Annotated in this window: 68 protein-coding genes, 2 tRNA genes, 1 pseudogene and 1 other annotated feature (2 of these 72 cut by a window edge); of the genes and pseudogenes, 11 read left to right on the top strand and 60 right to left on the bottom strand. The window is 35.7% G+C overall.

From position 1 onward, the window contains the following. The 12 genes in view from ssb to ABC228_RS00945 are tightly spaced (at most 42 nt apart) and all read right to left on the bottom strand, a layout consistent with a single transcriptional unit that may run on beyond the window. A protein-coding gene (gene ssb, locus ABC228_RS01000) for a single-stranded DNA-binding protein (RefSeq protein WP_345823225.1) crosses the window boundary here: on the bottom strand, window positions 1–137 show its start. The gene continues 286 nt to the left of window position 1, outside the view; 137 of the gene's 423 nt are visible here — the first part of the coding sequence; its start codon is at window positions 135–137; the stop codon falls past the left edge of the window. Then, window positions 130–636, bottom strand: a complete 507-nt coding sequence (locus ABC228_RS00995) for an HNH endonuclease signature motif containing protein (protein WP_345823224.1) — start codon at window positions 634–636, stop codon at window positions 130–132. The genes ssb and ABC228_RS00995 overlap by 8 nt, the downstream gene beginning before the upstream one ends. Beyond that, on the bottom strand, window positions 637–822 hold the full coding sequence (locus ABC228_RS00990) for a hypothetical protein (RefSeq protein WP_345823223.1): 186 nt from the start codon (window positions 820–822) through the stop codon (window positions 637–639). Further along, window positions 819–1640 (bottom strand): DNA adenine methylase, encoded by an 822-nt coding sequence (locus ABC228_RS00985; protein ID WP_345823222.1) that lies wholly within the window; start codon window positions 1638–1640, stop codon window positions 819–821. The genes ABC228_RS00990 and ABC228_RS00985 overlap by 4 nt, the downstream gene beginning before the upstream one ends. Continuing rightward, window positions 1637–1969, bottom strand: a complete 333-nt coding sequence (locus ABC228_RS00980) for an HNH endonuclease (RefSeq protein WP_345823221.1) — start codon at window positions 1967–1969, stop codon at window positions 1637–1639. Before ABC228_RS00980 ends, ABC228_RS00985 begins: the two co-directional genes overlap by 4 nt. Next, window positions 1966–2193, bottom strand: a complete 228-nt coding sequence (locus ABC228_RS00975; RefSeq protein ID WP_345823220.1) for a DUF7446 family protein — start codon at window positions 2191–2193, stop codon at window positions 1966–1968. The genes ABC228_RS00980 and ABC228_RS00975 overlap by 4 nt, the downstream gene beginning before the upstream one ends. Beyond that, complete coding sequence (locus ABC228_RS00970) at window positions 2186–2527, bottom strand: hypothetical protein (protein ID WP_345823219.1); 342 nt, start codon at window positions 2525–2527, stop codon at window positions 2186–2188. The genes ABC228_RS00975 and ABC228_RS00970 overlap by 8 nt, the downstream gene beginning before the upstream one ends. Then, a complete protein-coding gene (locus ABC228_RS00965) occupies window positions 2524–2934 on the bottom strand; it encodes a DUF3310 domain-containing protein (RefSeq protein WP_345823218.1) in 411 nt (136 codons plus the stop codon). Before ABC228_RS00965 ends, ABC228_RS00970 begins: the two co-directional genes overlap by 4 nt. Beyond that, a complete protein-coding gene (locus ABC228_RS00960) occupies window positions 2935–3384 on the bottom strand; it encodes a hypothetical protein (RefSeq protein ID WP_345823217.1) in 450 nt (149 codons plus the stop codon). It lies immediately after the preceding gene. Then, a complete protein-coding gene (locus tag ABC228_RS00955) occupies window positions 3381–4625 on the bottom strand; it encodes a replicative DNA helicase (protein WP_345823216.1) in 1245 nt (414 codons plus the stop codon). The genes ABC228_RS00960 and ABC228_RS00955 overlap by 4 nt, the downstream gene beginning before the upstream one ends. After that, window positions 4625–5461, bottom strand: a complete 837-nt coding sequence (locus ABC228_RS00950; RefSeq protein ID WP_345823215.1) for a replication protein — start codon at window positions 5459–5461, stop codon at window positions 4625–4627. Before ABC228_RS00950 ends, ABC228_RS00955 begins: the two co-directional genes overlap by 1 nt. Window positions 5462–5503: 42 nt before the next feature. Further along, window positions 5504–5728: a helix-turn-helix domain-containing protein gene (locus ABC228_RS00945; protein WP_345823214.1), complete on the bottom strand. Its 225-nt coding sequence runs from the start codon at window positions 5726–5728 to the stop codon at window positions 5504–5506. A 158-nt stretch (window positions 5729–5886) separates the two neighbouring features. Between ABC228_RS00945 and ABC228_RS00940 the strand changes: the two genes are divergently transcribed. Continuing rightward, window positions 5887–6102, top strand: a complete 216-nt coding sequence (locus ABC228_RS00940) for a helix-turn-helix domain-containing protein (protein ID WP_345823213.1) — start codon at window positions 5887–5889, stop codon at window positions 6100–6102. A gap of 263 nt (window positions 6103–6365) precedes the next feature. On the opposite strand, the gene ABC228_RS00935 is transcribed toward ABC228_RS00940, so the two are convergent. From ABC228_RS00935 to ABC228_RS00890, 10 genes are all read right to left on the bottom strand, one after another. Beyond that, window positions 6366–6557 (bottom strand): hypothetical protein, encoded by a 192-nt coding sequence (locus tag ABC228_RS00935; RefSeq protein WP_345823212.1) that lies wholly within the window; start codon window positions 6555–6557, stop codon window positions 6366–6368. A 209-nt stretch (window positions 6558–6766) separates the two neighbouring features. Continuing rightward, window positions 6767–7330: an NAD(P)-dependent oxidoreductase gene (locus ABC228_RS00930; RefSeq protein ID WP_345823211.1), complete on the bottom strand. Its 564-nt coding sequence runs from the start codon at window positions 7328–7330 to the stop codon at window positions 6767–6769. Between the two features lie 117 nt (window positions 7331–7447). Next, the gene (locus ABC228_RS00925) at window positions 7448–7912 is read right to left on the bottom strand and encodes a hypothetical protein (protein WP_345823210.1); all 465 of its coding nucleotides are present in this window, start codon (window positions 7910–7912) and stop codon (window positions 7448–7450) included. A 32-nt stretch (window positions 7913–7944) separates the two neighbouring features. Then, window positions 7945–8517, bottom strand: a complete 573-nt coding sequence (locus ABC228_RS00920) for a YqaJ viral recombinase family protein (protein ID WP_345823209.1) — start codon at window positions 8515–8517, stop codon at window positions 7945–7947. Beyond that, a complete protein-coding gene (locus tag ABC228_RS00915; protein ID WP_345823208.1) occupies window positions 8495–9127 on the bottom strand; it encodes an ERF family protein in 633 nt (210 codons plus the stop codon). Before ABC228_RS00915 ends, ABC228_RS00920 begins: the two co-directional genes overlap by 23 nt. A gap of 68 nt (window positions 9128–9195) precedes the next feature. After that, entirely contained in the window at window positions 9196–9558 is a 363-nt protein-coding gene (locus ABC228_RS00910; RefSeq protein ID WP_345823207.1) for a hypothetical protein, read from the bottom strand. Window positions 9559–9568: 10 nt separating this feature from the next. Then, window positions 9569–9973 (bottom strand): hypothetical protein, encoded by a 405-nt coding sequence (locus tag ABC228_RS00905; protein WP_345823206.1) that lies wholly within the window; start codon window positions 9971–9973, stop codon window positions 9569–9571. A gap of 54 nt (window positions 9974–10027) precedes the next feature. Next, window positions 10028–10168, bottom strand: a complete 141-nt coding sequence (locus ABC228_RS00900; RefSeq protein ID WP_345823205.1) for a hypothetical protein — start codon at window positions 10166–10168, stop codon at window positions 10028–10030. 107 nt (window positions 10169–10275) lie between these two features. Then, entirely contained in the window at window positions 10276–10401 is a 126-nt protein-coding gene (locus tag ABC228_RS00895) for a hypothetical protein (protein ID WP_345823204.1), read from the bottom strand. A 49-nt stretch (window positions 10402–10450) separates the two neighbouring features. After that, the gene (locus ABC228_RS00890) at window positions 10451–10645 is read right to left on the bottom strand and encodes a helix-turn-helix transcriptional regulator (RefSeq protein WP_345823203.1); all 195 of its coding nucleotides are present in this window, start codon (window positions 10643–10645) and stop codon (window positions 10451–10453) included. A 156-nt stretch (window positions 10646–10801) separates the two neighbouring features. Between ABC228_RS00890 and ABC228_RS00885 the strand changes: the two genes are divergently transcribed. The 3 genes from ABC228_RS00885 to ABC228_RS00875 all read left to right on the top strand — a co-directional run bounded on the left by ABC228_RS00885 (window position 10802) and on the right by ABC228_RS00875 (window position 13134). Further along, entirely contained in the window at window positions 10802–11173 is a 372-nt protein-coding gene (locus tag ABC228_RS00885) for a helix-turn-helix domain-containing protein (RefSeq protein WP_345823202.1), read from the top strand. A 118-nt stretch (window positions 11174–11291) separates the two neighbouring features. Beyond that, window positions 11292–11519 (top strand): helix-turn-helix transcriptional regulator, encoded by a 228-nt coding sequence (locus tag ABC228_RS00880; RefSeq protein ID WP_345823201.1) that lies wholly within the window; start codon window positions 11292–11294, stop codon window positions 11517–11519. Window positions 11520–11745: 226 nt separating this feature from the next. Further along, entirely contained in the window at window positions 11746–13134 is a 1389-nt protein-coding gene (locus ABC228_RS00875) for a recombinase family protein (RefSeq protein WP_345823200.1), read from the top strand. 30 nt (window positions 13135–13164) lie between these two features. On the opposite strand, the pseudogene ABC228_RS00870 reads toward ABC228_RS00875, so the two are convergent. The 3 genes and pseudogenes from ABC228_RS00870 to ABC228_RS00860 form a co-directional block, all read right to left on the bottom strand. Beyond that, window positions 13165–13563: pseudogene (locus ABC228_RS00870) on the bottom strand (UPF0758 domain-containing protein); the annotation flags it as partial. Window positions 13564–13735: 172 nt separating this feature from the next. Continuing rightward, entirely contained in the window at window positions 13736–14674 is a 939-nt protein-coding gene (locus tag ABC228_RS00865) for a hypothetical protein (RefSeq protein ID WP_345823199.1), read from the bottom strand. Window positions 14675–14790: 116 nt separating this feature from the next. Beyond that, window positions 14791–16080 carry a bifunctional folylpolyglutamate synthase/dihydrofolate synthase gene (locus ABC228_RS00860; protein ID WP_345823198.1) on the bottom strand — a complete coding sequence of 430 codons (1290 nt, stop codon included), beginning with the start codon at window positions 16078–16080 and terminating at the stop codon, window positions 14791–14793. A 63-nt stretch (window positions 16081–16143) separates the two neighbouring features. Between ABC228_RS00860 and ABC228_RS00855 the strand changes: the two genes are divergently transcribed. Beyond that, window positions 16144–17046 carry an ATP-grasp domain-containing protein gene (locus ABC228_RS00855; protein WP_345823197.1) on the top strand — a complete coding sequence of 301 codons (903 nt, stop codon included), beginning with the start codon at window positions 16144–16146 and terminating at the stop codon, window positions 17044–17046. Beyond that, window positions 17043–17909, top strand: a complete 867-nt coding sequence (locus ABC228_RS00850) for an ATP-grasp domain-containing protein (RefSeq protein WP_345823196.1) — start codon at window positions 17043–17045, stop codon at window positions 17907–17909. The genes ABC228_RS00855 and ABC228_RS00850 overlap by 4 nt, the downstream gene beginning before the upstream one ends. A gap of 26 nt (window positions 17910–17935) precedes the next feature. On the opposite strand, the gene ABC228_RS00845 is transcribed toward ABC228_RS00850, so the two are convergent. Next, on the bottom strand, window positions 17936–20581 hold the full coding sequence (locus ABC228_RS00845; protein WP_345823195.1) for a valine--tRNA ligase: 2646 nt from the start codon (window positions 20579–20581) through the stop codon (window positions 17936–17938). A 42-nt stretch (window positions 20582–20623) separates the two neighbouring features. Next, window positions 20624–20861, bottom strand: a binding site (T-box leader). A gap of 147 nt (window positions 20862–21008) precedes the next feature. On the opposite strand from ABC228_RS00845, the gene ABC228_RS00840 reads away from it, so the two are divergent. After that, entirely contained in the window at window positions 21009–21197 is a 189-nt protein-coding gene (locus ABC228_RS00840; RefSeq protein ID WP_345823194.1) for a hypothetical protein, read from the top strand. On the opposite strand, the gene ABC228_RS00835 is transcribed toward ABC228_RS00840, so the two are convergent. The 8 genes from ABC228_RS00835 to hemA all read right to left on the bottom strand — a co-directional run bounded on the left by ABC228_RS00835 (window position 21194) and on the right by hemA (window position 29789). Continuing rightward, on the bottom strand, window positions 21194–22213 hold the full coding sequence (locus tag ABC228_RS00835; protein ID WP_345823193.1) for a phosphotransferase: 1020 nt from the start codon (window positions 22211–22213) through the stop codon (window positions 21194–21196). The two genes, ABC228_RS00840 and ABC228_RS00835, sit on opposite strands and share 4 nt — an antisense overlap. Before the next feature lie 78 nt (window positions 22214–22291). After that, on the bottom strand, window positions 22292–23323 hold the full coding sequence (spoVID, locus tag ABC228_RS00830) for a stage VI sporulation protein D (RefSeq protein WP_345823192.1): 1032 nt from the start codon (window positions 23321–23323) through the stop codon (window positions 22292–22294). Window positions 23324–23555: 232 nt separating this feature from the next. Beyond that, the gene (hemL, locus tag ABC228_RS00825; protein WP_345823191.1) at window positions 23556–24845 is read right to left on the bottom strand and encodes a glutamate-1-semialdehyde 2,1-aminomutase; all 1290 of its coding nucleotides are present in this window, start codon (window positions 24843–24845) and stop codon (window positions 23556–23558) included. A gap of 19 nt (window positions 24846–24864) precedes the next feature. Next, window positions 24865–25851, bottom strand: a complete 987-nt coding sequence (gene hemB / locus ABC228_RS00820) for a porphobilinogen synthase (protein WP_345823190.1) — start codon at window positions 25849–25851, stop codon at window positions 24865–24867. Between the two features lie 7 nt (window positions 25852–25858). Further along, the gene (locus ABC228_RS00815; RefSeq protein WP_345823189.1) at window positions 25859–26623 is read right to left on the bottom strand and encodes a uroporphyrinogen-III synthase; all 765 of its coding nucleotides are present in this window, start codon (window positions 26621–26623) and stop codon (window positions 25859–25861) included. Next, entirely contained in the window at window positions 26623–27552 is a 930-nt protein-coding gene (gene hemC, locus ABC228_RS00810; protein WP_345823188.1) for a hydroxymethylbilane synthase, read from the bottom strand. The genes ABC228_RS00815 and hemC overlap by 1 nt, the downstream gene beginning before the upstream one ends. Before the next feature lie 21 nt (window positions 27553–27573). After that, entirely contained in the window at window positions 27574–28395 is an 822-nt protein-coding gene (locus ABC228_RS00805; protein WP_345823187.1) for a cytochrome C assembly family protein, read from the bottom strand. Window positions 28396–28415: 20 nt separating this feature from the next. Continuing rightward, a complete protein-coding gene (gene hemA / locus ABC228_RS00800; RefSeq protein WP_345823186.1) occupies window positions 28416–29789 on the bottom strand; it encodes a glutamyl-tRNA reductase in 1374 nt (457 codons plus the stop codon). Between the two features lie 250 nt (window positions 29790–30039). Here hemA and ABC228_RS00795 point away from each other — a divergent pair, with 250 nt between their 5' ends. Beyond that, window positions 30040–30522 carry a LiaI-LiaF-like domain-containing protein gene (locus tag ABC228_RS00795; protein ID WP_345823185.1) on the top strand — a complete coding sequence of 161 codons (483 nt, stop codon included), beginning with the start codon at window positions 30040–30042 and terminating at the stop codon, window positions 30520–30522. A gap of 23 nt (window positions 30523–30545) precedes the next feature. Here the strand turns inward: ABC228_RS00795 and ABC228_RS00790 are convergent, their stop codons facing one another. The 16 genes from ABC228_RS00790 to ABC228_RS00715 all read right to left on the bottom strand — a co-directional run bounded on the left by ABC228_RS00790 (window position 30546) and on the right by ABC228_RS00715 (window position 45253). Next, window positions 30546–31268, bottom strand: coding sequence for an amino acid ABC transporter ATP-binding protein (locus tag ABC228_RS00790; RefSeq protein ID WP_345824142.1), 723 nt, complete (start codon window positions 31266–31268; stop codon window positions 30546–30548). Window positions 31269–31295: 27 nt separating this feature from the next. Next, window positions 31296–31958: an amino acid ABC transporter permease gene (locus ABC228_RS00785; protein WP_345823184.1), complete on the bottom strand. Its 663-nt coding sequence runs from the start codon at window positions 31956–31958 to the stop codon at window positions 31296–31298. A 29-nt stretch (window positions 31959–31987) separates the two neighbouring features. Further along, window positions 31988–32806 carry a transporter substrate-binding domain-containing protein gene (locus ABC228_RS00780; protein ID WP_345823183.1) on the bottom strand — a complete coding sequence of 273 codons (819 nt, stop codon included), beginning with the start codon at window positions 32804–32806 and terminating at the stop codon, window positions 31988–31990. A 261-nt stretch (window positions 32807–33067) separates the two neighbouring features. After that, window positions 33068–33649, bottom strand: a complete 582-nt coding sequence (yihA, locus tag ABC228_RS00775) for a ribosome biogenesis GTP-binding protein YihA/YsxC (RefSeq protein WP_345823182.1) — start codon at window positions 33647–33649, stop codon at window positions 33068–33070. Continuing rightward, a complete protein-coding gene (gene lon, locus ABC228_RS00770; protein ID WP_345823181.1) occupies window positions 33630–35966 on the bottom strand; it encodes an endopeptidase La in 2337 nt (778 codons plus the stop codon). Before lon ends, yihA begins: the two co-directional genes overlap by 20 nt. A gap of 286 nt (window positions 35967–36252) precedes the next feature. Next, window positions 36253–37530, bottom strand: a complete 1278-nt coding sequence (clpX, locus tag ABC228_RS00765) for an ATP-dependent protease ATP-binding subunit ClpX (RefSeq protein ID WP_345823180.1) — start codon at window positions 37528–37530, stop codon at window positions 36253–36255. A 377-nt stretch (window positions 37531–37907) separates the two neighbouring features. After that, the gene (tig, locus tag ABC228_RS00760; RefSeq protein WP_345823179.1) at window positions 37908–39197 is read right to left on the bottom strand and encodes a trigger factor; all 1290 of its coding nucleotides are present in this window, start codon (window positions 39195–39197) and stop codon (window positions 37908–37910) included. 156 nt (window positions 39198–39353) lie between these two features. Further along, on the bottom strand, window positions 39354–40328 hold the full coding sequence (locus tag ABC228_RS00755; protein WP_345823178.1) for a tetratricopeptide repeat protein: 975 nt from the start codon (window positions 40326–40328) through the stop codon (window positions 39354–39356). A gap of 99 nt (window positions 40329–40427) precedes the next feature. Next, window positions 40428–40501, bottom strand: a tRNA-Arg gene (locus tag ABC228_RS00750). Window positions 40502–40508: 7 nt separating this feature from the next. Next, window positions 40509–40582: transfer RNA gene (locus tag ABC228_RS00745), tRNA-Gly, on the bottom strand. Window positions 40583–40737: 155 nt separating this feature from the next. Continuing rightward, a complete protein-coding gene (locus ABC228_RS00740) occupies window positions 40738–41250 on the bottom strand; it encodes a metallophosphoesterase family protein (RefSeq protein ID WP_345823177.1) in 513 nt (170 codons plus the stop codon). 18 nt (window positions 41251–41268) lie between these two features. After that, on the bottom strand, window positions 41269–41862 hold the full coding sequence (locus ABC228_RS00735) for an XTP/dITP diphosphatase (protein ID WP_345823176.1): 594 nt from the start codon (window positions 41860–41862) through the stop codon (window positions 41269–41271). Beyond that, window positions 41859–42626, bottom strand: a complete 768-nt coding sequence (gene rph, locus ABC228_RS00730; RefSeq protein ID WP_345823175.1) for a ribonuclease PH — start codon at window positions 42624–42626, stop codon at window positions 41859–41861. The genes ABC228_RS00735 and rph overlap by 4 nt, the downstream gene beginning before the upstream one ends. A gap of 130 nt (window positions 42627–42756) precedes the next feature. Beyond that, a complete protein-coding gene (locus tag ABC228_RS00725) occupies window positions 42757–43836 on the bottom strand; it encodes a GerMN domain-containing protein (protein ID WP_345823174.1) in 1080 nt (359 codons plus the stop codon). A gap of 123 nt (window positions 43837–43959) precedes the next feature. After that, entirely contained in the window at window positions 43960–44772 is an 813-nt protein-coding gene (gene racE, locus ABC228_RS00720) for a glutamate racemase (protein ID WP_345823173.1), read from the bottom strand. Window positions 44773–44797: 25 nt separating this feature from the next. Further along, window positions 44798–45253 (bottom strand): MarR family winged helix-turn-helix transcriptional regulator, encoded by a 456-nt coding sequence (locus ABC228_RS00715; RefSeq protein WP_345823172.1) that lies wholly within the window; start codon window positions 45251–45253, stop codon window positions 44798–44800. 231 nt (window positions 45254–45484) lie between these two features. On the opposite strand from ABC228_RS00715, the gene ABC228_RS00710 reads away from it, so the two are divergent. Beyond that, window positions 45485–45694 carry a helix-turn-helix domain-containing protein gene (locus tag ABC228_RS00710; protein ID WP_345823171.1) on the top strand — a complete coding sequence of 70 codons (210 nt, stop codon included), beginning with the start codon at window positions 45485–45487 and terminating at the stop codon, window positions 45692–45694. Here the strand turns inward: ABC228_RS00710 and ABC228_RS00705 are convergent. Together ABC228_RS00705 and ABC228_RS00700 are read right to left on the bottom strand one after the other, a co-directional pair. Next, a complete protein-coding gene (locus ABC228_RS00705; RefSeq protein WP_345823170.1) occupies window positions 45670–47190 on the bottom strand; it encodes a recombinase family protein in 1521 nt (506 codons plus the stop codon). The genes ABC228_RS00710 and ABC228_RS00705 overlap by 25 nt on opposite strands. Before the next feature lie 112 nt (window positions 47191–47302). After that, window positions 47303–47518 (bottom strand): hypothetical protein, encoded by a 216-nt coding sequence (locus tag ABC228_RS00700; protein ID WP_345823169.1) that lies wholly within the window; start codon window positions 47516–47518, stop codon window positions 47303–47305. Between the two features lie 155 nt (window positions 47519–47673). Between ABC228_RS00700 and ABC228_RS00695 the strand changes: the two genes are divergently transcribed. Together ABC228_RS00695 and ABC228_RS00690 are read left to right on the top strand one after the other, a co-directional pair. Next, window positions 47674–48024: a YhjD family protein gene (locus ABC228_RS00695; RefSeq protein ID WP_345823168.1), complete on the top strand. Its 351-nt coding sequence runs from the start codon at window positions 47674–47676 to the stop codon at window positions 48022–48024. Window positions 48025–48480: 456 nt separating this feature from the next. Next, window positions 48481–48726: a helix-turn-helix domain-containing protein gene (locus ABC228_RS00690; protein WP_345823167.1), complete on the top strand. Its 246-nt coding sequence runs from the start codon at window positions 48481–48483 to the stop codon at window positions 48724–48726. A gap of 85 nt (window positions 48727–48811) precedes the next feature. On the opposite strand, the gene ABC228_RS00685 is transcribed toward ABC228_RS00690, so the two are convergent. The 8 genes from ABC228_RS00685 to ABC228_RS00650 form a co-directional block, all read right to left on the bottom strand. Continuing rightward, the gene (locus ABC228_RS00685) at window positions 48812–49786 is read right to left on the bottom strand and encodes a glycoside hydrolase family 25 protein (protein WP_345823166.1); all 975 of its coding nucleotides are present in this window, start codon (window positions 49784–49786) and stop codon (window positions 48812–48814) included. After that, a complete protein-coding gene (locus tag ABC228_RS00680) occupies window positions 49786–50073 on the bottom strand; it encodes a phage holin (protein WP_345823165.1) in 288 nt (95 codons plus the stop codon). The genes ABC228_RS00685 and ABC228_RS00680 overlap by 1 nt, the downstream gene beginning before the upstream one ends. Before the next feature lie 2 nt (window positions 50074–50075). After that, window positions 50076–50330 (bottom strand): hypothetical protein, encoded by a 255-nt coding sequence (locus ABC228_RS00675; protein WP_345823164.1) that lies wholly within the window; start codon window positions 50328–50330, stop codon window positions 50076–50078. Between the two features lie 102 nt (window positions 50331–50432). Beyond that, window positions 50433–50993, bottom strand: coding sequence for a CBO0543 family protein (locus tag ABC228_RS00670; protein ID WP_345823163.1), 561 nt, complete (start codon window positions 50991–50993; stop codon window positions 50433–50435). Window positions 50994–51091: 98 nt separating this feature from the next. Further along, window positions 51092–53068 (bottom strand): phage tail protein, encoded by a 1977-nt coding sequence (locus tag ABC228_RS00665; RefSeq protein WP_345823162.1) that lies wholly within the window; start codon window positions 53066–53068, stop codon window positions 51092–51094. Window positions 53069–53148: 80 nt separating this feature from the next. Next, window positions 53149–55146: an SGNH/GDSL hydrolase family protein gene (locus tag ABC228_RS00660; RefSeq protein WP_345823161.1), complete on the bottom strand. Its 1998-nt coding sequence runs from the start codon at window positions 55144–55146 to the stop codon at window positions 53149–53151. A gap of 12 nt (window positions 55147–55158) precedes the next feature. Further along, a complete protein-coding gene (locus tag ABC228_RS00655; RefSeq protein WP_345823160.1) occupies window positions 55159–55974 on the bottom strand; it encodes a phage tail family protein in 816 nt (271 codons plus the stop codon). Further along, a protein-coding gene (locus tag ABC228_RS00650) for a hypothetical protein (protein WP_345823159.1) crosses the window boundary here: on the bottom strand, window positions 55971–57671 show its 3' portion. It continues 423 nt past the right edge of the window; only the last 1701 of its 2124 coding nucleotides appear in the window; its start codon lies beyond the right edge, outside the window — the gene reads right to left on this strand; the stop codon is at window positions 55971–55973. Before ABC228_RS00650 ends, ABC228_RS00655 begins: the two co-directional genes overlap by 4 nt.

The following is a 57671-nucleotide window of genomic DNA, read 5'->3' as shown; positions in this document are numbered from 1 at the left end:
GCTTCTCTATTTCCCTCTTGGTTTGAAAATGGTCTGTTTACTGCGACTGTGAAATTGGCTACTGCAACCCCTGAACTCGTATACTTTAACTCTGGATCACGTACTAAACGACCAACTAAAACCACGCTATTAAGCATATTTCTTCACTCCTAATTTTTTAATGTATTTGTAAACCGTTGAATAATGTACCCCTAATTCTAGTGCTGCTTTCTTTTTGTTTCCTTCGTTATTTTTTAACGCTTTTTCGATTTGTTCTTTGGTTATTTTCTTATTGTTGACCTCTGCAATTTTGCTCGACAATCCCACACATTTCAAACTGCAATATTTCGCCTTTTTAATATGTGAAGGTTTTCGATAGAATGTTTTTCCACATTGTTCACAAGAAATGTACTTACCTTTCCTTCTTTCTTTTGCATGCAATCTAGTATGTTCTACTATATCTACTACTTCTAAATTTTCAGGTCTGTTATCTTTTTTATTTTTGTTTAAATGGTGAACGTGTTCATTAGGTTTTAACCTTCGCCCTAATTTTTCTTCTGCCACAATGATGTGTTCAAATACATATCCGTTTCCTCTTGCCCTATGGTGCTTAGGATTATAAATTTCAACATATCCGTTGTGGTTAAGCCTAGCCATCTATTCATCCTCCAATTTAATTACAATAATAGGGTTTACTGCGTTTCTTTTCGCTAGCTTTCTCTGATATGCTGGGCTTGTGTAGTACACTATGGTATCTGCTTTGACTCCTAATTTATCCGCACATTCTATAGCAGTACCAAGACATAAAAACTCATCACCTTTGTAAACTGCGTATTCTTTCATAGGCTGTTCACCACATCAAAAATATTTAACTGGTCATTCTTTTTAATCGCAGCTGGATTAATCCAAAGAACCTCTTGTTTTGATTGTGCGGCTTCTGTTTGAACCATCTTAGTTAATTGAGTCCATCCATCTAATATTTCGTTATATAAGTCACTATCATATCCACTTAATAAAACATATCCTTTATGTTCTTTTAGTGATTTCAGTAACTGTATATGTTGTTCGTTATTCATTTCATGAGCATAATGTCTTTTTGTTCTTGTGCTTAACACATAAGGCGGGTCAGCGTAAATCAAACAATCTTCTCGGTTATAACGTTCTACCAAGGTAATTGCATCTTGGTTTTCGATTTGCACTTCTTTTAACCGCTTTGTTGCTTCTAGTATTGTTCCAGGTAGTGTATTCCAATCTGGCAAAGCATTTACAGTAGCAATGTCTATGTTATGTCTCCATCCAGTTCTATCTGATGTTTTTCCACCTCTTGCCATCCAACACCGAATAAGGAATATCCTTGCCCTTTCTACATCTGATAGTTCTTGTTTTAATAAGTCGAATGAAAGATAATATTCTTCCCTTGAATAAGGTGTAAACTCTACCGCTTGTGCTAATTCAGTTGGATTTTCTCGGATTACCTTAAATAGATTAACTATGTTTCCATCAATGTCATTTACCGTTTCGATTCCCACAGCTGGTTTATTAAATAACACCGCACCACTTCCAAAGAAGGGTTCAAGGTAAACATTATGTTCAGGCATCTGTTGAATAATCCACTTGGCCATATTCCATTTTGAACCAACATAATTCAAAATACGTTTCATATCCTATCCCCATTCTCATCCAAATTCTCATCACGCCATTTCTCAAACCATTTACGCCCTTCTCTGCTTGGTTCACCGAATTTACTATCTTTCTTGTGGTGCGCCCAATCATGGCAGTTACGACATACCGTTACTCCGTTTCGCTTTTCTCCTGTTCCTCCAGCCGACTTGTAAATAATGTGATGAGGTACAGATTCAATTAGGTGTGAACCACATTTCACGCATTGCCAGTTGTCGCGTTCGAATATGTCTCGTTTGGTTTTCTCTGTGAAGTTTTTACTTTTCTTCTTGGTACGTTTGCCTAACTGCTGCTCTTTTGTATAGTTCATTGGGTATCATCTTCTAATGGTGTAAATTCGATTTGTCCGAATCCATCAATGATGTATTTAGTTTTACCTGTCCGGTCATAAAGTTTTTTCATATGCTGAAACATCGCTTGTATAACTTGGTCGGTCACAACTTCCCTACCGCTATCACTCATCATTCCGTTTTTGTTTATATTTGCTAAGTAGATTTCATTAGATAATGCTGCGACTACCAACTGCTTACTCATTGTTATTACCTCCTTGTAAGGCTTGGATTGCGGTAGAACGTAATTTGACTACAACTCTTTTAGGTTCGACATTATATTGCTTGTATGCTATTTCTTCTAATGCTTGTTTGTAGCGTTGGTTTTCTTCTTTGACGTAATGTAACTTCTCCGCAGTTTTCACCGCGACTTTTGCCCCATGGTCTAAATTCTTCTCCAACTCTTCCACACGTTTTTCCAGTTGTATCTTTTCTTCTGATTGTTGGATTAGATAGTCAATATCCATGCTTTTTAAAGCGTAATCGTACTCACGTTCCATGTATCTTTCTTTTATTTCTTCAAATTTCTCCTTACTCATTCGTTTTCCCCTCCAATAACCTTATTCAAATACCAACTAGCCTTCTTCAAATCTTCCATACCGCCCTTTTTCTGATGGCGCATAACATACTTCAATACATTTCCGATGCAGTATGCTTGGAAGCCTGGTAAATCTTTTGTAGCTTGTTCGATTATCTCGATTACTTCTGTTTTACCTTGGTAGTGGGAAGGATGATTTACGTTGTCGCTCGGTGATTTCCCGTATTTATCATCAACGATTACCCATTCGCCCTTACCAATCATTTCAGCTAATTCCTTTACTGGCGTTTTAAATAGTTGAGTATCATCCTTAGAAAATATAGTGAAATCATCAGTATCTGTTTCTTTAGCAATAAAGATATTCTCTGTATGTTTTGGTCTGAATTTAAATTCGCTTGGTAAACTCATCTAAAACCCTCCTAAGAAACTTGGTATTTCTTCCGATTGATCTCGTAAATCCTTTAACGGTATATTTATTTCTTCAGCTTTTTTATTTGCTTTTGTCATAAGCGTGTCCTCGTCACATATACTAATATCAGAAGGTAAGTAACCCTGTGAGAATGCGAAGGAAGTCGCTTGCTTTTCGTTAACTGCTACCACGTATATGGTGCTGTACGATAGGTTCTTAGTTGCAATTTCATATACAGTTGGTTTATAATGGATATTAAGTTTGATTTTATATTCTGTAAGATATTTACTCATGGCGTTTTTGTACTTATCTTGCATGTAATAAAGGAGCTTGTCTTTTGTGTCCGCAAAAGATAAAGCTTTTTTTTCGTAAACTAAGAACATTATCAATGTGTATAGGTCTACAGCTCCGTTCTTTACCGCCCATTCAAAATACTCTTTTACTGTCAATCTTTTATCACCCCTGTTGAACGGTTGTAGTTTACAGTTACTGGTCCAGTAGCACCGTTTCTTTGTTTCGCTACGCTTATTTCTAATTCATTTGGTTTTGTGGATTCTTTGTTGTAATAAGAATCTCGGTAAAGCATTAGGATTACATCTGCATCTTGTTCTATGCTTCCAGATTCCCTTAAATCACTCGGATTAGGTCGTTTATCTTGTCTTTGCTCTACTCCCCTAGAAAGCTGCGCTAATGTAATGACTGGCAAGTTATAATCCTTTGCTATTGCTTTTAATCTCCTACTAACATCTGAATATTTCGCGTGGTCTGAAACAAAACGACCAGGATTTTGAATTAGTGTTAAGTAGTCAATCATGACGATTATTCGCTTACCCTTATATTCTTTTTGCGCCTTTCTCACTTTAGAACGAATGTATTGTATGGTTTGGTCGGAATGGTCATATATTTCAAACTTCAAATTCGATATTTCTCCAACTGCTTTAGTCCATTTCCTCTGCATACCATCATTTAGGTTTTGAGGATTTCGAGCCATATAACCGTTTATCTCCCCAATCGTTGAAGCTAACCTTCTCAACAAAGCCTTAGCTGACATTTCTAACGAAAACACAATTGGCACATCGCCATTTCTGGCTGCTGATAACATGAATTTAAGCATTAAAGCTGTTTTACCCATGGAAGGTCTTGCGCCTAAAATAATGCTATCCTCGGCTTGCCAACCACCTGTCATTTTATCTAGTTCAGTTAATCCGCTAGGTATTCCAGTAATGTAAGATGATTTTGGATTGTTTACTTCGTCTATTAGTTCTGCTAATAAAGTAATGCGATCTGATTCATTAATCGTTCCAGCGTCTTGAATCGTTTCGATTTTATCTAGTAATTGTCGGGTGTCTTTTTCCTTACTAGCAAGCCACTCTGTTATCGCTTTCTCTGTTTCAGCATTTCTGTATTGTTCTAGCAATGTTTGTTCGTATGTTTCAAAATGATTGGAATTTCCTTTGCTTTGCAAGTCTAGTACATAAGCAGGACCACCCAAATTCAAGATTAGTGATTGGTTTTCAGCCATTAGTGTTACATGGTCGATTGCTTTTCCTTGTTGAGCCATTTCAACCATCATTTTGAATAAATCTTTGTGATGCGATTCGTTAAAATGATAGACTGCTAGGTTTGTTTCCTGTAGTAAAGTGTTATCCTTTAGGAATGATCCTAATATTTCTCTTTCCAACAAACTCATTATTCCATCCCCATTTCTTCTAACATTTTTTCATGTTCGATTTGTTCTCTTGTTTTTTGTGGTTTTGAAGGCTTCAATTCAACTACTTTGCTTTTATCCTTAGCAAAGTTAAAAAATGGATCCGCTTCGCTTCCGAATTGCCTAATATCTTTATCCCTTAAAATATCCAACAAACTATATTTCGTTTTAAACCAATAATCTTCACTATGAAATACAATCGAATAATTATGGATAGCGATTTTGATTTCTTCAATACCCCACTTTTTAATTTGTGCTTTTGTCTTACGTTTCATTTCTGAATCGAATTTCTTGTGTTGAATTATATTTTTAGAAATGTAGTAATCAAAAACTTCTTGCGATTGTATTTCTTTAATATTGTCTTTATCTTTTATTTCTTTAGTACCGTCTTGTACACTAGTTCCAGTACCATTTTGTACACTAGTGCTAGTACCATCTTGTGCACTAGTTCCAATTTGTGTACTAGTTTCGTTTTGCATACTAGTGAATGTTGAATATTTCTCGATTGTCCAAGTCTCATAGTTTTTATTAAAGGCATATACATTGGATGTTTTTGCATTACCTTGCCCAACTTTTATGAGTACATTACATTCCAGCAACCTTTTTAGCGAATCGTTTACTCTGGATCTACTTAATCCCGTGTGTTTTACAAAGAAACCTAACGATAGTTGATGACTTTTTCTGTTGAATCCGTAAGTATATCTCCAAACACACATAATGATTTTTATTTCATTAAGAGTAAGCTTGTACATTTGCATGGCTTCAAAGATTTCATTTGCAATTGCTGTAAATCCATTTTCCTTTTGCACGTCTGCCATTGTTCACTATCTCCTCCTCCTTTCTCGCCCTCCGCAAACCAACTATTCTTGTACAAACTCTAGGAAGTCTCGAATGTCGCATTCAAAGTAGTTACATAGAATTGCTACCTTTCTAGCATCAATCTGTTTCTGGGCTGTATGTAGCCATCTGTCTAACGTCGGTCTGCTGATTCCTGTTTCTCGGCTAATCTGCCTAAGCGATACAAACTTCTGTAGTTTCATCTGCTTTTTCTCAATTTGTTCTTGAAGTTTTACTTTGAAGAGCATAATATCCCTCCCTTCCGTATATACTTATGATAGCACTTTTATATCCTTTTGGCAATAGTATTATATCCATTTAATAGTAATATTGTATCAATTTAAGTGAAAGTCTTGCAATTTGGTAACACATTTATTACAATGATATGCGGAGGTGCGAAAGTATTATGAAAAAAGTAACATTTAAACTTAACGAATTAATGGGTAAACATAGAGTAAGGAGTATTCGCAAGTTGTCGGAGGACACTGGTATTAATCGTTATACCTTGTCCAAAATGTATGACAATGAATTAACTCGTATGGATGCAGCTACTCTATCTACCCTTTGTAATTACTTTGGTTGTGAGTTACATGAATTGATTGATCTAACTGATAAGGAATAATTTGGAAACATATGTTCTTTTTGATGTAAAAATTTAAGAGGACAATTCCTCTACCCCATTTACAATGGGTTTATTTGGTGTGCAATCATCCCCTTTCAAGTGGTTTTTATAAAGGGGGAGTGGTTAACTCCCCTAGTGATTCATTTACCCGAATTACAAATTGTAAGGTATTTCTTGGATTTCATTTTCGCGTTCTTCGTTTGTCATGTCGTTCACTAACTGTTCGTCATAACCAAGTTGCTTTAATACTTCTTTTGCGTTATTCATTCCAACCCCTCCTTCACTCTCCTATATACATATCCCTCTGGTGTGTCTGTAGTGTAGCTACCCCAATCAAAACGGTGTACTACTAGATGAATGTCCTGTAATACTTGGTGAAGTACTTTTATTTTGGCTTCTGCTCGTTTTAGTTGCTCTGTTTCTGCTTGGTCGAAGTCTGTGTGGGTTTGTAGCATGGTATCACTCCTTGCTTAGTAATCATTGTGTTCTATCGTTTTTTTGTTTTCTTTTTCTAGATTTTCAACCTTTTACGCTTGTTCAATTAGCCATTCAAATAATGAAGCATTTAAATTTATAATTAAATTACCTTCACTGATTTGAGTATTATATATCGCTTTAATCTGTTGAAGTTCTTCCATTTTATTACCTCCTATTTTTCAAGTTATTAAATTATCCAATCGATTTGTGGATTTCCAGTATAACCGTGTTCCCAAACATACCACGCATAAGCTAATACCCCGCTTTTCCCTTTTTTCTCTGAATTAGGTTCATAAAACGTGAGTCTTTTCGAAAAAACAAACACATGTTTTAATGGAGTGCTTTTAAACATTCCATAACGATTTACACTTTCTAGAAAATTTAATTTTAGTAACATGGCTACTTTGTCATCCGTAACTTCTAAAGACTTTTCAACAAACTCTTTCGCTATTTTGTATGGCGGGTTTGTTATAATGCTTGAAAACGGAACTACATTTTTTTCACTCACCTTTAAGAAGTCAATTCCGGGCTCTCCGTAACCTCGATCAAATAAATCACTAGAATATACTTTGTAACCATGCTTTGTTAATACTTCGCTTATTGCTCCATCACCACAAGCAGGTTCCCATATATCACCTTTAAACTCAATCCGATCTAATAATGCGTTTGTTGCATGAGGTGGAGTTGGATAGAAATCATCTTTTTCCCTCGTCCCGCTATTTTTATTACCAGCTAGTGCGTTTGCTTCCATTCCCTTTTCCTCCTTAGAAATATAGTAGTAAGATGGTTATCCCATTTAAAAGATAATCATTATATAGATCATGTTGTATCGTTCCTTTCTTGTGGCGTTTTTTTCTCGAACTGTGCATTAACCAATTGAAAATGATGGTACTGCCTCAAAAGAAGCTTGCTCTCTTTTTCGTGACCATCCTTCCATGAATGGTTTAGAGTATTTGCGATAGTGATTCCACATGTCGTTGCAAATATTTCTATGAAATTCCCAAATAACAAGATTTTCTTCAAAGAATCCGTTCAGATCGTCATAATCCCACAAATCCCAATCTGACCACTTTTCTTCTAACCAGCATTGAATGTCATAATCATCTTCAAACAACCAACATTCATCAATGAAAAAATCGCTACGATAGACCAAATAAATTTTATCGTTCCAGTTTTTATCCTCCATTGAATTCCCTTCGATTTTTTCAGGCATATTTTCTTTGTACCAATTCCACATTTCTAAGCATTTGCTATCAGTTTCCGATAGACGTTCTTTAATAGATTGAATCGCTTCTTTTAGCGAATAGCATACTTCTAAAACGTGTTCACTCATTTCCAATCCCCTTTCTTATTGCACATTTTGCCTCAAATCGGATATATTCCCATATCCCTACAAAACTCTAAATACTGTATCTTCTCATGATGTATCTGTATTTCTTCTTGCGTGATTTCAACCGGTATTTCAAATAGATTCTCTTGCTTTAATTCCTGGAACGGATTATCTTGTAGTGATTCGTCTGATTGATACGCTATAATGCTTGCTGATTCTAATTCACATACATATAGATAATGGATAAGCTGGCGTTTGTAGTTGATAGGTACTTTACCTTTTTCCGCCCATTCCTTTGCCTTTTTGGTAACTTTTACATCACTTACTTTGTTACCGATAATGTAATCTGTGTTTGCTCTAGCGAATCCTTTTACCATTTGCTTTTCACGTATGCCAGTTACATTGTTTACTAGCTCGTATAAGTCGATTACAGGGTGTTCTAGGATAGTTCCGACTGCCATAGGTAGAGAAGGAGGGGAATCGTCTACAATCCCCTCTAATTTACCTTGCCACCATTCTGTGAATGTTTTAGTGTTATACCTCATGTAAATCATGTTAGCTTCACTGCCACCTATATACAGGTGTCTATCCTGCTTGCTTATAATCATTTATAATCCCTTCTAGCTTTTGGATGATGGTTTTCTTCGCTTTGTTGTTGTTCGATTGGAATAGCTTCGATAATTCATCTTGTGATTTTCCTATTGCTTCGCTTAATTTAGCTCTGTCACCTTTAAAGAACGGCAACGCTTCCCCGACCAACATTGTGATTTGATTATTTAGGTTTGGTTCTTCTGGTGTTTCTTGACCTTGTTTCTTGTATTCGTCTGTATCCGCATCTTTAGTGTCATCAATTAGATACAATCCGTTTAAAGCGTATTTGCGTGCGTATGATGAAGCCGTTCCTGTAATCTGCGAATCATCCATACCCTTCTTTTGTTGCGATTCCCTAGCGTATGCAGTTACTTCTATTTGATTAGAAGGATCTAGAGCATCAATCAATTTTGCAGTTGCCTTAATGTAATGCCAGTCACCTATTAGAATTGGCTCATCTCCTATGCTTAGGAATACATTATGTTTCTTATTCAATGGCTTAACTGCTTCTAAAATGTCTTCTGCGCTACGGTATTTGTATTTACCGAATGAATTGTAATTAGACTTAGGTGCAACTAATTCGCTTTGTAAGTTGTTTACACGTTCGTAAAACGTTGGTTCACTCACTTTACTTCCTCCTTAAATTTGATTAAAATAATACTTGTAAGTTTTGAGAAGGGCCGCTTTCGTGGTGGTTAGCGGCCTATTCTATATTCTTTTGACTTAGGAATATTCTTTTGCACTTCGCTACTAAGTGGTCCAGAAGCGCAAATTATGGATACATCATCCGGTGAGCTTTCGCTTTCCCCTTGGTAACAAGTAAACATTTCTTCCGTGTCATCAAGATAAGTTAATCGTATAGATGGTGTTGCCCAACGAGAGCCTGAAATCCCAGCAATGATTTCAACTGTATTCAAATCCAAAACATACTCACCATTTTCAAATACTGTATCTGCGGTCCAGAACCAATCTTCTTGCATTCCTAAACTTGCTTTCTTTAAGTTTTCTTTGTTTTCCTCTATAATTTGTTGTGCTTTGTTGAAGTCGTAATTTTTCATTTTTATCCTCCTACATCCAATCTCTATACGGATTAACATTTATTTCTTTCATTCTTACTTGCTCTATTGTTACCCCTCTTGGTGTTTCGTCCATGATAAACACTTCATCAATATTTGGTTCTTCGTAAACCCAATCACGAAATTCAGCTTCATATTCATGTTCATCTACTAAGCAAAAGAATAGGATTCCTTTTTCTTCTACAATTAGCTGTTTATCGTATTCTTCGCTATTCCAATCTTCTACTTCTACATGGCAAGGTAGAATGTTAAGTGATTCTACAAACTCGATAAATGAATCTGAATCCATGAGAACCTCGATTCTGTCGTTGAAAGAGTTGAAATTAATACTTGTTACTCGCTTATCCTTTCTTGCAAATTCCTCCACTGTGTTTAACGCTTTTAAAATGTTTTCCATTTTATATTCCTCCCAATTTATTTTTGGTGGTGCGTTCTTTCTCCGAACTGTGCATTACTGATTTTCTAACACTTCAATAATCCCTTCTATTTCGTCGTAGGAAAATATAAAGAAACGTGTGCCATCATGCCCTGTTTTGTCTGGACTTGACTTCAATATTCTCTTCAAATCATCAATTAATATCTCTTTTTCCATAAGCACTTTCCTCCCTTCACATTTTTTCTCAACTACTCACTAAACAGAAAATCAGAAACGGTATTGCTATTCCGAAAAACCCTATAAACATAGTCCAATCCGTTTTATTACGAGGCATTTTGGATTTCCTTCTTTCTTTCTTCAATAATTCTCGGTACTGATGTGTTTAAGAAGAACTCTGCAATTCGTTCTAGTGTTTTCTCGCTAATATCCATTGGAATTTTTTCCGCCATGTTTTATCTCCCTTTCTTCAATAAATTGTGCGTAAAACGGACATTAAAGTTAAAAAAATAATTCGTCTATAGATGTATTAAGATGATGTGCTATGTTGTAAGCAACTTCCAAAGATGGTGTATATTTACCATTTTCTAAATTGCAAAGATACGCACGTGAGATATTTACACGTTTAGCTAATTCTTCTTGAGTTAACCCTTGTTTCTTGCGATATTCAATAAGTTTGTTACGTGCTGTATTCAATTTTTCACCTCTCTTTCGTTCGTTTATCGCACCTCTTGATTATAGTATACGTTCGTTTTACACACATGTCAACACCTTTTTTGCGAAAAACGAACTGTTTATTTTCCGAACAATATAGGGTATAATAATTCATTGGGTGAAGGAGAGGAATAGTGTATGAATTTTTCAAAAAGATTGAGGGAATTACGAGAAGATAGAGGACTATCACAAGAAGAACTCGCAAAGCTTTTAGACATACCCAGATCATCATTAACACATTATGAAGATGAGGATGATGAAAGATTGCCGCGTAAAAATAGGTTATATGAAATTGCCGATTTTTTTAATGTCACGGTTGATTACCTCTTAGGGAGAACAGAAGAAAAAAATCTCACTGAAACAGAACAGTTATTTGTAGAGGATTCCAATACACTAACTGTTGACGAACTTCAGGAAAAATATAAACTTTTAGTTGATGGGAAGCCAGCAACCAAAGAAGAGATAGAAGGCGTTAAAGCCTTTATCCGCTCTCTGCGTGGCATGAAGTAACTTCTTTTATTGTAGCTGGTATATGTAACCCTTCTTGCTGCGCTAACTTACTTATTAATTCTAATAAATCAACAGTCATTTTCATCACGAACCAGCTCCTTTGTTGATATTAAATGAGGTGTCTTTTTTGGCTTATAAGGTCGGAAGATGCCTACTTCGATACCGCTTACAACAAGCTGGAATGTCTCAACAAGAACTCTCTGAAAAATTGGGAGTTACCAAACAACAAATCAATTCTTATGTTTTAAACAAACGTATGATGTCCCTCCGAATTGCAAAGAACATTTCATCAATAATAAATTGTAATATAGAAGAACTATATGAATGGGTTGAAGTAGGCGATTAGAATGAGTAGAATATATCTACTCACCGACCGAAGTAAATCAATTGACTTACTTACATTATAGCTTAACACTTATTACACATTCATTACAATTAAGTTTATTACGTATTCCGAATATTTTCATGATTCAAATTATCTATTTCTATTCTACCATGATTCTAACACAATTCCACCAAAACGGGAACAGGTGTTCTATAATATATTTAAAAATAATAGGAGAAGATGCAAAATGACAGTAGGAATCTATATTCGTGTATCTACAGAAGAGCAAGCCAAAGAAGGATTTTCTATTTCTGCACAACGAGAAAGTTTAAAATCGTACTGTTATAGTCAAGGCTGGCATGACTTTAAATATTATGTAGATGAAGGAAAGTCCGCAAAAGACATGCACCGCCCTATTTTACAGAAGATGATTCAGCACATCCAGGAAGGAATGCTTGATAAGGTACTAGTATGGCGATTGGATAGAATGACTAGATCCGTTAGAGACCTTCATGAAATGCTTGAAACGTTTGAAAAACATAACTGTGCTTTCGTTTCCGCTACAGAACCATACGACACAAGTACAGCAGTAGGAAGATTATTTATTACGTTAGTAGCTGCTATGGCACAATGGGAAAGAGAAAACACAGGCGAACGCGTTAGCATGGTGCTAATGGAAAAAGCTAGAACTGGAGAATTTTTGTCACAAGCACCTTTTGGATTTAAAAAGATTAATAAGAGACTAGTAGTCGATGACGAACAAATAGATATTTTAAAAGACATTATATCTAAAGTGAAAAGTGGTTATTCAATAAGACAGGTATCAAATTATCTAAATGAGAGTGGTTTAACGCCTATTCGTGGTTATCAATGGCATATTACATCTATTTTAGAAATGCTTAAAAATCCAGCCTTATATGGCTCTACACGATGGAAGGACGAAATAATTGAAAATACGCACCAAGGAATCATGAGCAAAGAAGAACACGAACATTTACTTAAAATACTGTCTTCAAGACAAAATAAGAAAAAACGTGCAGTTAACTCTTTCTTTATATATCAAATGAAGTTAATTTGTCCGACCTGCGGAAATCACTTAACAAGCGAGCGGTATAAATACGAACGGAAAGATGGCAGTATTTATCAGCACAATAGGTATAGGTGCCAAGTATGTGCCTTAGCCAAAAGAAAGCCTATCAGTGTGAGTGAAACAGTTATTGAAGATGCTTTTGTGGATTATATGAAAGAGTTCCCCAAAAAAATACAGAAAATCAAAGAACAAAAAAAGGAAAATCCAACAGGTCATATTAAAAGCCAAATAGCAAGGGTGGAAAAACAAAGAGCAAAGTACCAAAGAGCATGGGCGAACGATCAAATGACAGATGATGAGTTTTCTGAAAGGATGCTCGAAACAAAACAACTATTAGATGATTGGAAAGAACAATTAGAAGAAATTGAGCCGACTACAAATAATATTAATGAGACTGTTTTGTTAGAAATTGTAAATGATTTTAACTTAAATTGGACTAGCCTAAATCCTAAAGAGAAGCATCAATTTCTAAATATGTTCATAGAAGGCATAAAGTTTGTGAAAGAAGATAAGCTGGTAACGGTTGTACACGTGCTATTTTATTAGTGCGTGTTTTTATTGTATTTATGTAAACTTTAAGACAACAAAATGCTCTTGATTTAAATTACGCAATTCTTCCATAATATACTCCGCACCATCCTCTGGAGAACGAATTACATAGCGCTCCATTGGTTTGTACTGATTCAAACGCTTTCCAATTTCTAAAGCAGAAAGAATTAATACACCTTTAGCAGTCCCAATACCCTTAATAGCAGTTAGTTCTTCAATTGTAGCATCTTGTAGCAGCTTTAACCCCTCAAAATGTACAAGTAGTCGATTGGCTAACTCCATTACCGATTCCTCTTTTGTGCCACTTCCCAGAATAATAGCAAGTAATTCTTGATTAGATAGATGATTTGCTCCTAAGTTTAGCATTCTTTCTCTCGGTCGATCTGCCTTTGGGACGTCCTTTATCATAATAGCAGTAGATTTCATTTCTCTTTCCTCCTCCATATAAAAACTATCATCCAGAATAGACGAATTATTTCATACTTACAAATCTAATCTTGTGTCTTTTCGAGGAGAGAAAACTGCCTAAAATAGCGAAAAGTAGTATCGAAAAGCTAGATTTCGAATACTACTAGTATATAAAATATTTTTTTAATAATTATTCTGTATCCTTAACGCTATTATTAATGAAGGAAGCATATTGATTCCAGAAGGTTAATAGCGTATAACGAACTTCATGTTTACTTTCTCCCGACAAATTATTTACGTTATCCTCTAAGCTTTTCACAAATGTATTAAAAGCGTTAGATTGATCAGGTGCCGTTTTAAGGAATTGTTTCCAATCACTTAAGATTTGTTCCGAACTTCCATCCTCTAAGGAAGCATTCCATTTTTCTTGGAATGAATGAATCCAATTATGCTCTTCCTCTGTAAGTGTTACTTCAGTTTCTGCTACTTGCCATTCTTTTGCATACACTTCAATACCACTACTTTGAAGCGATTCCCCAACTTGAAGTACGTCTTCTTTGGTATTTCCAATTCCTACTAAGAGATAGAATTGACTATCCCTTTCCCAAATTACAGGATCATATCCTGCTTCAATGAATTTTGTTGATTCTGTCTCCGCATTTGCTTTTTCAGAGAACACTCCACCTTGTAATACAAAGGCAGATGTTGTATCAATTTTATACAGGGAGCCTTCTGAACCATTGGCTATTCCATTCTTTTCACTCGCGTCTTTATCAGCATCAGCTGTAGCAACTGTAGGATTATTGTTTAGATCATTATCAAAGTTAACTATTATTTTTAACATGACAAATCCCATGATAGAGCCAATAATGATAGCAGAAATAATCGCAATCAGGATTGGTTTAAAGATGTTCAAGTTACCATTCTTGGTTGCATGTGACTTCGAAAGCATTAAAGAAGGATCATACTCTCTAGCAAAGGTATGAATTCTATTATCACTCGATTCTTCTGCGGCCGCAGCTTGTTCTCTTGTTGCACGCTTTTCTTCTTCTAAGCTATTATTTTTACTAGCGTGATTCTTCGTTTTTTTTCCATCGATTCTTACAACTATCGGTTTTTTTGCAGACATATGTTGTTCCCCCACTTTGCTAGAATTGTTTGTTTAACTCTAGCATAGGGAAATTGAAAAGTAAGGCGAATATTGTCAGCAGCAAAACCATTTATTTCTACATAAAGTGCATGGTACTAATTAATATTTTCTGTGAGCACATAAGCTCTAACCATACCAATAAAATGTAATGACCCTGCAAAAAAATAGCAGTCATTATTGTATTCGTTGCCAAATTCGTTTATGAGCTTTTGCCAATTTGTTGAAACACTAATCTTGCTCGAATGTATATGATTCGCTAATCTTGTAGCATCCTCTGCTCTTGGATGGTCAAAGGTAGTAAGAATGATGGAATCAAAATAAGGAATTGCTAATTCTATCATCTGAACTAGTTCCTTATCGTGAAAACCAGCAAAAACGAGATGTTTCCTTTGCTTTATAGATAATTCACGAGTAGTATGTAAAAATGCATTCATGCCTGCTAGATTATGTGCACCATCTATCCAAACACACGGATATTGAAGTAGTCTTTCAAATCTCCCTGCAATTTGCGAGGTACTCATTGCTCGTAATACCTTCTCCCAGTTAATAGGAAATCCAACTTGTTCTATTATTACCATTGCCATTAGTGCGGTTGAAGCATTCTCTATCTGATGAAATCCTTGCATTTGAAGTGTTACACGCAAGCTTTGTTCTGCAAAAAGCCAATTAAAATAATTCCCATTAAGGTTAGATTGAACGTTACAATATTCATATTCTCGGTGTAACTGGTAGACTTTAGCTTGTTTAAGCTTTGCTTCTTGATAAATAATTGGCAAACAAACATCATGGACGTTTCCTAAAACAGTCGGAACATTTTGCTTCATAATCCCTGCTTTTTGATAAGCTATCTTCTCAATGGTATCTCCTAAAAATTGCGCGTGGTCCTTCTCAATATTTGTTATAATAGATAATATTGGAACAATACAGTTTGTCGAATCTTCGCGACCGCCCATTCCAGCTTCAATTAAGGCAATATCAACTGCCTCACTAAAATACATAAACGCAATAACTGTTAATATCTCAAACTCAGTTGCATGCATTTGAATATTATCAAGCTGTTGAATAGTTGGGAGTAATTGATTGAGTAACGACAAAAATTGTTCTTCACTTATTGGTCGATCATCTATCATTATATGGCCAGTTAACCCATCTAAGCTAGGTGACGTGAATACGCCTACCCGATAATGATTTGCTTTTAGTGAATCCTTCAAGTAAGTTACAGTAGAACCTTTTCCATTTGTACCAGCTATATGAATGGATTTAAAATTCTTTTCAGGGTTTTGTTGTGAGGCTAATAATTGGACCATCCGGTCTAAGCCAGGTTTTATACCAAAAAGCTTTCTTTCATCAAAAAAAACCTGCACCTCTTCTAGACTGTAAAACATACAACCACCATCTTTTCTATCAATTAGAAAACAGTATAGCATATAGAGAAAGGAATTCGTCAATTGAATACATATGGTTGGATTATCTATAATGGGAATTTACCAGGTGAGAAATTTCTTGATTTTGCTGAAATGCTGCAAGACTCAGCAAGTAAGCACCATTCTAAAACTAGTATTATTAAAAATAATGAATTACTTGCTTCATTGAGTTCAAAAGATGCAGCGTTATTATCAGTGTATGAATTACCTGATTATGTCGTTTTTACAGATAAGGACATTTATTTAGCTAAACAATTAGAATTATTAGGAATACCAGTATTTAACAGCTCGAGGGTTATCGAAATAAGTGATGATAAAATTGCAACTTACCAGCTGTTAGCAATGGCGAGTTTACCAATTCCACAAACAATTGTCGCACCAAAGGTTTTTTATCATCGCTCTGAAAAACAACTACCAAACCTAGATGCAATTGTACATCAACTAGGTTTACCAATGATTGTCAAGGAATCCTTTGGATCATTTGGTGAACAGGTGTATTTAGTCCATTCAATAGAAGAATTAGAGCAAAAAGTAATGGAGCTTTACGGGAGACCCTTTATGTTTCAGGAATTTATTTCTTCTAGTGAAGGAAAGGATTTACGGTTGCAAGTAGTTGGAGAAAAAGTTGTAGCCGCGATGAAACGAACAGCCAGCAATGATTTCCGAGCAAATGTAACTGCTGGAGGGAAAATGGAAGCCTATGTTCCTGATGCCAAGGCAGAACAAGTCGCCATTGCAGCGGCTAAGGCAATTGGGGCTGACTTTTGTGGCGTTGATTTATTATTCGGATCAAATGGTAGTTATATTGTTTGTGAGATCAATTCAAATGCCCATATACGTAATCTATTGGACTGTACTGGTGTAAATGCAGCTGATGCGATAATGGAATATATCATATCTAAAGTTAACAATGAGGGAACACGATGAAACATAAGGGATGGCTTATATACAGTGAACAAGATGCTAATGAAAACGAGTCGTACATCAATTGGTATATAGAAGAAGCAAATAAACAGGATTTACAGATTGAATTAGTACTGCGTGAAAAGCTAACAATAGGAATACGCGAAAATAAGCATATGCTACTTGTGAACAATAGGAAGGTTACCTTACCAGAATTTTCCATAGTACGTACAATCGAGCCACTGCTTAGTATACAGTTAGAGCAATTGGGAATTGCTGTGTTCAACTCTTCTAAAGTAGCAGACATATGCAATCATAAAGGAAAAACCTATTATGAAATTGCCAAGCTTGGGATCCCAATGGTAGATACATACTTCGCCATGCATAAAAATCTAACTAAAGCACCACCTATGTCTTATCCATTCGTCATAAAAGAAGTTTCGGGTAGAGGAGGAAAGCAGGTTTATATTATCAAAACCTTAGAACATTGGCATACCTTTTTCGAGAGCAGTTCTGCCGTAGAGTATGTCATTCAGTCTACCAATGTACAGCTAGGAAAGGATTTAAGAGTTTTCGTCATTGGAAATGAAATAATTGGTGCTGTATTACGAGAAAGCAACGATGATTTCAGGTCCAATTATAAACTTGGTGGAAAAGCAATTTGGTATGAACTAAATCCAACTGAAGAAAAGATCGTCCGAACCATAATTCACCATTTTGAATTTGGTTTGGTGGGTATTGACTTTTTATTTAGTCCTGAGGATGAATTATTATTTAATGAGATAGAGGATGTAGTAGGATCAAGAACATTAAGCGCTGTAAGTGACATCAATATTGTTGAACGATATATTTCTTTTATTAAAACCAAAATAAGCCTGGATGCTTAAATCATGCATCCAGGTTTATTTTGTCGCTATCCATTTAACTCGTTAAGGCGTGCCTTAACCTTTGCCCGTTTATCTAGATAGTCTTGTTCTTTTTTCTTTTCTTCATCAACTACTGCTTGCGGAGCTTTCGAAACAAACCCTTGGTTTTGTAACTTTTTCTGTACACGCTCTACTTCCTTACTCCACTTGTCTAACTCTTTTTGCAAACGAGCAATTTCTTTATCAAAATCAATTAATCCTTCAAGTGGTAAGAAGATTTCAGCACCAGTTACGACAGCCGTCATTGCTTTCTCAGGAGCCTCTAAATCTGTCGCAATCGTTAATTCACTTGGATTACAAAAACGCTCGATATAGCCACGATTTGTTTCTAACTCGTCAACAACTTGCTGATCGCTACCTTTAATTAACAGCTTTATTTGCTTCGACATCGGTGTATCTACTTCAGCACGGATATTACGTACTGATTTAATGATGGAAACCAAACGCTTCATCTCTTCTGCTGCTTTTTCATCATGGAAATCTTGACGTACTTCTGGCCATTTAGCAATTGTGATAGAATCACCTTGATGTGGAAGCTTTTGCCAAATTTCTTCTGTGATGAATGGCATATAAGGATGTAACAGTCGCATTGTATGGTCTAACACATATGCCAGAACAGAGCGAGTTGTTTTCTTAGCCGCTTCGTCTTCACCATATAGTGGAAGCTTTGCCATTTCGATATACCAATCACATAATTCATCCCAAATGAAATTATGAAGGTGACGACCCGCTTCACCAAATTCATATTTATTCGTATTTTTGGTAACTTGTTCAATTGTTTCATTTAATCTCGTTAATATCCATTTATCTGCTAACGAAAGCTCACCAGATAAATCAATATCTTCGTAAGTGAATCCTTCCATATTCATTAAAGAGAAACGAGAGGCATTCCAAATCTTATTGGCAAAGTTCCAGGTTGATTCTACCTTTTCCCAATAGAAACGCATATCTTGCCCTGGAGATGAACCAGTTAACAAGAAATAGCGCAAAGAATCTGCACCGTATTTATCGATAACATCCATCGGGTCAACACCATTACCAAGTGATTTACTAAATTTACGCCCTTGCTCATCGCGAATTAATCCATGAAGTAATACATCCTTGAACGGGCGTTTACCCGTAAATTCTTTCGATTGGAAAATCATACGTGCTACCCAGAAGAATATAATATCATAACCAGTAATTAATACGTCAGTAGGGAAATAACGCTTTAGATCCTCTGATTCTTCATCTGGCCAGCCCATCGTAGAAAATGGCCATAAAGCACTGGAGAACCATGTATCAAGAACATCCTCATCTTGTTCCCAGTTCTCGATATCTAGGGGGGCTTCTTTTCCAACATATAATTCCTTCGTCTCCTTATGGTACCAAGCAGGTATTCGGTGTCCCCACCATAATTGACGACTAATACACCAATCACGTATATTCTCCATCCAATTAAAATACGTTTGCTCAAATCGTTTCGGAACAAAGTTAATGCGCTCTTCCGTGTTTTGCATATCTAAAGCAGCATCTGCCAAAGGTTGCATCTTAACAAACCATTGAGTCGATAGATATGGTTCGACAACCGCGCCACTTCTTTCAGAGTGTCCAACCTGATGAATATGCTCCTCGATTTTAAACAACACACCCATGTCCTCTAAATCTTGAACAATTTGTTTACGACATTCAAAACGATCCATACCTTTATATTTGCCAGCATTCTCGTTCATTGTCCCGTCTTCATTCATAACAAGAATTCGTTCTAGATTATGGCGGTTTCCAATTTCAAAATCATTTGGATCATGTGCAGGTGTAATTTTTACAGCTCCGGAACCAAATTCACGATCAACATAATCATCGGCTACTATTTTGATTTCTCGGCCTGTTATCGGTAAGACAATTGTTTTACCGACTAAGTGGCTATATCGCTCATCCTTAGGATGTACAGCTACTGCTGTATCTCCAAGCATGGTTTCTGGACGTGTAGTAGCAATTTCAATTGTTTCATTACTATCTTTAATCGGATATTTCAGGTGATAAAAATTACCTGTAACCTCTTTGTAAATTACCTCTATATCTGATAAAGCTGTTTTCGTCTCTGGGTCCCAATTAATGATGTATTCACCACGGTAAATTAGCCCCTTCTCATACAGGGAAACAAAAACTTCTTTAACAGCATCTGACAGTCCTTCATCTAGGGTAAAACGCTCTCTAGAATAGTCTAATCCAAGACCAAGCTTTTCCCATTGGGAACGGATAAAATCAGCATATTCTTCCTTCCAATCCCAAGCCTTCTCAAGGAACTTCTCTCTACCTAATTCATAACGATTTGTTCCATCTTCTTTAAGTCTTGCTTCAACTTTGGCTTGAGTAGCAATACCAGCATGATCCATTCCTGGAAGCCATAATACATCATATCCCTGCATTCGCTTCATACGTGAAATAGTATCCTGCATGGTTGTGTCCCATGCATGCCCAAGATGTAGCCTACCAGTTACATTTGGAGGCGGAATAACAATAGAGAACGGCTCCTTATCCAGATCTCCTGTTGCTTCAAAATATTTACCCTCTAACCAAAACTTATAGCGACCTTTCTCTACTGCTTGCGGATCATACTTTGGCGGTAAAGTCGTATTTTCTTTTTCTTCCATACAATAAACCTCCCTAAAATATAAAAGCCCTTTTCATCCTAGAAAAAGGACGAAAAGGGCATATTTTCCGTGGTACCACCTTTGTTTACAGGTATACGTAATACCTGCACACTCATTGCTTGATAACGGTCATGAACCGGCATACTCCTACTAGAACGTTCAGGTTCAGAGTAGCTGCATTAAGGGCGACCTTCCAAAAATTCCACCTAGAAAACTCTCACCAACTGTTTTCCTCTCTTTAAGGCAAATATTCTGTACTCTTCCCTATCATTTGCTTCTTTTTATAATCGATTATTAGTTATTTTTATATTTTAGCCAATTTCATTTATAAAAGCAACTATTAATTGAATCATTGCACAAAACAACTAGGTTTATACATATAGTATTACAAAAAGAAACGCTTGGTGAAAAGTTGAGGTGATTATTTATGGCTCGATATTATCGCTATCGTTTACCACCATGGGCAAAAAAATGTTTATTCATAGCTGAAACGGTAACATTACCAATTCTTATATTCCAACTAATACGAACGATTCTTATTCCAACAACGTTTGATGTATTATTAACCCTATTAATTGGATTCTTATTTATTGCCTTTTATTTGAAATGGATTTAAGCATCACTGCTGCTCTCATCAAATGAAAGCATTTCATACTCAGCCGTAATATGTTCTGAAAATTGCACTCCGAATAGAAGCTGTCGATGCAATCGTTGTATCTGTACTACTTGTTCTATCATAGATTTCTCTGAAGCTGTACTTGTAAATTGATCTATCAAAGTGATGTATGCAGTTGGATCAAGTAAATATATGCCTAGTAAATTCAGCTCATGATTCTCCAATTTATTTTCATCCATATAATGGTTGAATTCTTGCATTAAATCTTTTGTTTCTGCATCATAATTTATTGCATTTGCTCCTAATAGCGTAGTGAGGTCATCGATAGGATGTTTATAGGAAGCATGTTCCCAATTAACCAAATACGTATGATCGTTTTGAAGAATGTGTTCAGGTATTAATCTTCCATGGCACAGGCATATACGCCACTCCGTAAGCTCTTCTAGCTGATCCAAATATTGATTAAGTCGCCTATCCAGAAGATAGCAGGCATGAACCACATCTCGATACTGTGTGCATACTAATAATTCAATTGGTGACATAAAGTGCCTTTGTTCAAATCGTTCTACATGTTTAAGTAAATCTTTTTTTAAATCCGTCATTTTTTGCTTGTAAATAAGAAAGCTTTCCCGGATATCCTGACGTGGTTTATCCGATATACGATTGACTTGCCTAGTTTTCGCATGGATTAATCCCAAGCTCTGATAAATCTTTTCAAGTGAATTCGCTCTATTTACAGACTGAATCCACGGTGTCAAATAGTAGATGTCGCCATCTTGTTCCGTTTGAAGATCACCAGAACGATTCAAATAAACTGGTAAAATATGAACCAGATTTAGGGCGTTTGCAATTTGGTAATTGTTTAACCACAAAGGTAATGTGTCAGATGTCAGGGAGCTTTTCTTTAATGCATAAACCTGGTTATGTCCTTTAATTCGATAGAGACGTTTTGATATTTTATCAATCTCTAAAGGATAAATATTATACGTTTCCAGTACCCTCCTAATATATTCCAAGCTATTCACCACCAACTTGAGTTTCCATTAATATACCCCTTGGCTTAGAGTCAAGGGGTTACTAATTTATTTCCATTTCTATTTAACTGGGATGTAGATGATTTGACCTTCTGATAGATCATCATCTTCCAACTGATTCTGATTTCGAATTAGTAAGGTTGACGTTTGATATTTTTCTGCTAGTGATTCGAGCGTATCTTTCTCTTGAACAATACAAAGCCTTAGCTTGGCATACTGTTCATCACCACCACGAAACATATCTGCTAGATACGTTAAATCAGCCCTTTGTGTTCTGCTTTCATCACTTTCAATAGGGCTACCATCCGCTTCATCATCCATATAATATGATGATGATTCAACAGATTCCACCTCTACTTCTTCTACTTCTTCTACTTCTTCTGGTTCCTTGTTTTTTTGGAAGAACTCATCAAAAGACTGTGTTTTTTCCTTGAATTTCCAGCGGTCACTTTCAACTTCATCCTTCTGAACATCTTCCGTTATATTCGGATAATGTTCTGGAGACTCAGCTGAAGAACTAGAGCTAGATGATTCTACATCATGCTTGACTTCAAATTCAAATGTATCTTCTGTATCTCTAGTAAATACTTCCTCCTCATTACTTGATAACGTTTGAGATTCAAAAGCTTCCTCCGTTGTTTCTTCTTCCACTTCATTATTAATGCCATAAATCTCTATTGTTGAACGTAAGCACAAATGATTCGATTCAGGCAACTCATAATCAAACTCAGAAATTGTTACAAGTACATCATCAACATTATCAACTCGATAGGATGGTACCGTAATCTCAATTGGGAATCGATGCATGAATTCTGCCCCACCATAGTGGTTATCTGTCACCCGTTCCATATAGCGTTTTGAATCATATCCATCCAAGTAAGCATCATCTTCAGTTTCTTCACCTACTAAAGGCTCTTTTTGATAGGATCCTTGTAATTCAACAACACCTCTTATGGAGATATAATCGTTAAACTCCTGAATAGAAATTTCCGGATCTAAGGAGATTCCCATTATTTCTGCAACTTCTTGACCTCTTTCAAAATAAAGTGACTCATTTAAATCAAAACGAAAAACTGACTGCTCGTTAGCCAAGTAGCTTCCTCCCTTCCAAACATACATCCATATGCTCTTATCTCTTAATTATCTATATGAGCCAAGACATAAGGATATGCTTAGTAGCATAAAATCAATTGCACATAATTTTTGCTCTAACTAATTCCTAGGACTAGCTGAAGAAGACTAACGCCATAACGTAAAAGCAATGTGTAACATTACATGAGAAATAATAAAAAGCTATTCCAAAATTGGAATAGCTTTTCACCGATTATTTCGTTATCTTGGAAAACGCTTTTCTTGCAGCTTCAATCGTATTATCAATATCCTCTTCGGTATGAGCCGTTGAAAGGAATAATCCTTCAAACTGAGAAGGTGGTAGGAATACACCTTCTTCTGCCATTGCTCGGTAATATTGTTTAAAATAGTCAAGGTTTGATTGTGAAGCAGTTGCAAAATTAGTTACTGGTTCTTCTGCAAAGAAAACACCAACCATAGAGCCAGCTCGATTAATTTGTAATGGAATATTAAATTCCTTAGCTGCTGTCTGATATCCCTCTATTAACCTGTCGACTTGTTTATTAATTTCCTCATAAGAAAATCCTGTTAATGCATTCAAGGTTTCAAAACCTGCTGTCATTGCTAACGGATTACCTGAGAGAGTTCCGGCTTGATAGATTGGCCCTTGAGGAGCAACTTGTTCCATAATCTCACGTTTCCCACCATAAGCTCCTACTGGTAATCCACCACCAATAACTTTACCTAAGCATGTTAAATCTGGCGTTACTCCGTAATAGCCTTGAGCACAATGATAATCAACACGAAATCCGGTCATCACTTCATCAAACACAAGTAAAGAGCCGTGCTGTTCCGTAATTTGTCTTAGGAATGGTAAAAAATCATTAACAGGTGGTACTACACCCATATTTCCACAAACAGGCTCTGCAATAACTGCCGCAATGTTATCGCCATATTTTTCAAAAGCAGATCGAACACCTTCTTGGTCATTATAGGCAACCGTTATTGTATTTTGGGCAATAGACTTTGGAACTCCAGGACTATCCGGAAGTCCTAAAGTCGCAACTCCTGAGCCAGCCTTAATTAATAAAGAATCTCCATGACCATGATAGCTTCCCTCAAACTTAAGGATTAAATCTTTTCCAGTATAACCACGAGCTAATCGCAATGCGCTCATTGTAGCCTCTGTTCCAGAATTCACCATTCGAACAACTTCAATAGAAGGTACACGGTCAATAACTAATTTTGCTAGTTTATTTTCGAGTAATGTCGGTGCACCAAAGCTTGTACCCTTTTCAATGACCTCTTGCAATTTACTCACAACACGTTCATCGGCATGTCCTAATATTAACGGACCCCAACTAAGCACATAATCAATATATTCATTTCCATCAATATCTGTAATTTTAGAGCCTTTTCCACTCTCCATAAAAATAGGATCCATACCGACAGATTTAAATGCACGTACAGGTGAGTTCACACCACCTGGCATTAAGTCTACCGCTTCCTTATATGCATCAATTGATTGATTATAGTTTTTCAAAACGATTCACCTCACCCTATTAATTAGTTTCTTTAAGCCAAACTGCTACATCTTTTGCAAAATATGAAATGATTAAATCTGCTCCAGCGCGTTTCATTGAAGTTAGTTTTTCCATTACTAATTCACGTTCATTTATCCATCCGTTTTGAGCTGCTGCTTTCACCATCGCATACTCACCACTTACATTATAGGCAACTACAGGAAGATTATAGTTATTTCGAACATCACGAACAATATCGAGATAAGACAAAGCAGGCTTCACAATTAGAAAATCTGCTCCCTCTTGTACATCGGACTCCGCCTCTCGTAACGCTTCTAGTCGATTGGCTGGATCCATTTGATAGGTTTTACGGTCACCGAATTGAGGAGTACTATCAGCTGCATCTCGAAACGGTCCATAAAAAGCAGACGCATATTTAACGGCATATGACATAATTGGGATATTGGTAAACCCTGCTTCATCTAATGCCTGACGAATAGCTATAACAAATCCATCCATCATGTTGGATGGTGCAATAATATCGGCCCCCGCCTGTGCTTGAGAAACTGCGGTTCTCGCTAGTAATTTAAGTGATGCATCATTATCTACATCATGATCATGAATAACACCACAATGACCATGAGATGTATATTCACATAAGCATGTGTCTGCAATAATTAGTAAATCGTGAAATTCGCTTTTAATAAGACGTGTTGCTTCTTGGACAATTCCAGTTTCCACGAATGCACCACTACCAATTTCATCTTTTTCATTCGGAACTCCAAACAATATAATAGACTTAATACCTAAGTCATACATTTCTCTCACTTCTTCTACTACTAAATCAAGTGATACTTGATATACTCCAGGCATTGAAGACACTTCATTTTTGGTGTTTTTTCCTTCTAAAACAAACATCGGATAGATAAAATCTTCAACTCGAAGGTGATTTTCTCTAACCATCGTGCGCATCGCATTAGAGGAACGTAAGCGACGATGACGTTTAAAATCTACATGTTTTTCCATAGTTAATTCAATCCTCTCTATTAAAAGTTTGGCACATAACTTCAATCATTCCATCTATTGTATAGGAATCTGGAATACGCGTTTGGTTAAAACCAAGCTCCTTTGCGCGATTTTCTGTTGTTTTACCAATACATATAATATTAGTATCAATGGGTAAATGGAGCTCGCTAGGCTTAAACTGATGAAAAGCCTCCACTGTTGAAGGGCTCGTAAATGTAATAAAATCAAATTCAACTGCCCTTAATACACGGTCTAGGGATTTCCTAGCTTCTTCGTTGTAGGAAGTTTCATACACAATGAGTGTCTCATACGGAACTCCAGCATTTATTAGACCCTTCTCAATAACATCTCGAGAACGATTACCTTGAACGAGCAATACTTTTCCAATTTCATGATATCTATCAAGAAATTCTGTTACGAGGTGATTACCGTCATAGATTGATGGAACTAGATCTGCTTGATAGCCGTAACGATTTAACGCTTCTTCTGTCTTTTTACCAACAACAGCAAAGCGGATTTGTTGAAGTAGCGTATCGTCCTCAAGCAATTGGAAAAAGCAATTAATTCCATTTTCACTAGTAAAAACAATCCATTGAAAGTTCATGATTTTTTGTAGCATATGTTGATTATCACGAGAATTTTTACAATTGATTTTAAGGAGTGGTACAGTAGAGACCTCTGCCCCAAGGTTAGTAAGCTTATCTGCGAAACCTTTCGATTGTTTGGCTTCACGGGTGATAAGGATTTTACGCTTCAATAATGGAAGCTCCATTATTTGTCTAACTCCTCTTTAACTTGTTCCACAATTTCTTTGGCACCTTGCTTCAATAATTTTTCAGCTGCAATTTTTCCAACTTTCTCTGGATCCTTACCACGTACTACTTCTTTTAATATAGTCTTACCATCTGGTGTACCAACAAGTGCTGTTAGAACAACCTCGTCTTCCTCCAAATAGGCAAATCCACCAATTGGAATTTGACAGCCACCTTCTAATAAGTGTAAATATGTTCTTTCTGCTTTAACAGTCTTTGTTGTATAGTCATCATTAATCTTTGCCAAAAGTTGGTGAAGCTCTTCATCATCCTCACGACATTCGATTGCCAATGCTCCTTGCCCAACTGCAGGCACACATACTTCAGGCTCTAAATATTCTGTTATTAAGTCCTCGCTTAAACCAACTCGCTTTAGCCCAGAAACAGCTAAAATAATGGCGTCATAATCTTCTTCATTCAATTTACGAATCCGTGTCTCAATGTTTCCTCGTATCCATTTTATTTCTATATCTGGTCTAGTAGCTAAAATTTGAGCCGCTCGACGCAAGCTGCTCGTACCTACAATAGCTCCTTCTGGTAAATCCTTTAATTGAATATTATCTTTTGACAGAAGTGCATCCCGATGGTCTTCTCTCACCGGTATGGATGAGATTACTAATCCTTCTGGAAGAATTGCAGGCATGTCTTTCATACTATGTACTGCAAAGTCAATTTCCTTATCGTATAAGGCTTGTTCAATTTCTTTCACGAACAGTCCCTTTCCGCCAACCTTTGATAACGTAACATCAAGAATTCGATCACCTTTTGTCACGATTTTTTTAACTTCAAAATCATTTTGTACCCCTGCTTTTTTAAGCTCGTTTATTACCCAATTTGTCTGTGTCAATGCTAGATTGCTTTGCCGTGATCCAACAATAATTTTTCGCATCTGTTATGCCTCCTTAAATGTTTACTGAATATGAAAATTTGACAGTGTACTAAATAAAAAGAAATTAATAACTAATACAAGAAATGCATAAGTATTATAAAATGCTAACGATTTACCTGAGTACCGCTTCCCGATTCTTAATAATAGGTATACGATATAAACGAATAGTACTAGTATTGATCCAATAGTCTTTAAGTCAAACCAATAGAATTCTACATTTTCCGCATACGCCCAAACAAAGCCTAAAATGATAGCAATTAGTAACAGTGGAACACCAATTGTAATTGCCCGAAAGGTAAATACATCCAACCGTTCCAAATCTCCTAAACGCCAGATCCACTTTATTGCCTTCTTTTCTTTTAAGAATCGATACTGAAGCATATACATTATAGAAAATAAAAACGATATCGTAAAAAACCCATAAGAAATAATTGCCAAGGAAATATGTGAAATTAATATTTCATGTACCAACTGTATACCAGGCTGTTCCACATGTGTCTGCACGATTAGTGATGCATGCATCACTAATATAAAAAAACCAAATAAATTGATAAAGAAAACGATGAAATGCACCTTAAACAGACGGTTCATAATGATTGAAAATGTAACTAATACCCATGCGTAAAAGAAAAGGCTATCGGTTAAAGTTGCTATAGGAAATCGTTTTAGAACGACAAGCTGGTGAAATAAAAAAAAGGTTTGAAGGAGCCAAACCATACAAAGTAACCAGAAGGCTACTTTATTCGCCTTCCGGTTTTGTTGTACAAAATCAATAAAATAACCAATTAAACTTAAGATATAAATAACGAATATTCCTTCATAAAGCCAACGAATATCAACCATATTGAAGTTCCTTTACATTATTAATTCGTAGCGAGCTTTTCTAGAAGCGCATGAAATCCTTTTTCTCGTTGATTTGAGTCTAAGGAAACATCATTTTTTTTTGCTTGTTTTTCATATTCTTCCTGAACTTCACTCTCAATTCCAAAGATATCAACAAATAATTGCAGTGCTTCCTCTCCCTTATCGGAACCAGCCAATTCTTTCGCTTGTGTAATTGGCTCTTTTAATAATTGATTAATAATACTCTTCGTATGTTTATTTAAAACCTTTTTCTCTCTATCAGTAAGTTCCGGCATTTTACGCTCAATACTTTCCATTGTTTCTGCTTGTATTCGAAGTGCCTTTTGCCTTAAAGCAGATATAACTGGTACAACTCCAAGTGTCTTTAACCACTCTTTAAAAAGGATAATCTCTTTTTCAAGTGATATTTCAATTGCCTGTGCTGCATGCTTACGCGCTTCAAGGTTTTCGTCAACAATATTTTGAAGATCATCAATATCATATAAGAACACATTATCTATTTGACCGATTTTCGGATCTAAATCCCTAGGTACTGCAATGTCTACTAAGAAAAGTGGGTTTCCTTTACGTAATTTCTGAATCGGTTCTAACATTTCCTTCGTCAAAACAAATGACTCTGATCCTGTCGAACTAATTAAAATATCTGTGTTTAACAACACATCTGATAATTGATTGATTTGCATTGCTTTCGCCTCAAACTTATCTGCCAATGCTTGTGCTTTTTCAAGTGTTCGGTTTACTACAGTAATCTCCGTTGCACCAGATCCTTGGATGTTTTTAACAGCTAACTCACCCATTTTTCCTGCTCCAAGGATGACGACATGCTTCTTATTTAAACTACCAAAGATCTTTTTGGAAAGCTCTACGGCAGCATAACTAACAGATACTGCATTTTCTCCTATAGCTGTATCCCTATGTGACTTTTTAGCAAATGTTATCGCTTGTTTGAACAATTCATTAAAAATGGTACCAGTTGCATTAATTTCTTGAGAAGTTAAAAACGCTTGTTTAACCTGTCCAAGTATTTGAGTCTCCCCTAGAACCATCGAATCAAGACCTGAAGAAACCCTAAATAAATGCTCCAAGGCGCCATCATCTTCTGAAATGCGAAGGTAAGGAGAAAACTCTTCCTTTACAATTTCAAACCAGTCTTCTAAAAATTGCTTTATATAATAACGACCTGTGTGAGCCTGATCTACCACTGCATAGATTTCAGTACGATTACAGGTTGAAACGATTACGTTTTCTAAAATACTTTTTCGTTTTTTTAATTCCAGCATTGCATCCTGAAGAGAGTTTTCAGGGAACGTTAGTTTTTCCCGTATTTCAACAGGGGCTGATTTATAGTTTAGTCCTACTTTTAGAATGTGCACCTTATCTCTCCTCCAAAGATCAAGAGGTTCAATATTTCATTGAACGTGAATTTCTTTTACTCCAACTATTATACCATAGATAAATCGTTGGATTTTTTTGTTTTGTGAACAGATTTTGAAACAATATGATATGATAATAATTATAAATAATACCCAGATGTACTCTATCATACCGTAAGATAAGAAGCAAGAAATCAACTTATGGAATTATCGACTAACGAATAATGACGTTACAAAGTGAGGTTTATAGATGAAAAACAAAAATACGTTTACCGCCTATCTATTAATTGGTATTGGGCTGTATTTCTTATTCCGTCAACTAAAGCTCCCTATTTTCACGGATTTTTATTCTTGGCCTACCTTATTAATTATTATTGGCTTATCGCTATTAATATATAGCTTTCAATCAAAAGATTATCATCAATTACTGGGGGCTACCATTATATTCGGCTTAGGCATTCACTTTCATGGTATACAGCATTATGCCTTTTGGACGGATCATTGGGCAATGTATCCTCTTATAGTCGGCATCGCCTTTATCGTACGCTATATGAAAACAAAACAAGGATTATTGCCAGGCCTAATATTGATTACTCTTTCCAGTATTTTAATTTTCTCCATTAATGTACCAACATGGTTTGACTGGGTTTATGATGTATTTGACTTCATCAATATCTATTGGCCAATTGTATTAGTCGGAATAGGAATTTACCTTTTAAAACGAAAAAAATAAAACCAGCATTTGCTGGTTTTATTTTATAATATCGAGCTAAGAAATTCTTTAGTGCGTTGTTCTTTAGGATTTTCAAATAAATCTTCTGGTCGTCCATACTCTACAATCTTGCCATCGTGCATATAAACAACCCAATCAGCAACTTCCCTTGCAAAGCCCATTTCATGTGTTACCACAACCATAGTCATACCTTCATCAGCAAGCTCCTGCATGGTAGCCAATACCTCACCTACTAATTCTGGATCAAGCGCAGAGGTCGGTTCGTCAAATAACATCACTTCTGGCTTCATCGCTAATGATCTTGCAATAGCCACACGTTGCTTTTGACCACCAGATAACGTAGATGGATAAACATTATATTTATCTCCAAGTCCAACTTTATCTAATAGTTCCTTTCCCTCTTCTATCGCTTGATTCTTCGGAAGCTGTTTAACCATAATAGGTGCTTCAATGACATTTTCTAATACCGTTTTATGGGGAAATAAATAAAAATGCTGAAAAACCATGCCTACACGCTGACGAACTTCATTTAAGTCATGCGTTTTATTCTCAACTTGCTCCCCATTAATTATGATCTTTCCATTATCCTTATGTTCAAGGAAATTTAAGCAACGTAGTAAGGTACTCTTACCAGAGCCACTTGCGCCAATTAATACTACCACATCGCTCTCTTTAACAGTTAGATCAATATCTTTTAATACGTGTAGGCTTCCAAATGATTTATTTAACTTTTCTACTCTGACCATCTCTTTTGCTTCCATTCGGTCTCCTCCTTAATCACTTTTCCCTAATTTCTTTTCTATCCTATTCACAATAGCTGTTAAGATTAATACAATAAATAGATAGTAAACAGCCGCAATCGAATAGAATGTCAGAAAATCAAATGAATTTGATCCTAAGGAGCTAGAGACGCCAAATAATTCCTGTGCTCCAATGAAAGATACTAGTGAGGAGTCCTTAATACCAATAATAAATTGATTTCCTAAGGAAGGTATCGCTCGACGAAAGGCTTGAGGAAGTATAATCCTGCGCATGGTTTGGAGCTTGGTCATACCTAACGATCTACCAGCTTCCATTTGTCCCTTATCAATGGATTGAATTGCTCCACGTATGATTTCAGCAATATATGCTCCACTGTGAATCGCTAAACCAATTGCTCCAGCCCAGAATTCATCTATTAAAATAATTTCTGCTATTCCATAATATAATACAAAAATCTGTACAATTAATGGTGTTCCTCGGATAACCCAAATGTAAGCATCCGCTATCCATTCTAACGGCTTTATTTTGGATATCTTCAGGATTGCGAAGAATAACCCAATAATAAAAGCGATAAGTAAAGATGCCGCAGAAAGTAGTAGGGTTATCTTCAGACCCTCTAAAAACAAGTCATAACTATTTACAAATACATCAAAAAAATGAGACAAGTGTTCCAACTCCTTAAGGTTTATCTGCTAGGCTTTCCTTATTCAAGCTCCTCAGGCTCTTGAGTAATATCAACACCAATCCATTCCTCTGAAAGTTTTGCAAGCTCGCCACTATCTTTAAGCTCTTGTAGCGCTTCATTAATTGCTTCTAGTAATGCTTCATTTTCTTTATTAACCGCTATAGCTTGTTCACTGATTCCTAATTGACCTCTGTTTTCAACCTCTAGGCCATTCTTAATGGCTGTTTGACCGGTAATATCGTCTGTGATAACGGCATCATGATGACCAGATGCTAGTGATTGAAGTGCTACAACATCACTATCTACTTGTTTAATATCGTCCGTGTACTCTTCTGCCATTTCGACATAAGTAGAACCTCTAGATACGGAAATCTCTTTACCCTTGAGGTCTTCAGCGGATTGAATATCACTATCTGGTCTTGTATAAATAACTGGTCCAGAGTAATAGTATGGGTCAGAAAAATTAACCTTTTCCAATCTATCATCTGTAATCGTATGACTAGCAACTGCAACATCATATCGACCTTCATTTACTCCAGTAACAATTCCAGAGAACTTTGCTTTTTGCTGTACAGCTTCTAAGCCAAGTTTTTCCGCAATTGCTTCTGCAACGGCAATATCATAACCAACCATTTCATTTCCTTCCATATAACTAAACGGTTTAAATTCTCCGGATGCTGCAAAGATAAGCTTACCATCTTCTATTAGTCCATATTCAGAACCAGCATTATCATCAGTTGCACCATTTGTATTTTCCTCATCCGACTCTTTTGTTCCACATGCTGCTAGTACAACCATTATTAACGCGAAAAAAAGTGTAATTTTCAGTTTTCTCATAAGATTAATTAACCCTCTCCTTAATTTTATTGAATTACAATAACACAACTCCCACTACAAAATTATATCAAGTAAACGATTAGACAACTAATTGTAAATAATCTGATAAATTACACTGAGCTCGGAATATTTGGTACTGTGGATAAATAACTATTCATACCTTATAAATGCTATGGGATACTCCATGAAACGCTAGGATAATCAAAATTACCAAAAAAAGGTTCCTAATTAACTTAGGAACCTTTTTTCTACATCGTATATTCATAAATATTTATTTAATATACCCCAAGCTTCATCCTTTCCTTCCCCTGTTTCAGCAGAAAAAGGAAGAACAAGATCACCTTGCTCAACCTGTAAGGTTTCTATCGTACGCTTAAGATGCTTGGCACGTTTTCCTTTTGGAATTTTATCCATTTTTGTCGCTACTACTACTACTGGAAGATCAAAATGCTTTAAAAAATCATACATTTGGATATCATCTCTAGTTGGTTCATGACGGATATCTGTGATAAGCAGTACCGCTTTTAACGATTCCCTTGTTTGAAAATATTCCTCCATCATCTTTCCCCATTTTTCTCTTTCTGTTTTAGAAACCTTGGCATATCCATAACCAGGAACATCAACAAAATAGAATGCATCATTAATACGGTAAAAATTTAATGTTTGTGTCTTTCCTGGTTTAGAGGAAGTACGTGCTAAATTTTTTCGATTAATTAATTTGTTAATGAAAGATGATTTCCCTACATTCGAACGTCCTGCTAATGCAACTTCAGGTAACATATCATTCGGGTATTGTTTTTGACTTACAGCGCTTATAACAATCTCAGCTTTTGTTACTTTCATGTTTCTCCTCCACTAGGGCATGCTTTAATACTTGGTCCAAATGGTCAACTGGAATAAAGGTTAATTCCTGACGCACACTATCCGGAATATCATCTAAATCTTTCTGATTATCCTCTGGGAAAATAATCGTAGTGATGCCTGCCCGATGTGCACTTAACGTCTTTTCCTTTAAACCACCTATTGGGAGTACACGCCCTCTTAACGTAATTTCTCCAGTCATTGCTACTTCTTTTTTTACAGCCCGATTCGCTAGTGCAGATACTAAGGCAGTTGCCATTGTTATCCCGGCTGATGGCCCATCTTTAGGTGTTGCACCTTCTGGAACATGGATATGAATATCATATTTCTCATAAAAATCAGATTCGATACCTAGCTCTTGTGCACGAGAACGGATATAGCTAAATGCAGCTTGAGCTGATTCCCGCATAACTTCTCCCAATTTCCCTGTAAGCGTTAATTTACCTTTACCAGGATAGTGGGTTACTTCAATTGATAATGTATCTCCACCCACTGATGTATAGGCTAGACCTGTTGCAGCACCAATCTGATTTTCTTTTTCCATTTGACCATAACGGAATATTGGCTTACCAATTAATTCGGCAATACTCTTTTCCGTAACAACTACTCGCTTTCTTTCATCTGACACAATTAATTTAGCTGCTTTACGACATATTTTTGCTATTTGTCTTTCTAATGTACGAACTCCTGCTTCACGTGTGTATAATCGAATTACTTTCATTAATGCTTCATCACGGATTTGAAGATTTCCTTTTTTTAATCCATTTTCTTTTAACTGCTTTGGTACAAGATGCTCTTTCGCAATATGTAACTTCTCTATTTCGGTATAACCTGATAAAGAAATTAATTCCATACGGTCAAGTAAAGGACCAGGTATATTATTTACATAATTGGCCGTAGCAATAAAGAGAACATTGGATAAATCGTATGTTTCTTCAATAAAATGATCACTGAAGTTACTGTTTTGTTCAGGATCAAGTACCTCAAGCATTGCAGAGGATGGATCCCCACGAAAATCATTCGACATCTTATCGATTTCATCTAATAAAAATACAGGGTTTACCGTTTTTGCTTTTTTCATACCTTGGATAATTCGTCCTGGCATCGCGCCAATATAAGTTCTCCGGTGCCCACGGATTTCCGCCTCATCCCGCACACCACCAAGTGAAATCCTTACAAAATTTCGATTTACAGATTTAGCAATTGACTTTGCCAAGGAGGTTTTTCCAACACCTGGTGGGCCTACTAGACAAAGAATTGGTCCTTTGATGGAATTAGTTAGCTTTTGTACAGCCAAGTATTCCAAAATTCGCTCTTTAACTTTTTCAAGTCCATAATGTTCGTCATCCAAAATCTCTTTCGCATGGTTAATTTCTATAGTATCTTGGGATTTTGCTGTCCATGGAAGTGATAACAGCCATTCAAGATAATTACGGATGACAGAACTTTCTGCTGAGGACTGCGGAACCTTTTCATAGCGGCCTAACTCCTTAAGCGCAACCTCCATAATCCGCTTTGGCATATCCGATTTTTCAATTTTTTCTCGTAAATCGCTTACTTCGCCCGATTTCCCCTCTTTATCTCCAAGCTCCTTCTGAATTGCCTTTAGCTGTTCCCGCAGATAATATTCCTTCTGGGTTTTTTCCATAGAGGACTTCACACGTTGTCCAATTTTCTTTTCCAAATCTAAAACTTTCTTTTCATTCGAAATCAGATTAGTTAGATGCTGCAGTCTTTCTTGTGTATTAACAATCTCCAACAATTCCTGTTTTTCTTTTATCTTTAAGGAAATATGTGATGTTATAATATCAGCTAATCTTCCTGGTTCCTCAATATCAACTACTGTAGAAAGCGTTTCTTGTGTTACTTTTCTTGAAATTTTCACGTACTGCTCAAATTGTGAAAGCAAATTACGCATTAAAGCTTCTTCCTCTAAACGATTACCTGGTATTTCTTCTAATTCTTGAACATCAACCACAAATTCATCGTCGTTTTCAATAAAACGAAGAATTTCACCACGATATAACCCTTCAACTAGGACACGAAAGGTTCCGTTCGGAAGCTTCAGCATTTGCTTAATTTTAGCAAATGTACCAATACGATATATTTCCTCAGGACTTGGATCATCAATGCTTACCCTTTTCTGTGCTGCTAGAAAAATTGTTTGATCGCCAACCATTGCCTTTTCAATAGCAGCAACCGATTTATCTCTTCCTACATCTAAGTGCAAAACCATTGTAGGAAAAACCAATAAACCACGTAATGGGAGGAGGGGAAGTTGTTTTGAATCGTTTGTCATTTTTATGTACCTCCAAGCATTTAATTTATATTTAAAATCATTATGTATATTATTTCCTTAAAGTTTATAGAAGTGATTCTACTTTGTAAAATAATAACCACTTGTAATAAATAGTCCTCTTTGGGTTAGGAAGATAAATAATCTCCCTTAGTCTACCCTAGTCAGATTAAGTAATTCTAATAATATAAAGAAGAAAAGGCTAACTAGGTTTGACCAGCCCATTCAAGTTTTGTACCTGATCGGGAGCCATTTATCCTAGTCAGCCTCATGTTTCCATTAGAAAAAATTAGGCGCTTTCCTTTGGAAGCTTCTTAATTTCTTCTGAAACTGTACCGTCTGTGAAGTATAGCTTTGGACTTCCATTATCATTTACTACTGTATCTTTTGTAATGACACATTTATTAATATCTTCTCTTGAAGGAAGCTCAAACATGACATCCAGCATGATTGATTCGATTATAGATCGCAATCCACGTGCACCTGTTTTTCTTTCAATTGCTTTTTTAGCAATTTCAATTAAAGCCTCTTCTTCAAATTCTAATTCTACATTATCTATTTGGAATAGCTTTTGATACTGTTTCACAAGTGCATTCTTTGGCTTCGTTAATATTTCTACCAAAGCATCCTCATCTAACGGTTCTAGACTACCAATTACAGGAAGTCTTCCAATGAACTCTGGTATTAAACCATATCGATGTAGGTCTTCAGGAAGCACCTTGGAAAGCAATTGTCCTTTATCTAATTCTGCTTGTTTCTCATTAGCACCAAAACCGATTACTTTCTTACCAAGTCTTCTTTTTATTACTTGTTCAATTCCATCAAATGCTCCACCACAAATAAACAAAATATTAGTAGTGTCTATTTGGATAAACTCTTGATGTGGATGCTTACGCCCACCTTGAGGTGGAACACTTGCGACCGTACCTTCTAGAATCTTTAGAAGTGCCTGTTGTACACCTTCACCAGATACATCTCTTGTGATGGAAGGATTTTCTGATTTACGTGCAACCTTGTCGATTTCGTCTATATATATAATCCCTTTTTCTGCCTTCTCAATATCATAGTCAGCTGACTGAATAAGTTTTAGAAGAATATTCTCAACATCCTCCCCAACATATCCTGCTTCTGTAAGTGAAGTTGCGTCCGCCATTGCAAACGGCACATTCAAGATCCTTGCAAGTGTTTGTGCTAATAGGGTTTTACCACTACCTGTTGGACCAATCATTGCAATATTACTTTTAGATAGTTCTACATCATCATTACTTTTTGGTGAGTTTATCCGTTTATAATGATTGTAAACAGCTACAGAAAGATTCTTCTTTGCTTTTTCTTGTCCGATTACATAATCATTTAGAATCTCACAGATTTCTCTCGGCTTTGGAACTTCTTTAAATTCCATTTCCTCTTCTGTACCTAGTTCTTCTTCTACTATCTCCGTACATAAATCAATACACTCATCACATATATAAACGCCAGGACCAGCAACTAATTTGCGTACTTGCTCTTGGCTTTTTCCACAAAATGAACATTTTAGCTGCCCTTTTTCTTCATTAAACTTAAACATTACATTTCACCCCTAAAGTTTCAATCGATAAACACTGGAAATAAACATTACAGTTATAATAGATATCATATCAGAACAAATTTAGAAAACAAAATAATATACTTTAAGTGTTGATTGTAAGTCTTCTAAAACAATTATTTGGCTTTCCATTAACGATTGCACTGATTACCTACTCTGCTTGTTTGTATTTTATTAATCAATTTTAGTATATGTCACAATCCATAATAAAATTGATATTTATTCTGTAAGTCCTTGAATTCTATGATACTAAATATTCATGAAAATTACTAAACAAAACCCTTATCTAGGTAAAAAAACAAGGCACGAAACTTCGCACCTTGTTTTTTATTGTACATTGTATCCATTATTTAGCCAGATTATGCAACAGTCTTACTATTTTCCACTAAGAAATCAATTGCTTTACGGAACAATAAGTCTTCTTTTAATGCATCAGCGCTTCCGCCAAGCATTTGTTTTAGTTGCTCAATATCTGTACCATACATGCTAGCCATATTTTCTAATTCAGCAGTTACATCTTCTTCAGACACGTCAAGATTTTCTGCTTTTACAATAGCCTCTAATGTAAGGTTCGTTTTAACACGTTTACTTGCATCTTCACTCATTTGCTCTTTTAATGCAGCTTCATCTTGACCAGAGAATTGATAGTAAAGATCTAGTGTCATGCCTTGCATTTGTAAACGTTGTTCAAATTCACGCATCATACGATCAAGCTCTGATTTAACCATCACATCTGGAACTTCAACTTCAGCATTATCAGATGCTTTATTAATTAATTCTTCACGTTTTGCATTTTCAGCACTTTGCTTCTTGTCAGCTTCAAGTTGCTCACGTTTTTTGTTTTTCAATTCTTCTAATGTTTCTACTTCCTCATCAACGTCTTTTGCAAATTCATCGTCAAGCTCTGGAAGTTCTTTTGATTTAATTTCATGAATTGTTACTTTAAAAGTTGCTTCTTTACCAGCAAGTTCCTCAGCATGGTAATCTTCTGGGAATGTAACTTGAATATCTGTTTCAACTCCAGCTTCCTTACCCACTAATTGCTCTTCAAATCCAGGAATAAATTGACCAGATCCAATTTCTAGTGAATGGTTCTCACCTTTTCCACCATCAAACGCTTCTCCGTCAAGGAATCCTTCGAAATCCATAACAACTGTATCGCCTTCTTCAACAGCACCTTCTTCTTTTACTACTAATTCAGCATGACGATCTCTAAGTTGTTGCAATTCATTTTCAACATCTTCATCTGTAACGCTAGCATCTAATTCTTCTACTTCAAGGCCTTTGTAATCCCCAAGTTTAACCTCTGGTTTTACAGTAACAGTAGCAGTGAATACTAATGTTTGACCTCTTTCAATTTGTTCAATATCAACATCAGGTTGATCTATTGGATCAATACCAGCGTCATCGATTGCTTTTACATATGCATCTGGAAGCACAATGTCTACAGCATCTTGATACAATGCTTCAACACCAAAACGTTTTTCAAATATCGGACGAGGAATTTTCCCTTTTCTAAATCCAGGAATTTGTACAGTTTTCACAACTTTTGCAAAAGCTTTGTCTAAAGCAACTTCAAATTCCTCTGCTGAAACCTCAAATGTTAATACTCCTTCATTACCTTCTTTTTTTTCCCATTTTGCTGACATAATTTTCCCTCCAAAATCTATTATTTCCATTAACTACTTAGTTTCATTAATTAGATTCAATTTTTGGTTTTAAGTACTTATTCTAAATACTTCTCTCAAATTTGCAACCATCTTATTATATCATAATTGTTATGTACTTCAAGCAATAAGAGAATCTTAATCCTCTATGATAGATAAATATAGTTGTTCAAAATGTATGATTTGTTCTAAGTACATTTTAACTTTCTCTACTTCATCTGGGGCATAGTTCTCATCAACTAACTGGTTACTAAACTGAATTAAAGCCTTAGCTATAAACTCCGTTTCCTCCTGGACTGGAAAGATTGGATAGCGAACAAAACTAAACCGATAAAGTAATTGTTCTAAGAATTGATACATAGTTGGATTTTGTTGCTCTAACTCTTTTAAATAATTCATCGTCATATGATATGTTTGATGATCGGTGATGTTTGGTACTTCCAATGGTTTTACGTGCATTTGCAAGCCCATTTTATGCACCACAATTTCATCCAAATACTGCAATTCCTGAAGCCAATGAAATATTGCGGTATTTATCACTGGATGAACCTCCGGATTCGTTAATAATTGAACTACTTTTCTATCCGGCTCTACCTTCATCGTACGTAATTTCGTTAGAATTTGCCATTGCTTCACATGATTTGACTGTGAGACAGCTGCTAATAGCTCATCAATGTATTTGGATGACTTATCCACCTTAATATCGGAATCTAACTTCTCACTCATATCGTATAACTGAAGAAACTGCTCACGTAATACAGGTGGCAACGCATCAGAATTAAGTTCATCTTCAATCAATTCCATTAACAGGCTATATTTACTCGTATGAAATAGTATTGTCAAATAAAGATGAAGGTAATGATAGTAGTGTTCATCTTTATTTCGGAGAACTTCTTCACACTGCGCTTCAGCGTCTTCATATCGACCCAATTCCACTAAACAAATAATTTTACCAGTAAGAATTTCATGATTTTGAACATTAAAGCGTAATAATGCATCCATTTTTTCAAGTGCATCTCCATAGCGTTTTTCCTGCAAATCCTTTAAGCTCTCATCCTTTAGCGAGGTTTCCCATTTTGGAAAAAGGATTACGTTCTCATCTCCATTTTGCATGGCTTCCCTCCTTTTTATCTAGTTTAAACGATTGACGCAAAAGGATACAGTTATCCATATAGTAAAAAAGAAACCTAGGCTATAGGTTTCTTTACGTAGCGTCCCAGGAGAGATTCGAACTCCCGACCCACAGCTTAGAAGGCTGTTGCTCTATCCTGCTGAGCTACTGGGACATATGTATGGAGCGGGTGAAGGGAATCGAACCCTCGACATCAGCTTGGAAGGCTGGAGTTTTACCATTAAACTACACCCGCATGTGTAAAATGCAAATCTCATTTTTGGTCACAAGAATTATTATATGTATTTTAGTTTTTAATGTCAACACCTTTATTAATGTTCTAATTTACCGAAAACTTTTATGGATAAGGATGCCTCTTCATAGAAAATGAGAGAAGCATCCTCTATCACACTAGTTAATCGATGTTACAAAGGAAAGTCCATCGACTCTATCGCCAGTTAAAGTAAAATAATTTACTTCAATTGAATTAATCGCTTGCCAGCTTAAAACTGTGTAGGTTTTTTCAGGTCTCATTCTAGGTAGAAGTATACTTCCAGGGTTAATAAAAAGCTTCTGTCCAACCTTTTCTGCACCTGCAATATGAGTATGTCCAAAGCAAACGATACTTGCATTAACTTCATCTGCACGATATGTCAAATTCAATAGATTCATTTTTACTTGATGAAGATGACCATGAACAATAAAAAAAGTTACTCCATCAATTGTTTTCTTTTGTTCGGTCGGAAAGCTGGAGGTAAAATCACAATTACCTGCTACGGTAATAACATCTTCCAGCTCTTTTGCATTTTCTTCTAATTCCGAATCACCGCAATGAATAGCATAATCCGCCTGATGGCGAGCTCGTATTTCTAAGATTTCCTCTCTAAGACCATGGCTATCACTTAAGATTACAACACTTGTCATGATAATCCTCTCCAGAAATTATTGATTTTTGATCCAATCCTCTAATTGAATCATAGCATTTCTCCGATGACTTATCTTATTTTTTTCTTCTGGCATTAATTCTGCCATTGTTGTACTGTAACCATTTGGAATAAAGATAGGATCATACCCAAACCCGTTTTCTCCTTTCGCTTCAAAGGCAATAGCCCCCTCACAATAGCCCTTTTTAAAGAGAGTTGGTTGTCCAGGAATCGTTACTGACAAAACACAAACGAATCGAGCAGTACGTTTTTCCTTAGGAACATCTGCCAATTCCTGTAATACTTTTTGAATGTTTTTCTTATCATCCTTCGGCTCACCAGCATAACGAGCAGAGTAAATTCCTGGTCGACCATCCAACGCATCAATTTCCAGTCCAGAATCATCTGCCATCACCGATATATGTAACAGTTTTTCGATTCCTTCTGATTTTAATGCTGCATTTTCTTCAAAGGTTACTCCGGTTTCTTCAATATCAGGAACTTCTTCAGCCAAGTCTAACAAAGATTTAGCGTGTATACCATATCGTTCAAATAACACCTTAAATTCTTTTGCTTTTCCTGCATTCTTTGTTGCAATTAGTATTTCCTTCATTTGCTGTCACCTTTATCTTCCATTGTCTCGCCAATTCGAGAAGCTAACTTTTCTAATGCGTTCTTTTGCATTTCAAATATTTCACTTAACCCTTCATTTGCAAGCTCTAATAAAATATGTAATTGGTCCATTGAAAACGTTGCTTCTTCACCAGTACCTTGTATTTCTACAAACTCACCTGAACCTGTCATGACGACATTCATATCGACATTTGCTTTTGAATCTTCTTCATAGTTCAGGTCCAATATTCCAGTTCCATCAGGTAGGATCCCGACTGAAGTTGCTGCTAAGAAATCCGTAACAGGCATCTTTTTTAACGTATTCGAATCCAGAAGCTTTCCAAATGCCAACACCATCGCGACAAAAGCACCAGTTATAGAAGCTGTCCGTGTTCCTCCATCGGCTTGAATGACATCACAATCAATCCAAACGGTTCTTTCACCAATTTTTTCTAAATCTACTACAGAACGTAATGCCCGCCCAATTAGCCGCTGGATTTCCATTGTACGTCCTGTGACTTTCCCTTTTGAGGATTCTCTAATGTTTCTTTCTTGAGTTGCTCTTGGTAACATCGCATATTCTGCCGTTATCCAGCCTTTTCCTTGGCCACGCATAAAAGGAGGAACCCTGTCTTCTATCGTTGCGTTACAAATTACTTTTGTTTCTCCTACTTGTATTAGAACAGAGCCTTCAGGATGCTTGATGAAATTAGTAGTAATCGTAATAGGTCGTAAGCTGTTTGTATTTCGTTGATCAGTTCTCATTATAACTCCTCCTTGTCTCCGTTTAGCTTATCATATTTTACACAAAAGAATCACCTTATTTCAATTGATGCTCTTCTAACCTCATAGAAAAAAGAGGAACTATATTATAGTCCCTCTATACATGCATCTATTACAATTTTTCAGATGGAATAAAGAAATCTCTAGTGACAGGTTCCGTATATACTTCGCCGCTTTCATTGGCAATTTGCTCTACATTTTCTACCTTGACATTAACAGCTTCAATACCACCTTGCTCTGTTAATGTACGAACCAAGGTTTCCATTACTTCATCTGCAATCACTGCATTCTTCGCATCACCTTTTAATATATCTTGGTTGAACACTAGCTGTAGAATGCCACTATCCAGCTTCGGTGTGTCAAGTAATGCAGTTTGGTCATTAAACACTTGCATTAAATTTGTTTCGTAAGTTGGACCTTCAATTAATGCTTCTACAATAGCCTTATGAACATCACCGTTTTCTACCTCTACATATTTTGTAACTGGAACAAAATAACGGTTTTCATCATGTTCAGCTGGGAAAAACATGGTAACGGCTTCACTATTAATCAAGTCAACTGTATCAGATTGAATAATATTAATTCCGTTTGCTCGTGAATATCCATTAGCAATTGGTGTACCATTTACCGGCATTGCTTCTTGAGCTTCTCCCTCTATTCGAAGCTTTACACGCTCGACACTATCAAATTGTGTCAACGTAAATGTCATCGCCTCTAGGATTCGTACTTCATCTTCTGCGGCATACTCTTTAAATTCTTCTGATAAATCAACAACCATTGTTCCTTCTTCAATACTTAACCCAAGAACCTCTGTGCCAGCTGGAAGTACCGCTTGGAAACCATTTGGTAATAGCGATGTAACTGGTCCGTCCTTCACTAAGTATTCTAGAACCTGTGATGCGACTTCTTTTGAGTCTGGCACCGGAAGGTCAACCGTCTGGGGTGCTACTAATCCATTTGAATCAAGTAAAAATAATTGGCGCTGAACGGTGTCTTCTGTACCAGCAGTTTCCGTATCGGATTCATTTCCTTCCGATTCTGTGTCTGTCGTTTGCTCCTGTGCATTATCAACCGCTTGTGCATTTTGAGGCGGATCCATATCGGGTGATGATTGTTCTCCTTGGAAACATCCAGTTAATAGAACTAATGTACAAAATGTTGCGAAAAGCGTTAGTAATAGTCGCTTTCTCATGTCATTCCCTCCTACGATGGTTTGTACTTTTATGTATACGAGCCTATCCCAAAATTTAGACCAGATGAAAAGAATTTTAAGTATAAAAAAAACCGAAATCCTGATGAATATCAGAATCTCGATTTATATAACGACCTTTTCAATCGACACGGACTTAAGATTATCGATTGAACTATTAAATATTCGATTTGTTAGAGAAGTAAATATTTCAACATCTCCAGTTGTATAAAACTGGTGGTTGCACTGTTCATTTTCTTCATTTAGCATCTGTTGTAGCTCTAATATAGTACTTGTTTCTCTAGCCGTTTCTTCACTAGATGAGATTAGCGTAACCTGCGATCCCACTACCTCCTGAATGACATCTTTTAATAATGGATAATGCGTGCATCCTAAGATTAACGTATCCATGTTACTAAACTGTTTTAGTGGAAGAAGTGTTTGAGCAATAATATCTAACGCATAATCACCAGAAAGAATTCCTTTCTCCACCATCGGAACAAAAGCTGGGCATGCAAGTGCATATACATCAATATCAGACTTGATGGTGTGAAGAGCATCTAAATAAGCATTACTACGAATCGTTCCTTCTGTACCAATAATCCCAACATGATTATTGGTTGTAAACTTAATCGCTGCTCTTGCTCCTGGTTGTATTACTCCAATCACAGGAATCGAAAGCTTCTCTTGAAGTTCAGCTAACGTGTACGCAGTTGCTGTGTTACACGCAACAACTAACAGCTTAATATTTTTCGTTAGTAAAAAATCAACCATTTCCCACGTAAATCTTCTAACTTCTTCAGCAGTTCTTGGTCCATAAGGACAACGCAATGTATCTCCAAGATACACAAGTCTTTCCTTAGGCAATTGCCTCATTAATTCATGTACAACAGTTAAGCCACCGACACCTGAGTCAATGACACCAATTGGTTTATTCAAAAATACCGCCTCTTCTATGGTGTTATTATTTTTCATTAACAGTTTTCATCTGATTATATAGTAAATCCAATAATTCAATTAACGTTGATGTTTGTTCTTCAGAAAAGGTTTCTAATACTTCCCCTAAATAATCTTGACGTTTTTTTATTACTTCCTTAATGATTCTTTTACCCTTTTCTAGAACATGAATACGAACGACTCGACGATCATTCGTATCACGAATTCTTTCAACAAGTCCGTTTTTCTCCATCCGATCAACTAAATCGGTTGTCGTGCTGAATGCTAACCCATTTTTAGCAGACAACTCTCCAATCGTAAGATCGCCTTCTTCTTGTAGCCATTGAAGCGCTATAAATTGTGGGTTTGTTATCGGATAGTTATTTAATATCTTTCTTCCATTTTGTTTTATTCCTCCCGATATATGTCGGAGTTTCTTTTCTAATTTTGCAATCGCATCTGAAGAGATGTGGTTTTTATCCAAGTTTTAACCTCCCGAACTTCCATAAGTATAGTCATATTTTATCATAAAAGCTCGAAAAACTTATCGTTTATTTAAAAAAAGAGACATTTTCATAGTGAAAAGGGTGTATATTAATATATTTTTTTCTATGGATAAATGTGCGCACCGTTTAATATCCATCACATAAGCTATTAGTGACTAAATAATTGCCCTCCATACTGCAGCTCTATGACAGCAAGGAGGGGTTAACATTTGAAGGACAACGACTACAAGCCGAAGCAATTATTAACTAAACGAGAGAAGGAAGTATTCGAGCTCTTAGTTCAAGACAAAACAACAAAAGAAATTGCCCAGGAATTGTTTATATCTGAAAAAACTGTCCGTAATCACATTTCAAATGCTATGCATACCATTAGCGAGCAAATCGCAAAAAAATATTATTTGTTTATATCAAAGTTATAATGAATGTCAATTTTGCCATCTATATGTATAGTGATATAATCAATGATTACTTGTAGTGCATGGAAAATGTCTTGGTCTTTTCTATCAATCTCATCAAACGCCTCTTTGACATTCTTCACCGTCTTATTACTAATTTCTTCCTTATTATATATAAACAATTTATCTTGGGCACTTTTAATCAACTTATCTAGTTCAGCGCGTTTTTCTTCAAATTCATTATTGTCAATTAACCTATTAAGACGTATATCTAGTAGTTCCTTACTTTTATTCTGGTATTCTTCAATGGACTTCTCTAACTTGAGAATCTGCTGCTTCTTGTGGGTGCCATAAACATTATTAAAATCAAATACCATTTCCTCGCCTTTTTCCTTTAATATGCCTACTAAAAACTCTCTAAAATCTTCATAGGTAATTGGTACATGATTTTGGCACATGCTAGTACCACCTCGTCTATATGCGCTACACTTTAAATATCTCCATCTTGTCTTAGTTCCATCTTTCTTTTTTCTCCATGATTGCATAATAACCATATTAGAACCACAGTTCCCACATTTCAATAACCCTCTAAATTCATTCCAAGGAGATATTTTCTTCTTTTTATTAATTACAGGTTTACTATTTGCCTTTTCCCAAACATCTCTAGAAACAATACCAGGATGATGGTCTTCGAAAATTGTCCATTTTTCTTCGGGGTTTCGAATTTGTTTTTTTCTTCCATCAACTTTTATTGTTGTATACTGATTTAAAATTAATATTCCACAAAATGTTGGATTTTTAATAATACGTTGAATAGTGGTTACTTGCCATTTCCCTTTACTTCTTGGGGGCAAGAATTCTCCACTTTCCAATCCTTCGTTTAACATATTAGTGATTGCTTTAAATCCATATCCTTCATTATACCAATTGTATATTTTTCTAATGATTTCAGCTTCATCTGCCTTAACAACTAATTTCTTGTCAATTCTTTCATAGCCATAAGGTACCTTTCCAATATGTTCCCCCCTGCGAACTTTAGCAGCTAATGCGGAACTAATTGATACAGAAATAGTTTTAGGTAGTTGTGCTGCAAACATAGAATACATTTCGAACTTCATATCATTTTTACCTTCAACTTGACTATCGTAGCCTTCTTCAATAGTAACTACCCTCACCCCATGCCCAAGTAATACTTCCTTGATTTCTAGCGCATCTTTAAGATCCCTTGCTAATCGGTGAATAGACTTAAAAGCTACCATTTTAATTTCTCTATTTCTTGCTTTTTCCAAAATTAATTGCATTGCTTCCCGTTCTATAAATAGAGTTCCTGATTTATCTTCATCAATTAGTACTGAATCATCCTCCCATTCGAAATTATTTTGTTCCAACCAATAACGACAAATATCAATTTGGTTGGGTACAGAGTCTTTTTGACTGTCTTTTCCGCTGGAAACACGAGCATATACGATATATTTATAATCATTGTACTTTGTTAGTTCTGACCGCTGCTGATTTAACATATTATCCCTCCGATTGTTTTTGGGTCATATGACTATATTATATAGTAATATGATATGTATTTGGTCATAAAAAAAGCAGAGATAATCTGCTTTTAGGATTAGCTATATTTACTTATGCACCCATTCTATTTTTAATTGGTCCCGCAGATAGAATATTTTTCATTTTAAAATTTCTTATCTTCTTGCGCCAGAAACAAAATGCTATAACAGTTTCCTCATCAAAACTAATAATGCGGATATAACGTTGAGTAATATTATTATTTCTATCAATATAAAAGATGACAATTTTTTCTTTGCTTTCAATTGATCGCGCCATTAATCCCTTCACGAAAAATACCACCTTTAAGAACACTTGTTTGCATTAATTATATACGAACACTTGTTTCTATTCAAGATATAAATTATAATTATTATATTTCAAATATACATAAGCTGCGATATTATAAATAGTCGTTGTTTAACCACTTAAGTGAGGTGTTATTATTGAGTCAAGAGATGTTATCCAAGTACATAGCAATGCCAATGGCTATAAAGGTATTTAAGCAAGATCTTGAGAACTTCAAAAAAGTTAAATTAGGAAATCTGTATCAAGATATGTTGGAATCCATTATCGAACGGATGCAAGAAGACTTTTATAAGTTGAAGGATGAATTACATTCGAGGTATCGTATAGATGTGAAACGGTTGAAAAATGGTAAATACACGATGAATAATGAGCTGTTAGAGTATTCCACAGAGGAATTAAAAGCATTCACCAGTCAATTAATGAGTGATTATTTATATGGCGATAAAGCTAGAGGGTTTGAACGTAAGGATAGAATATGGAAAGATTAAACCAACCAAAATAGGTTGGTTTTTTCATATAAAAAAGTAGAAAAAAATACCAAATATCTGTTGACTATAGTTAGTAGATGTTGTATAATAAAGATATAGAAAAGGAGGTGAAAAAATGGAGGATGTAAGAAATATAGTCCTCATCATTGCTGGAATAATCGCAAGTATCAAGGCACTACTTGATATATACGATAGAATAACCGGCAAGGATAAGGACTAAGACAATAGGGGAGAACAACTCCCCTTCCCAATAATATTATACCACATTCTCCATAAAATTATGAAAAGAATATCCACAACAGACTTTCTGGTGTTCATTATTTTAGCTGCTTATCTAGTTGAATTAGATTTTAGTAATATGAGTGTATTAAGTTGGATTGGTTTCTCGGTGTCAATTCTTTGGTTTTTAATATTCATCATAAAGCTTTTACTTCCAAATAAAAGGAGCAAATAATTATGAGATATACTTCAAAAACTAAAGATGATTTTATTGTTGCAGTACAAAATGAAGTAATGACAACATCAGAAGTTATTGAAGCTCTTGATATCACGCGACAAAGCTTATATTCACTTGTAAAAAGAGGTAAGTTAAATCCAATAAAAGAAGTAAGTAGAGATAAGTTGTTTTTACGTGAAGATGTTGAAGAAAGAAAACAAGCAGCTAAGTCTCTCCAAGAAAAATACCGACCATATGATAAGTAACATAAAAAAAGCCCAACTGTTTCCGCAGCTGGGCTTTTTTAAATAATTCGATTAATAGAATGAGATTTTTAAACTTTATACTTTCTTATTTCACTCGCAATTTTTGTCCTGGATAAATTGTATAGTTACTATCTAATTTATTCCATGACTTTATTTGTGACCATGCTGAACCATATTTATTAGCTAATGCTGAAACGGTATCACCACGTTCTACAGTATGATACTTCTTACTAGTTTTTGATGCGGATCCATTAGGCAATTTAATTTTTTGTCCTGGGTAAATTAGGTCTTTGTTTTTGATATTATTCAACTGAACTAACACAGCAACAGTTGTGCCATATTTATTGGCTATTTTAGTTAGGTTATCTCCAGCTTTTACTACATGAGACTTTACCTGATTTGAAACATGTTGTACTTTATCTTTCGGCTGTTCTTTTGGCTTTTCCTCTTTTTTAGGGTTGTAATGGCTTGGAAAATCACGATAGGCATAGTTCATGTCTACTCTTCCAGAAATACCATCTACACTCCCAGAACTTGTATACTGCCACATTTGGAAGCTACCTTTATACGTACACTTGTCCGACCATTGCGCAACCCACTTATCAAAACGATTTAATTTAGAGCTGTTTAATTTAGTATTCAACCAATGCAAACTAGCATATAGAGAAACATAATAACCAGAATTTTCTACAACATCTAAAAAAGCATGACACATATCAACTAATACAGCATTACTAGGCATTCCATGTTTCTTTTTATATTGATCGGCATCTTCCATATCAAAAGCAATTGGATAAGTGGGATTCTTACCCTTTAGCAACTTAAGTGCAAATACAGCTTCTTGTTTTGCTTGTTCAACATTTAGTGCATACGAATAAAGGTATGCGCCCCAAGGAATACCGACTCGTTCACATTCTTTTACATTACGTTCAAAGTATTCATCTTCATATGCTAATCCATAACCCATTCGAATCATAGCAAATTGAACACCATCAGCCTTCACTTTATCCCAGTTTATCCTTCCTTGGTGTTTGGATATATCAATCCCCTTGATGTTCATTACGCAACATCCTTTCTAGGTTTTATATACGTTAATGCATTTTTACTGTCTGACAGTCCTGATGTTGTAGGATCTGGGAGGATGTTGAATGCATTAAAAATTGTCAGTCCAATCAGGTATGGGTTAGAAATAAATTGAAGCAATATATCCCCGACTTTATTCCATGACGTAATATCTTCAAACTGTAAACCTAAATACCCCAATACAGGAACTAACAATGCAGCTGCAAATCTCAGCACAAATAATACATTGTTCTTTGAAAACCTTACTTTCCAGTTAATTTTCATAACTACTCACCTCCCTTCGAGAATAATGTTTTTATTTGTTCGTCATGCCTGGTTGTTTTTTCTTTAAGGTAATCAATTTCCTTTTCGTGAAGTTCTAGCTCTTTATCTGTACTAAGTTTGAACCCTTTCAAAGTGTCATTAAGTAAATTGATTGATTTCTGTAATGGTTCGATAACAATCTTTTTGAACAAAAAAATAGCGATTCCACCCAGAAATGAAATCACCGTAATTAGATAAGTTAGTTCTTGTAATGTCATGTTTACCTCCGAAATTTAGACATAAAAAAGACACTCCTTATAAATTGAGTGCCTTTTACACTGAAAATATTTAGTTTTTAAGTAATAGTATATAGCTTTACGCTACTTCTTCTGTATTTTCAAGAATATATTCGTCACTCCCTTCGAGACTAGGAAAAAGCCAATGTAAAACAAAAATAAATGAAGATAGTTTATCCCATCAAACATTCGAAAAAAATTAAAGTAGACTAGAATAGGTTTAAAAACAAACGCCAATATCCCTGATAATAGAGTGGAATAGAAATAGAAGCTTTTCTTATGATTAAGTGTCCATTGATAAACCAACATATAACAAACAGGTACTAGAGATGCATCTAATGCAAAACTAGGTAATATAGGTAATAATTCAAAGGGATATTCCCATAAACCCATTTTAATACCTGCAGAATTAGTATAAGCAAACCAAACATGGTAATTCAATCCGTAAAAAGCCAATAATAATGTATCTTTAGTATCAATTTTAATTAGCAATATTACTAACGGAACAATTACCATCAATACAATAATCCAGAACTGAAGGTCGTTAATGCTTGAATATTCTTTCCAATAATCAAGTCCTAATTCGTAAGTCCTCCTGGCTTGTTCTCTTATTTCTGCAAGCAAAACCTCTTGATTTTGATCCATAATAAGCACTTCCCTTAACTATTTACCCCTTATTTTCTCTAGAACACATTAATATATTCAATTCTATTAGCACCTTCTTAACCATAAAAAAACACGCCTTATTTGGCGTTTTCTATTGCTACGATTCTATTGGTTAATTCACTTACTAAAGTTTTTAACTCTGCTATTTTAGATTTCAATTGCTCATTTTCTACTTTTCTTTGTTCATTCTCGGTTATTAAATCTTTAATCCCTTTAATAGATAAGCTGTTCATGGAATATTGCGCAATAGCACTGCCACTATCCGATAAAACGTGTCCTGGCGTATTAAATTTTTGGCCTAATACAAACCCATACTTCCAATGGTCAATACCTTTTTCAACATCTGCCCTTAACCGATATTTGCATAAGTCTGCATTTTTTATCACTTCTAAAATGTTTTCTTCCCATTTCTCAATATCTTGTTTAATGTCTTCAGTTGAATTAGTAATAAAATCATTTGCATACATATTGTCATTCGTAGATATTTCTCCAGTACTGAATATTTTTGTTACCCAGTCCGAATAATTAGGACCAATAGCAAAAGTAAAATTTCCTAAATAACGATTAATTGAGTCTTCTGTTTCACCAGCAAAAAACTGAAAACCCTGTGGTGAAATTAGTAATCTACCATAACCATTACTATATTTCGTTTTGATTTCAAATGTACCACTGTTCAAAGTTGTTTGGTCATCACCTGATTTTGATACCAATGTTCCATCTACAATTCTTATTACATCGCTAGAAGAACCTATGGTATTAAATTCTGAACCATTGATTTCAACACCTTGAATAACAATACCTCGTAGAATACCTGCAGTTATGACATCAGCTACTACACCTTCACCCGTCATAGCAGTATTAAAAGTTTGACCACCATCTTCACTAATACCAATACCAGCAGAATTAAATAAAACGATCTTGTTAGGATCGTTTTTGTCTCGAGCAATTATTCCATTGTCAAAGATTAGTTCTGTTTGAGCACTTTGCAATGCTTCTGTTGCAATTCTGACAGCTTCATCGAGGACATCATACTTAATCATGCCATCATCGTTAGTTATCTTGCGTAGTTGCTTCTGAACGTTATTAAACATCGTTCCAGCAAAGGTCTTTTTATAATTTGCAAGGGTGACAGTTGTTTTAATAGGTTTTAAGTTAGCATCGAACTTCTCATTGATTTCGAGGATACGTGTTTCAATTAGTAAATCATTCATAGGTTCATAGATGACAAATACGCTATCTCCTTCATTCGGCACTGTATAAGGGTATCCTGCAGCACGTAAATCAGCAAAGTCAATTATAATGGAAAACTCCGGTGTATCATTTAAACTCTTCTTCATTGCTTCAAGTCTTGTTGATTTGGATTTAAAACGTTCATCTGTAAATAATGGCGCTTCAATTTCACCAAATATATCAGCGTTAGGACTTCGGTAGGTTAATTCAGTTCCATCTTTCCACTTACCATGAATGATAGTTGTTAGATTGGTAGTGTCCACGCTTCTTTCGATTGTTTTGATATTATGGCCATAACGGAATTGGAAGTCTGTGTCATTGCCAATACGTTTCTTAAACCTAACTTGAGTACCTACAAGTTCTAATTCAGCTTCAAAACGCTCTAATCCCTTTGCAAGAAGCGCAAGCCTAGTATCATTCCCAAGATTCTCAAATTCCTCTGCACCGAATGCATCCTCTGCTAAAAAAGAATAGCCGGTACCATCAAAGACAAGGTTCATATAGTTATTAAAGGTAATCGATCCGTTGTGAATTTTTGATTGCTGCTTATTAATTAGGTCGACATAGAATTTATGCACTGCATCAATACGCTTTATAGTTCTTTTACCAACAGACCTCTCTGACATCTTCTTAATAATATATTCTTCGTCGTCATGAATAACTGTCGATTCCTCTTCAACCATCGGATAAGAATACTCATTATTACCAGACGGAATGACAGTCATGGATACAGTTTTTTCACCATTCACTTTTCGAACCCTTGTAAATTCATTAAAGTCTGTTAATGCCTCTTCATTTTGCAGCAAATCTTTAACGATTATCAAGATTTCACCTCTTTCGACTTAATCTAAAATAGACACCCTAACAAGAGTGTCTATTACCGCACTGTTAACTCCATTTACCATTAAATCTTATAACTAAATTCTCCAATTAAGGTAGATGTAGGTGTTGCGCCTGTAGCTATTGCACCTGTAGCCCCCACAGCAACACGGATAGGCTTGTTACTATCATTCAGCCAAAAATGTTTAACAATTCCATCTGCTACGTTACTTGGTAATTGAGCAAATGTCACACCTACTTGAACCCCTGTTAAATTCAATCTCACCGTAACTTCGTTTAGATTACCTCTTCTTTCAATCCTATATACATTTTCTAAAGAGGCACTCCCTTGTTTGACAGCACCATTTTGCACGGTAAAAGGAACCCAACCTGTATCTGTTCTTGATCGCATTAACATCATTGTATTTGCTGACACTAAATCGAATCCATGAAACTCACAATATTTCATGGATACTTTTATTGTGTAGTATCCCTTTGTAGGGAAAATCAAGTATTTTGCATTTGCTGGTGATTTATAGAAGTTTTGAGTTACATTCGGCAAGGCAAACCCATTAGGAAAATTTGCATTTGTTAGATTTAATCGTGAAGTTGGGTATCCTCTGGTAACATCGGTATAATACATTAAAGAGTTATTGTAGTTTATTGGCATGCTATTATTGTTAATTGATACCTCTAATTTTTCAGTCCCATCGATTGCAGTAAATTTAAATGACGGGATTATCGCAAGGTTATCTTCTTCAACATAGACACCATAATAAAACACCAACTCCGTGTCAGCAGTTTGAACCCCTAATCCTCTACCTACATTTGTTTCTCCTGGAGTAGGATATCTTACCTGATCGTCAAGATAATAGTAATTACCTTGAAATTTAATACCGTCAACAGCAGGTCTTACACCTAGAAAACCACCATTCTTTAATGGGTTTATAGTTGTCGGAGCTTGAAAACCAATCATAGCTGCAATTTTTTGGGAAACCATTTGATAACCAACGTCATTGTAGTGTATCTTTGGTACTCCCTCTCCGTCTTTATAAGCTGATGCATCTAGGTTTCTTGTCTCAGCGAATAAATCTAAAACTGGCGCATTATATTTTCTGCCTAAGCCCTTTATTACTTCATTGTAATCTTGCAGTGAGCCATTGGATGGTTTAACCATCCAATCCTTTGAACCCCATTGAGGTGCAGTTACAAGAACTAAGCTCGTACCATTATTCAGTTCTCTTTTCATAATGTTCTCGTAGTGATACGTAAATTCTTCCATTGATCTTACATGATCGTAATCGTTAGTACCTAAAAATAAGATAGTTATATCTGCACCGCTTGGTGTTGGCCATCTTTCATCGCTCATTTTTGTGTTGTCTCCACCAACACCACGATTTATGATATTTATTGTTTGACCTGAACGGGAGATTTGATTTAGATATTCTTTTAATCTAGTTGGCCAATCTCCACCTTCACTAGCTCCATTTCCAGCAGTTAATGAGTTTCCCCAACAACAAATGGTTAATTGATTTCCCAACGTGGATGTTGGGGAGGTATTCATTTTCTTAAAAACTACACTAGAAGATTCTATATTATTCGTTTCCTGTGCCAACTGTGTGGTAACTTCTTCATGTTCTGTGTCTAGCCGGTCTTTTACGGAAGGGTAAACAAAACCATTTTCATCAATCTTAGCTTGGTCTAACTGTTCGGTAAGTCGTGTATCTACTTCATTAATAACAGTAGGATCTATTTGTTGTATTGCCTTCCACTCAGTTCCAGTATAACGCCAAACGGTACCTGCGCGTCTTTCATCATCTGGTCCAGTTGGATAATCAGAAGAATCTTTCCTCGCCATAACCGCCCAACCTTCTTCTGGATTAGGATAGGTTGGTGTGATATCTTCGTATGTGTCTACAGGATTTTGCCAATTTAACTTCGCTGCATTCACCACTTCGTTAAATGCTTTAATGGAGACTGTTTCAACTACATTGTTATACCCTTGTTCAATTGCCTCCCAATTTTCATTTTGTTTATTTCGTTCATCCCTATTGAATGGTGTATCTGTGCGATGTAGCTGCATATCACCAACCTCCTATACATAGTAAAATCGAAAGTCAAAAGAAATACGCTCGACCGATGCCCCTATAATTTCAAAATCATTAGGACCAGGTGCGAGCGTTATTAATTTCTTATTTGTATCTCGGAACACAGAAAGACTGTTCTTGGTACTTCTTAGTTTGTCTATTACTAAAGTATCGCCTGCTTGTAGAACACCGTTATACCGGTAAGTTTCACCTGTAGTTAGGTTTATTAACTCCACGTATTCAGTTGCGCTCCCTTTAATTGTAATCTTTAATTCCATGTATCGTGGATCTACAATCTCAGTGCCGGCATTATAAATTTTGAATTTGTTAGTTGTGTGCTCATATGAATAATCATCATAAGGAATTCCCATTCCCCATTGCCACATATTGGCATCCCATTCAAATGGAGTTAAAGAAGTTTCGACTGATTCCGACAACCCTTTCCTAGCTGTTAAAGGAACTTCTATAGAACTAGTATTAATATTTATTCTATCCAACTCCCATTGAGCTTCGCATTCAACTAGCCATCTTTTACCTGGTTGATCAACTTCACCAACATAGAACTTATCTCTAAATAAATTGAACAGTTCATCTCTCAATAATAGAACATCTGCATAATCCGATGCTTCAACAATGAAGATAGCAGTTAATGGACGTGGATTTAATTGTTTACCAAGAACTATACTACCCGGTCGTCCTTCAACACTTTCTTCTGTGGTTGTATAAGATGGAGAAGGCACAATCAAACGTCTTCCAATTAGTCCATATTTAGATAAGTTAATTTTTACGCCATTTATATCCCATAAATGAATTAAATTTCTCATACTGGTTCACCCTTTAGGTATGCATTCATGCTAATCTGTGACGAGAAACCTTGGTCCATCATATCAAAAATAATTTCTCCAACTAATTGATCGTTTAAGTAAACTGGTGCAGGCTGTATAGTAATTTGTTGTTTCCTCTGTAGTTGCTGTGCTGATAAATCAGTACTTATACTAGAAGTATCAATACCCTCAATTGGAATACTTGAAATTGTAGGGATAGCTGAATCAGCCATATCCTGTCCTGCCTTTGCAACTTTATTTGTCATCGATTCAATACCATTTATAAACCCTTGGTCCACAAAAACACCAAATTGTTTAAATACCTTAGAAGGTGAAGCAATTCCAAGCAATTTTTTAGCTCCTTCAATCGCTCCTCCAACGACACCCTTCACTCCATCAATTACGCCTTTTGCCATACTTTTTATTCCATTTATCAAGCCTCTGATGATGTCTTTACCAATCTGCAAGAGATCTATTCCTTTGAAAAAATCCATTACATTGTTCCAGATGTTCGCAATTGTATTTTTTATATTCGACATCTGATTTCCTATTGCATCTTTCATTCCCTTAAAATCAAGCGTGACAAGAGACTTTAAAAAATCTAGACCATTTTTAAATGTGTTCTTAAAGAACTCAATTACATTCCCTACAATTTTCTTACCCATTTCTAGATATTTACGAATTGCATCAGTCACCGATTTGAATTTTCCATTAGTCTTTTCATCGATCCAATCTAAAGCATTCGAGAAAACAGACATAATGGAATTAAACAATTCAGAGAAAAATGTAAGTATTGAATTCCAAATTTCAAAAGCTTTGGCTTTTATCTCATCCCAGTTCCTCCAAAGAAATACACCTGCAGCAATAAGCGCCCCGATTGCAGCTACAACCAGACCAATTGGACTAGTCAAGCCTGCTATTATAGGACCGAGGATAGCAAACACCGCACTCAATCCAGTAATCACACCAATTACTATAGCAACTGTTTTTGCTAACTTAGGATTTTCTTTTGTCCAATCAATCACCTTTGTCAAAAAATCTGTAAGACTAGTGATTAAAGGTGTAAATAGAATTGCTAAATCACTTAATGAATTCATTAATTCCTGATTCGCTTCTGCGTTGTCTGCAATTTCTGGATTTAGCTCTCTGTATTTTTCTGCTATGCCTGCAAATCCATTTTCACTTAATGTTTGGAGGATAAAATCTAATCCAGTTCCTTCTGATTTCGCCTCTTGTAATTTCGAATTAAACGTATCAATATCAACGCTGCTTCTTTCTAACAACTCAAGAAATGGACCAGTAGCTTCACCAACTGCAAATGACTCTTGGATACCATCTGCAATACCCTCTGTTTTTAATGTGTCACTAAATTGAATGTATGCACCGTTTAACTGGTTTACATAGTCCAATAACTGAGTATCTTTCACTCCTGTTGCAAGTAAATTCGCTATAGTTTCTCCTGCTGCATCTGCTTCTCCTGTAACAGTTACTAAGTTATTAAATGCTTGTTCAACAATCGATAGGTCAGCGTTTGTATTTGATGCATTAGTTCTTAATCTAGCTAGTACCTTGTTATAGTCTGATGTACCAGCTACAAGACCACCTAAAGCAGCCGCTCCACCAGCACTAGCTGCGCCTAACCCTGAAAATGAATCTTTTGCTTCTTTTCCAAAGTCTCTCGCTCTTTTACTTGCACG

The sequence above is a fragment of the Ornithinibacillus xuwenensis genome (assembly GCF_039614845.1).
Classification (GTDB): Bacteria; Bacillota; Bacilli; order Bacillales; family Amphibacillaceae; genus Ornithinibacillus; species Ornithinibacillus xuwenensis.
The sequence above is the reverse complement of the archived record's forward strand: the minus strand, read 5'-3'. Positions and strand labels throughout refer to the sequence as shown.

Excerpts from the sequence above, each read along its gene's own strand:
- ABC228_RS00995 (WP_345823224.1), bottom strand. The coding sequence starts at position 636 with ATGGCTAGGCTTAACCACAACGGATATGTTGAAATTTATAATCCTAAG.
- ABC228_RS00990 (WP_345823223.1), bottom strand. The coding sequence starts at position 822 with ATGAAAGAATACGCAGTTTACAAAGGTGATGAGTTTTTATGTCTTGGT.
- ABC228_RS00985 (WP_345823222.1), bottom strand. The coding sequence starts at position 1,640 with ATGAAACGTATTTTGAATTATGTTGGTTCAAAATGGAATATGGCCAAG.
- ABC228_RS00980 (WP_345823221.1), bottom strand. The coding sequence starts at position 1,969 with ATGAACTATACAAAAGAGCAGCAGTTAGGCAAACGTACCAAGAAGAAA.
- ABC228_RS00975 (WP_345823220.1), bottom strand. The coding sequence starts at position 2,193 with ATGAGTAAGCAGTTGGTAGTCGCAGCATTATCTAATGAAATCTACTTA.
- ABC228_RS00970 (WP_345823219.1), bottom strand. The coding sequence starts at position 2,527 with ATGAGTAAGGAGAAATTTGAAGAAATAAAAGAAAGATACATGGAACGT.
- ABC228_RS00965 (WP_345823218.1), bottom strand. The coding sequence starts at position 2,934 with ATGAGTTTACCAAGCGAATTTAAATTCAGACCAAAACATACAGAGAAT.
- ABC228_RS00955 (WP_345823216.1), bottom strand. The coding sequence starts at position 4,625 with ATGAGTTTGTTGGAAAGAGAAATATTAGGATCATTCCTAAAGGATAAC.
- ABC228_RS00950 (WP_345823215.1), bottom strand. The coding sequence starts at position 5,461 with ATGGCAGACGTGCAAAAGGAAAATGGATTTACAGCAATTGCAAATGAA.
- ABC228_RS00945 (WP_345823214.1), bottom strand. The coding sequence starts at position 5,728 with ATGCTCTTCAAAGTAAAACTTCAAGAACAAATTGAGAAAAAGCAGATG.
- ABC228_RS00940 (WP_345823213.1), top strand. The coding sequence starts at position 5,887 with ATGAAAAAAGTAACATTTAAACTTAACGAATTAATGGGTAAACATAGA.
- ABC228_RS00935 (WP_345823212.1), bottom strand. The coding sequence starts at position 6,557 with ATGCTACAAACCCACACAGACTTCGACCAAGCAGAAACAGAGCAACTA.
- ABC228_RS00930 (WP_345823211.1), bottom strand. The coding sequence starts at position 7,330 with ATGGAAGCAAACGCACTAGCTGGTAATAAAAATAGCGGGACGAGGGAA.
- ABC228_RS00925 (WP_345823210.1), bottom strand. The coding sequence starts at position 7,912 with ATGAGTGAACACGTTTTAGAAGTATGCTATTCGCTAAAAGAAGCGATT.
- ABC228_RS00920 (WP_345823209.1), bottom strand. The coding sequence starts at position 8,517 with ATGATTATAAGCAAGCAGGATAGACACCTGTATATAGGTGGCAGTGAA.
- ABC228_RS00910 (WP_345823207.1), bottom strand. The coding sequence starts at position 9,558 with ATGAAAAATTACGACTTCAACAAAGCACAACAAATTATAGAGGAAAAC.
- ABC228_RS00905 (WP_345823206.1), bottom strand. The coding sequence starts at position 9,973 with ATGGAAAACATTTTAAAAGCGTTAAACACAGTGGAGGAATTTGCAAGA.
- ABC228_RS00900 (WP_345823205.1), bottom strand. The coding sequence starts at position 10,168 with ATGGAAAAAGAGATATTAATTGATGATTTGAAGAGAATATTGAAGTCA.
- ABC228_RS00895 (WP_345823204.1), bottom strand. The coding sequence starts at position 10,401 with ATGGCGGAAAAAATTCCAATGGATATTAGCGAGAAAACACTAGAACGA.
- ABC228_RS00885 (WP_345823202.1), top strand. The coding sequence starts at position 10,802 with ATGAATTTTTCAAAAAGATTGAGGGAATTACGAGAAGATAGAGGACTA.
- ABC228_RS00875 (WP_345823200.1), top strand. The coding sequence starts at position 11,746 with ATGACAGTAGGAATCTATATTCGTGTATCTACAGAAGAGCAAGCCAAA.
- ABC228_RS00865 (WP_345823199.1), bottom strand. The coding sequence starts at position 14,674 with ATGTCTGCAAAAAAACCGATAGTTGTAAGAATCGATGGAAAAAAAACG.
- ABC228_RS00860 (WP_345823198.1), bottom strand. The coding sequence starts at position 16,080 with ATGTTTTACAGTCTAGAAGAGGTGCAGGTTTTTTTTGATGAAAGAAAG.
- ABC228_RS00850 (WP_345823196.1), top strand. The coding sequence starts at position 17,043 with ATGAAACATAAGGGATGGCTTATATACAGTGAACAAGATGCTAATGAA.
- ABC228_RS00845 (WP_345823195.1), bottom strand. The coding sequence starts at position 20,581 with ATGGAAGAAAAAGAAAATACGACTTTACCGCCAAAGTATGATCCGCAA.
- ABC228_RS00840 (WP_345823194.1), top strand. The coding sequence starts at position 21,009 with ATGGCTCGATATTATCGCTATCGTTTACCACCATGGGCAAAAAAATGT.
- hemB (WP_345823190.1), bottom strand. The coding sequence starts at position 25,851 with ATGGAAAAACATGTAGATTTTAAACGTCATCGTCGCTTACGTTCCTCT.
- ABC228_RS00815 (WP_345823189.1), bottom strand. The coding sequence starts at position 26,623 with ATGGAGCTTCCATTATTGAAGCGTAAAATCCTTATCACCCGTGAAGCC.
- hemC (WP_345823188.1), bottom strand. The coding sequence starts at position 27,552 with ATGCGAAAAATTATTGTTGGATCACGGCAAAGCAATCTAGCATTGACA.
- ABC228_RS00805 (WP_345823187.1), bottom strand. The coding sequence starts at position 28,395 with ATGGTTGATATTCGTTGGCTTTATGAAGGAATATTCGTTATTTATATC.
- ABC228_RS00795 (WP_345823185.1), top strand. The coding sequence starts at position 30,040 with ATGAAAAACAAAAATACGTTTACCGCCTATCTATTAATTGGTATTGGG.
- ABC228_RS00790 (WP_345824142.1), bottom strand. The coding sequence starts at position 31,268 with ATGGTCAGAGTAGAAAAGTTAAATAAATCATTTGGAAGCCTACACGTA.
- ABC228_RS00780 (WP_345823183.1), bottom strand. The coding sequence starts at position 32,806 with ATGAGAAAACTGAAAATTACACTTTTTTTCGCGTTAATAATGGTTGTA.
- yihA (WP_345823182.1), bottom strand. The coding sequence starts at position 33,649 with ATGAAAGTAACAAAAGCTGAGATTGTTATAAGCGCTGTAAGTCAAAAA.
- lon (WP_345823181.1), bottom strand. The coding sequence starts at position 35,966 with ATGACAAACGATTCAAAACAACTTCCCCTCCTCCCATTACGTGGTTTA.
- clpX (WP_345823180.1), bottom strand. The coding sequence starts at position 37,530 with ATGTTTAAGTTTAATGAAGAAAAAGGGCAGCTAAAATGTTCATTTTGT.
- tig (WP_345823179.1), bottom strand. The coding sequence starts at position 39,197 with ATGTCAGCAAAATGGGAAAAAAAAGAAGGTAATGAAGGAGTATTAACA.
- ABC228_RS00755 (WP_345823178.1), bottom strand. The coding sequence starts at position 40,328 with ATGCAAAATGGAGATGAGAACGTAATCCTTTTTCCAAAATGGGAAACC.
- ABC228_RS00740 (WP_345823177.1), bottom strand. The coding sequence starts at position 41,250 with ATGACAAGTGTTGTAATCTTAAGTGATAGCCATGGTCTTAGAGAGGAA.
- ABC228_RS00735 (WP_345823176.1), bottom strand. The coding sequence starts at position 41,862 with ATGAAGGAAATACTAATTGCAACAAAGAATGCAGGAAAAGCAAAAGAA.
- rph (WP_345823175.1), bottom strand. The coding sequence starts at position 42,626 with ATGAGAACTGATCAACGAAATACAAACAGCTTACGACCTATTACGATT.
- ABC228_RS00725 (WP_345823174.1), bottom strand. The coding sequence starts at position 43,836 with ATGAGAAAGCGACTATTACTAACGCTTTTCGCAACATTTTGTACATTA.
- ABC228_RS00705 (WP_345823170.1), bottom strand. The coding sequence starts at position 47,190 with ATGTTAAATCAGCAGCGGTCAGAACTAACAAAGTACAATGATTATAAA.
- ABC228_RS00690 (WP_345823167.1), top strand. The coding sequence starts at position 48,481 with ATGAGATATACTTCAAAAACTAAAGATGATTTTATTGTTGCAGTACAA.
- ABC228_RS00685 (WP_345823166.1), bottom strand. The coding sequence starts at position 49,786 with ATGAACATCAAGGGGATTGATATATCCAAACACCAAGGAAGGATAAAC.
- ABC228_RS00680 (WP_345823165.1), bottom strand. The coding sequence starts at position 50,073 with ATGAAAATTAACTGGAAAGTAAGGTTTTCAAAGAACAATGTATTATTT.
- ABC228_RS00675 (WP_345823164.1), bottom strand. The coding sequence starts at position 50,330 with ATGACATTACAAGAACTAACTTATCTAATTACGGTGATTTCATTTCTG.
- ABC228_RS00670 (WP_345823163.1), bottom strand. The coding sequence starts at position 50,993 with ATGGATCAAAATCAAGAGGTTTTGCTTGCAGAAATAAGAGAACAAGCC.
- ABC228_RS00660 (WP_345823161.1), bottom strand. The coding sequence starts at position 55,146 with ATGCAGCTACATCGCACAGATACACCATTCAATAGGGATGAACGAAAT.
- ABC228_RS00655 (WP_345823160.1), bottom strand. The coding sequence starts at position 55,974 with ATGAGAAATTTAATTCATTTATGGGATATAAATGGCGTAAAAATTAAC.